Here is a 57671-nt window from a genome sequence, read left to right on the forward strand (position 1 = left end):
GTCGCGTCGCTCAACGCGCGCTGCTTGTCGGCAATCTCGCCGTCGAGCGCATGAGCTCGCTCGTACTGCTTGCGCGATGCCGCGTAGTCCTGCTCGCGATGCATTTGCGCCAGTTCGGCTTCGAGTTCGAGGATCGCCGCCGGGCGCGACGTCGCCGACAGGTGCACGCGCGCGGCCGCCTGGTCGATCAGATCGATCGCCTTGTCCGGCAAAAAACGCCCGGTGATATAGCGATCCGACAGTTCGGCCGCGCCGACGATCGCATCGTCCTGAATGGTCACGCGGTGATGCGCTTCGAGCCTGTCGCGCAGCCCTCGCAAGATATTGATAGTCTGGACCACACTCGGCTCGGGCACGAGCACCGGCTGGAAGCGCCGTTCGAGCGCCGCGTCCTTTTCGATGTACTTCTGATATTCGGACAGGGTCGTCGCGCCGATCAGGTTCAGTTCGCCGCGCGACATCGCGGGCTTGAACACATTCGCGATATCGAGGCCGCCCTCACCGCCGCCTTGCCCCGCGCCGACGATCGTATGCACTTCGTCGACGAACAGCACGAGCGAACCGAGGTTCGCGGTGATCTCCTCAAGCAGTTGCTTCACGCGCTCTTCGAACTCGCCGCGAAACTTCGCGCCAGCCACCAGCGAGTTCACGTTGAGTTCGACGAGACGCTTGTCGCGCAGCGATTCGGGCACGTCGCCGTTCACCATCCGCTGCGCCAGCCCTTCGACGACCGCGGTCTTGCCGACACCCGGCTCGCCGATCAGCACCGGATTGTTCTTGCGGCGCCGCGCGAGCACCTCAACGAGCGTTTCGATTTCACTCGAGCGGCCGATCACCGGGTCGAGCCGGCCGTCGCGCGCAAGCGCGGTCAGATCGCGGCTGTATTTATCGAGCTGCGGCGTATTCGACGGCGCGGCGATCGTCTCGCGCTTCATGCTCGGACCGATCGCGGCGAGCGTTTGCTGGCGCAGCGCCTGCGTGTCGAGGCCGTATTTCACGAACAGGTTGCTCGCGAAACTGTTGTTCACTTCCGCCAGGCCGATTAACAGATGCTCGGCGCTGACGTAGCTGTGGCCGAGTTCGCGAGACGCGAGAAACGCGCGCTCGAGCGCGCTCTTCAGGCAGGGCGTGACGCCGATCTCGCTGTCCGGCGGCGGCTCGACATCGGTACGCTTCGGCGCGTTCGTGTCGATATACGCGCGCACGTCGGTTGCCGAGATGCCCAGGTTTTTCAGAATTGAAATGATGACCGCGTTGTCGGCAAGCTCGTAGAGCAGATGCTCGGTGTCGACTTCACGGCGGCCGAACTGCACTGCGCGCTCCGCCGCACGCTGAAGCATTTCTTTTGCCAGATCGCTAAAGTGCCGCTCGATATTGATCACCGCTTCAGCGCCCTCGACGCGTTGCGGTACGGGCCGCCGGAAGGTCGCTGCGTCGTCCAGTTCGTCGATCTGCTCGGGGATGTCGCTGCGGAACAGCGCTTCGAGCGGCGACAGCGTGCGCTGGTGCCGCGTAAGCTGCTCGTAGTGGTAATCGCATACATCGAGAATCCGCCTGCGCCCGCTCTGGAGCACCGCGAGCCGCACGCTCGCAGGCCTGACGCCGCAGATGTCACAGACTTGCCGTGCCATATGAACTCCGTGTGGAAGGATTCGCGTAAGAAAACGCCGGCTTGCTGTCGACACGCACCGCCTGGTACGCACTGGCCGGCACGCACGGGTTGCCCCTTACAGGCGCGCGGCGGGCGGGGCGGCTCGTACCCGACACCTGCCGCGCGGTGGTCCCCGGAGCCCGCGTCCGGCCTTGCCGGCGCAGATTCGATGCTACATGATCGGTGCTCGAAGCGCAGTGAGGCTTCGTGCAGGCGCAGCAATCGCAACCTGGCGGCGATTCGGAAACCGGAAGGAACTTATGTTCGTCGTGTACTGGCTGGAGAGGCGCGAGGCGCTCAGTGACAATGCATCGCACGGTGGCACCGCGCGCTTCGAGCTGTTCGACAGCAGCGAATTGACGCGGGCGCTTGCGTTTGCTGAGGAGTTACGAAAGAAACAGGCGGCGGGAGGCGACGTCGGCTTCGTGTCGCTATGCAGCGAGAATCCGCATTCGGTCGGGCAGCCAGGGGTGGCGGACCCGCCCGCCGATTATGCGTGGAAGAAGCGTCGCAGGTAAAACGCGTTGCGTCGACAATGCGTGGTCGTGCGAGCGGACAACCATCGCTCACCGGCCGCGCTGCGACCTTCAGACCCGCGCGGCAAGCAGCGGCTCGAGACCGCCTTGCGACTCCAGCGCACGCAGATCGTCATAACCGCCGACGTGCGTATCGCCCACATAGATTTGCGGCACGGTCCGGCGTCCACTGCGTTCCATCATTTCGAGCGCTTTCGCGCGATCGCCTTCGATGTCGATCTCGCTGAACGCCGCGCCCTTTTTGCGCAGCAGCGCTTTCGCAGCAAGACAATACGGGCAGGTCGGTTTCGTGTAGACGGTGATTGCAGGCATGGTCATCTCCTTGAATTCCGGTTTCATATCAAGCATGCGGTGCGCGCGGACACGCACCGCCTCTCGGTTTGCAAAGGGTTGGGACTGACGCAACTGAACCCGCATTCAAGCTTCAACCGCCGGAAAGTCCACGTCCGGTCGCGCAACGTTGTTCAGGAAGTTCGTGAAGGTCAGTTGCGCCGCAACAGCGATGATCTCGACAATCCTGCTGTCCGTGATCCCTGCGTCGCGTGCTGCCGCGATGTCGCCATCGCTCAGCCGACCGCGCTGGCTCGCAACCTTGCTCGCGAATACCGCGATCGCATTGCCTTCGCCATCACGCGCGGCGCGAATCGCGTCGTCCGACAAGCCCGCCTTGCTGGCAAACAGCGAATGCGCGGCAAGACAGTACTCACAGTTGCTCACTTGCGATACCGCGAGCGCGACCGTCTCGCGTTCGGCGGCGCTCAGTTCGCCCTTCGACAGCTGTTGTTGCGCTTGCAGATACGCGCCCAGCGCCGCAGGCGAATTCGCGAGGATCCTGAACGAGTTCGGCAGAAAGCCCATTGCTTTTTCGACCGCGTGCAACGACGCTTGCGCAGAAGCGGGGGCTTGGCCGATCGACAGGGATTGAACGCGCGCCATGGTGTTTCTCCTTAAGACTGTGAATTGTTGAAAATGCAACCAAATCGGTTTCTTGAACTTTGCTTCCGTCAGCTGACGGGGTGATGGAACTTTAAGTGTTGACTCGCCGTCCGTTAATGGCAGCGCGGATCAACAAACTGCTCGATCGGCTCAAGCGAGTTGACTGCGCTTCGACACAGCGCGCGCGGGCAAGCAGCGGCGGCCGAACGAACGGCGCCGTGCGCGCAAGGCATGGGGTGTTGCCGCCGCGGAGGGAGAAGAAGCGGATGAAAGAGGATGAAAACAGGCAACGCGCGAAGTGCAGGACACCTGCACGGCCGCACGAGGTGTGTCGCGTCGTTTACCTCGCTAGCGTATCGCCGCCCGTTGCGCGCCAGCGCGCGGGCGTGACGCCGAGATGCCGCTTGAACACCCGCTGAAACGCCGCCTCGGACTGATAGCCGATCGTCGCACCGATCTCGGCGACCGACTCCGACGTCTGCAGCAACGCGCGGCCGGCGATCGTCAAACGCACTTCGGTCAGCATGTCGGTCGCGGAACGGCCGATCGCCTCCTGGAACTGCCGCACGAAGGTCGCGCGGGACATATGGCATAACGCAGCGAACTGATCAAGCGTCCACGGTTTGCCTGGCGCTTCGAACATCGCGGATAACGCAGGCTGCAAGCGCGGCTGCCCGGCGAGCGCTAGCAGGCCACGCGGTGCGTCTGCGGCTTCGCTCGCAAAGCGCAGTGTCAACGCGAACAGCGCGGCGGACAGATAGTTGATCAGGCATTCGCTGCCGGGGCTTTCATCGACTGCCTCCTCGCGCATTAGCGCGACGATGCGCGCGAGCCGCGAGCCGGCCACGGTCGGCTGCGCCGCGCTGGTGTCCGCGCTGGTGCCCGCCTTGGTGTCCGCGCTCGTGCCCACGCTGGCTTGCGCATCGCCGTCCGTGGCGTCGATCTGGCTGGCTTCGCCCGCGATATCCGCGATGCGCGTTGCGCCAGCGGCTTCGTCGCGCGCCGCATCGAGCGCCACGCTATCGGGCTCGCGTTGCGGCGCGTGCTTCGCAATCGACCCGGTACTCACCACCAGCCGCGCCGGCAGATGTTCGCGCAGCAGCCGGTCCGGCATCGCGCCGACCAGAAAGCGTCCGCATAACAGATCCGCGGCCGGCCCCGAGCCGCCGTTTTCGACCACCGTCAGCGTGATATTCCGGCGCCTGACCGCTGGGCCGGGCTGCACACCGCTGCCGTCGTGAATCCGGTGCGCGGCGCCGGTCGGGAACAGGATCACGTCGCCCGCCGTCAGCGTGCGCGGGGGGCCATTGCCGTCCTCGAGCACCGCCTCGCCCGCCAGCAGCACGTGATACGGAATCTCCTGAACACCCGCGGAGCCGACCTCGACCACCCATGGCGAGCCGAAACGGCAGCGTTCATCGATGCGTCCGTTGACCGGTGTCAGCGAGAGAAAACGGCTGAGCAGATCCATATGAGTCGTTTGAGCAATTTGTTGATCCGTTAGCGAATTCGCATGCCGTGATGCTCGACGTACATTGGTGGCATCCAATGCAGCCCGATTTTACTGGACGACGGCGCGGCGCAGGGTCAACGGCTTTCCGGCCAGGCGCGATGCATTCAACGAATTGGAGCAATAGATGAAGACGATCAAGATCGATGTCGCAGTGATCGGCGCGGGCAGCGCCGGTTTGCCGGCATACCGCGCCGCGAAGGCGGCGGGCGCATCGGCGCTGCTGATCGAAGGCGGCCCTTACGGCACTACCTGTGCGCGGGTCGGCTGTATGCCGTCCAAGCTGTTGATCGCAGCCGCCGAGGCCGCGCATGCGGCCTCCAGCACGGCGCCGTTCGGCGTGCACGTCGACGGCGCGATTCGGATCGACGGGCGCGAAGTGATGCGCCGCGTGAAAAGTGAGCGCGATCGCTTTGTCGGCTTCGTGGTCGACAGCGTCGAAGGGATACCTGCGGAAGACCGCGTGATCGGTTATGCGAAGTTTATCGACGATAACTGGCTGCAAGTCGGCGACCACACCCGCGTGCAGGCGCGCAGCGTGGTGATCGCGACCGGTTCGTCGCCGTACGTGCCAGCGATGTATCGCGCACTCGGCGATCGCGCGATCGTCAATGACGATGTGTTCAGCTGGGACGATCTGCCGCGCAAGATTGCGGTAATCGGCGCCGGCGTGATCGGTCTCGAGCTCAGCCAGGCGCTAGCGCGTCTCGGTGTCGACGTGACGGTGCTCGGTGCGCGCGGCCGCGTCGGTCCGTTGACGGACCCGGCGATTCGCGACTACGCGCAGAAGGTGTTCAGCGATGCGTTGCATTTCGAGCCGCGCGCGGAAGTCGAAGCGGCGACGCGCGACGGTGACACCGTCCATCTGCGTTATCGCGCGAGCGACGGCACACTGGTCGACGATTCGTACGACTACGTGCTCGTCACCGCCGGCCGCCGGCCGAATATGGGCCGACTCGCGCTCGGCAACACCACGCTCGAACTCGACAGCCACGGGATGCCGGTCTACGACCCGGTGACGCTGCAGGCAGGCGCGCATCCGGTGTTTATCGCCGGCGACGCGAACGGTGTGCTGCCGCTCTTGCACGAAGCCGCGGATGAAGGCCGCGCGGCCGGCAGCAACGCAGCGCGTTACCCGAACGTCGCGCCGCTCGTGCGCCGCGCGCCGATCTCGGTGCTGTTCTCAGACCCTGGCATCGCGATGGTCGGCGCCCGGCACGCGGACCTTGCGGCGGGCAGTTTCGTCGCCGGCGAGGTGAGCTTCGAAGACCAGGGCCGTAGCCGCGTGATGTTGCGCAATCGCGGACTGATGCACGTGTACGTCGACAAGGCGACGCGCCGCTTCGTCGGCGCCGAGTGGATCGGTCCGGACGCCGAGCACATTGCGCATCTGCTTGCGTGGGCGCTGCAGATGAACCTCACCGTCGATGCGATGCTCGACATGCCGTTCTACCACCCGGTCGTCGAAGAAGGGCTGCGCACCGCGCTGAGGAATGCGGCGGCGCTGCTGAAGGCGGAACACTGAGCGGCATGTGTGCGGGCAGGCGCTAAAGCATTGCGTTCACATTCGGTCTGAACACATCGCGCTGCGTGGCGAAGTTCACGCAGCGCGATGTGCAATCCACGTCATTTCGATAATTATTGAAATATCGAAATGAATGATGTATCCTGCTCGCATGGATACGAACCTCGTCGTACGCGCATTGGGCGCACTCGCCCATGAGTCGCGGCTCGCCATTTTTCGCGCGCTAGTCGTGGCCGGTCCGGACGGTATGCCGGCCGGCGAAATTGCGCAGCAACTGGGGCTCGCCCCGTCAAGCCTGTCGTTTCATCTGAAGGACCTGTCCCACGCGGAACTGGTCAAGCCACGACAGGAAGGACGCTTTGTCATCTACACGGCCAATTTCGACGCGATGACAGGCCTCATAGCCTATCTGACCGAAAACTGCTGTGCCGGCACGAACTGCGCGGCAAGCGACCTCTCTTCCTGTTGCGGAGACAAGCCATGAAGCGCATGCACCTTCACGTGTCGGTCGAGAATCTCGCGGATAGCATCCGGTTCTATCGCGCGATGTTCGGCGATGTCGAGCCCACTGTGATCAAGAGCGATTACTGCAAGTGGGAATTGACCGATCCGGCCATGAACTTCGCCATCTCGCAGCGCGGCGCGAAGCCGGGCATCGATCATGTCGGCATTCAGGTCGAGACGGATGCGGAGCTCGCGGAAATGAACGCCCGCTTTGCGGCCGCACAGTTGCCCGTGCAAACGCAGACCGGCACGACATGCTGCTACGCGAAGTCCGACAAGGCATGGACCGTCGACCCGCAAGGTGTCGCATGGGAAACGTTCCGCACGCTTGAAAGCGCGCCGGTGTATGGGCAGTCGCACGAGCCACGGCAAGCGTCGGCGGCGTGCTGCACGCCGGTCGAGTCGGTTGTGAGTTTCCGGGGCCGCGCGTGAACGACAAGGTTTGGTCAATCCTCATCCTTTGCACCGGCAACAGCTCACGCAGCATCATGGCTGAGGCCCTGTTCAATGCGCTGGGCAAAGGCCACTTTCGCGCATACAGCGCGGGCAGCCACCCTACCGGCACGGTCAATCCGTTTGCTGTCGAGCGCTGCGCGGCGCTCGGCTATGACACGTCGCGTTTGCGCAGCAAGAGCTGGGACGAATTCGCGACGCCCGACGCACCAGCGATGGATTTCGTGATTACCGTCTGCGATCAGGCCGCAGGCGAAGTCTGCCCGATCTGGCCGGGCAAGCCGATCACCGCACATTGGGGCTTCGAAGATCCGGCCGCATTCCAGGGCAGCGACGAAGACAAGCGCAAGGTGTTCGACAAAGTCTTCAGGCAAATCATGAACCGCGTCAGCCAGTTCGTGAATCTGCCGCTGCACGTGCTCGACCACAATACGATCCAGCATGAAATGCAGGTGATCGGAGCGAGCCCGGTAGAGGCACCGAATGAGCAACACTGATGCCGCCGCGGCGCATGTCGCGCGGCCGGCTATCGGCCTTTTCGAGCGCTACCTGACGGCCTGGGTCGCGCTTTGCATCGTGATCGGCATCGCGCTCGGACAGGTTCTTCCGCAATTTTTTCAGACCATCGGCCGTATGGAGTTCGCACACGTCAACCTGCCGGTTGGCGTGCTGATCTGGGTCATGATCGTCCCGATGCTGGTCAAGATCGACTTTTCAGCGATGGCGCAGGTCCGAAACCAATGGCGCGGCATCGGCGTCACGCTGTTCGTCAACTGGCTGGTCAAACCGTTTTCGATGGCGCTGCTCGGGTGGGTCTTCGTCCGGCATATATTCGCACCGTGGCTTCCCGCTGATCAGCTCGACAGCTATATCGCCGGCCTGATTCTGCTTGCCGCGGCGCCTTGCACGGCGATGGTGTTCGTGTGGTCGCAACTGTGCAGGGGCGACCCTTACTTCACGCTGTCACAGGTTGCGCTGAACGACTCGATCATGGTCGTCGCGTTTGCGCCGCTGGTCGCGCTGCTGCTCGGCCTGTCGGCGATTACGGTGCCGTGGGACACGCTGATCATGTCGGTCGTGCTCTACATCGTCGTCCCGGTCATCATCGCGCAAGTGGCGCGGCGGCGGCTGCTTGCGCACGGCGATGCGCATTTCCGGCGAGTCGTCGCACGCGTTGCGCCATATTCGATATGCGCACTGCTCGCGACACTCGTGCTGCTCTTTGCGTTTCAGGGGCAGGCGATTGTCAGGGGGCCGCTCGTGATCGCCATGCTTGCGGTGCCGATTCTGGTTCAGGTGTTCGTCAATTCGGGGCTGGCGTATGTGCTTAACCGACGGCTCGGGGTCGCGCACTGCGTCGCCGGCCCCTCGAGCCTGATTGGCGCAAGCAACTTCTTCGAACTGGCCGTCGCAACCGCAATCAGCCTGTTCGGTTTTCATTCGGGTGCCGCCCTCGCCACTGTCGTCGGGGTGTTGATCGAAGTGCCGGTGATGTTACTGGTCGTCGGCATCGTGAACCGTTCGCAACATTGGTACGAAACGCGCCGAACGCAACGCGTATGAGTCTTGCCGCTCATTTTCGACACTTCAATCCATGACGGCAAAATCAGCGGGTGACCACGCCGCGATATGGGCGCTCGCGGCCGCACAGCTGGTCGCGTGGGGTGCGATCTACTACGCTTTCTCGCTGTTCGTCGTGCCGATGGAAAGCGCGATGGGATGGAGCCGCATGGCCACGAACGCGGCCCTTTCCGTTGGCCTGCTCGTATCGGGGCTCGCCGCGTGGCCGGTCGGCGTCTGGATCGATCATGGCCACGGCCGGCAGGTGATGATCTGGGGTTCCGTGCTCGCAACGGCGATGCTCGCGCTTTGGTCGCAGGCGCACAGCCTCGTCACGCTATTCATCGTCTGGATCGGTCTCGGCATCGCGATGGCGGCGACGCTCTACGATCCGGTGTTCGCCATCATCACGCGCAACTTCCCCGACAGCTTTCGCACGAAGATCACGCTGATCACGCTGGTCGGCGGCTTCGCCAGCACGGTCTTTATCCCGCTCACCCAGAGCCTCGTGAACGCAGTGGGCTGGCGCGACGCGCTGCTCGCGCTCGCCGCGATCAATCTGGCAATCTGCTTGCCGTTCAACGCGCTCGCGATCGGACCTGACAACGCGCGCGCCGGCCATGCCGATCACAAGGCATCCCACCGGCGGACGCCCGCAGCCTCCACGCAGCGGGCGCTACGCACGCCGACCTTCTGGGCACTGGCCGTTTGCTTTACCGCTTACTATTCCACGTTCGCGGCCCTGACGTTTCATCTCGTTCCGCTGATGACCGAACGCAAGGTCTCACCGGCGGTGATGCTTGCAACGATGGCGGTCATCGGTCCGGCACAGGTGCTTGCCCGCATTCTCTGGTTCACGATCGGCCGCAACGTTCGGCCATCGACCATGGGCGTAATCATCACGACTGCGTTCCCCGCTTCGGTCGTCATCCTGATGGTCGCCGGCCAATCGTCCGCCTGGCTGATTCTGTTCGCGACCGTGTATGGCGGCGCGAACGGAATGATGACCATTCTGCGCGGGACCATCGTGCAGGACGTCATGTGGACGGAAGGCTACGGTGCGATCAGCGGGCTGCTGTCGATGCCGTCGAATGTCGCAAAGGGCGTCGCGCCGATTTCCGCAGCGTTGATCTGGGCAATCGGACACAACTATGTCCCGGTCGAGTGGACCGTGTTGCTTGTGTCGCTCGTGTCCGCCGCTGCGTTCGCGGTGGCGGTCCGGTTCGCTGGCGTACAAAAGCATCGAACCGGCCAGTCCGTTACGACCCGCTGACCTGCGTGGTCCAGACGCGAATGTCGTGCGCAAACAAAAGCGGCCCAAAGGCCGCATCGAGCAGGGTCGCAATAGAAAACCGCAAGAGAGGCGCCTACGCCTGGTCGTTGACCAGCGATCCGGACGTTTTCCCCTGCGCGGCCAGCAATTGCGCGAGTTGCCCGGTCGCGGCCCCGATCGCTCCTTGTATCGTTGACGCCTCACCCTGCAATGAGTTGACGGCCGGGTTAGGTGTGCCATCGGGCCCGGTTTGGCGCGATAGCGCCGCGATTTGCGCCTCCACCGCGGCCAGTTCCTGCTGCAAACTCTTGATGAGCTGCTGAAGCGCGCCGATCGCCGGGCTCGACGAGCTTGAACCGCCGCCCGCCGCACCTGCGCCGCCGCCCGCCTTCGCCTTGCCCGAGCCGGACGTCGGCGCAGTCGACGACGTGCCCGACGTTGCCGGCTGCGAACCGGACGTATCGGTCGCGGACGTGCTGCTCTTGCCGCTGCCCGCATCCTGATTGGCGGACGTGCCCTGCGCCGCGTTCGAGCTCGTGTTGGCAGGACCGCTCGCGGTTACACCAGGAACACCTTGCACGATCATGGTCGGTCACTTGTCATGAAAGAAGATGCCAGCATATCGGCAGGTTGCAACGCTTTCTTTAGCAACGGCTTAACGGCGCGACAAAGCATGCTGTCGCTACAGCACGCTCGCCGAACGGCGCGAAACGCGTCGAACGCCATCCAGCGCGATCAATCCGACAAAAACGTCGCACCGCGTAAGCCAAACGTCGCGAGTAAATTTGCGGCGGCCGTTTCGCTTTTATGCATCGCACATCGGCGCGCGTTGCGTGTCTCACAGCCGGCGTAGACTGAACGCAGGCGCTTGAATGGCCTGCACACGCACAGTGCGCGATACGTGCCAGGCGCATGTCTTGCTTGATGCATGAGGCCGTCCGCGAAAACGAAGCGCATTCTCGAACGATACCGAGCGAAGCCGCCCGCGCCGCACCTGGATCATCATGAAACTGCCGCTACCGCCGCAACGACCGTCGAATCGCGTCTACCCGCCAGGCGTGCCCGGCATGCTCGGGCTGACGTCGACGATTACCGCCGTCGTGGTGGTTTGCGGCCTGTATTTCGGCCGCGAAGTGCTGATGCCGATCACGCTGGCCGTGCTGTTGAGCTTTCTGCTCGCCCCGCTCGTCGGCCTGCTCAGACGCCTGCGCTTCGGACAATTGCCATCGATCTTCGTCGCGGTGCTGGTCGCGCTGGTTACGCTGCTCGGCATCGGCACGCTGATCGCCGCGCAGGTCGCGCAGCTCGCCGGCTCGCTGCCGCAATATCAGGCGGCGATCGAATTGAAGATCGAGACCGTGCAGGAAAAGACCGTCGGCCGCGCCGACGCACTACTGGCACGCGCGGCCAGCGCGCTCGCGCGCGTGACGCCCGATCGTCCGCCGAATCCGCCGCACGAAGCCGGCCGCACGTCGAAGCCGTCGGCTGCCGCACCGATGCCGGTCGAAGTGCACGAACCGATGCCTTCGCCGCTGCAACTCGCACAAAGGGTGTTCTCGCCGGTGGTCGGCCCGCTCGAGACCATGTTCATCGTGCTGGTCGTGACGATCTTCATCCTGTTGCAGCGCGAAGATCTGCGCGACCGGCTGATCCGCCTGTTCGGCGCGCGCGACCTGCACCGCACGACCACGGCCATCAACGATGCGGCGACGCGGCTCTCGCGCTACTTTGTCGCGCAATTGGGAGTCAATGTCGGCGCGGGCTCGCTGATCGCGGTCGGACTCGCGATTATCGGCGTGCCGGGCGCGCTGCTGTTTGGCGTGTTGACCGCGTTACTGCGCTTCGTGCCTTACATCGGTACATGGATCGCCGCGCTGCTCGCCGTGATTCTCGCCGCCGCGATCCAGCCGCAATGGTCGATGGCGGTCGCGACGATCGCGCTGTTCGTGGTCGTCGACGTGGTCGCGGGGCAAGTGGTCGAGCCGCTGCTCTACGGGCATAGCTCGGGGCTGTCACCGCTCGCAGTGGTGGTCGCCGCGATCTTCTGGAGCTGGCTGTGGGGACCGGTGGGCCTCGTGCTGTCGACGCCGCTGACGCTGTGTCTCGTCACACTCGGCCGCTATGCGGAGCGCCTCAAATTCCTCACCGTGCTGCTCGGCGACCAACCCGCGCTCACGCCGGCGCAGAATTTCTACCAGCGTCTGCTCGCCGACGATCCGCTCGAAGCGGTCGCACAGGCTGACCGGCTGCTCAAGGAGATGCCGCTCGTGCAGTACTACGACGACGTGGCGCGCGAAGGTCTGCGACTCGCGCGCAACGACGCGCTGCGCGGCGTGTTCACGCCCGATCAGCTCACCCGGATGAACGAGACGCTGCTCGATATCGTCGAGAACCTCGAACAGGCGCCCGAGTCGCCGCCCGCAGCAGCGCCGTTGCAGCCGCAGGCCGAAGGCGACGCGCCAGCGGCGCACACAGGTGGGGCGAACCCGCAAGCGCAGTGGCAGCCGGGCATGCGCGTCGTATGTATCGCGGGACGCGGTGCGTTCGACGATGTGGCCAACGCCATCGCCGTGCAATTGCTGGGCTACCGCGGCCTGCCTGTCTCCGCCGCGCAGTACGCGCAGCTCAGGAAAGGCAGCATCGATTCGGCCGGCATCGAAAACACGCCGATCTTGTGCGTGGTCGCGCTCGACGCATCCGAGGCGTCGCCTTATCTGCGTAATCTGGTGCGGCGCATCCGCGAGCGCGCACCTTCCGCGTCGCTCGTGGTCGGCATCGGCGGGCTGTCGGAGCGCGACGGTGAAACCACGCTCACCGGCACCGTGAGCGCGAACAGCTTCGCGGAACTCGTCGAGCTTTGCGTGCATGCGGCGACGACCGCGGCGCCTTTACCGCCCCGGCTCGTCGAACGGACAGGCTGACGTAGGCGTTCGGCGCACGGCTCATTTTTTGGAAAGCCATTTGAAATATTGATCCGTTGGCTGACGCGGCGATTTATTAATAATTCATTGGAAGAAGCTGACGTTATTAAAACAATGTAATTCCGCCTTTTAAAAGGCGAGAGTCCGTGAATGACGTATTGTCAGCAAATTATCATTCTCTTTTTATAGAACCGTTCTACTTCATTTCCATTTCCGGCTGACGCATCCGGATGCGTCAGCCAGCAAGCATTCGCCCCGAAGCGATGCAAGACCGCTGCGGGGCGACATCCGCTCGTTGCAGTGCGGCTTTTACGAAGCCGTCATCACCGGCGCGACCGCAGCCGGGTCCGTGATGCTCGGCTTGCCGGTCTCGACGTGGCCCGCGAGGCGGCGCTGAAACGCCGGGTCGTCGTTATCGGTGACCGTCAGGTCGTACCAGTGGTGGCTCGACGCAAGCACGAACTTCTCTTCGACCGTCTCGTTCTGCGGCACGATCACCGGACGCGCGAGCGCGCCGTACGCATTGTCGGACACCGACAGACGCGCATTCGCGTTGCCCTTGTTGGTGAAGCGCAGCACCAGGTTGCCGTTCGCGACGTCGTAATGCGTCTTGACTTCGGGTATGGCCATCTTCTTCTTGCCCTTGCCCGCCGCGGCCGCCACCATGTCCGCGTTCAGATCGCCATTGAAGCGGCGCACAAAGCCATTGGGACCGTACACCGTGAACGCGTATGCGCCGTTGTTGATCGACAGGTCGAACGTTTCGGTGATCGATTTGTTCGCTTCGACCGTATAGCGCCACGGACCATCCGTGCGCAGCGACGAGTACACATAGAAGTGCGCGCCGACCGTGCCCGTGTTGCCCATCACCAGTTCCAGCACATTGCGCTTCTCGTTGACCTTGCCGTTCACATGCAGTTCGTACGGCAACGCGCGCGCGAAGCGGATGCCCGGCTCCTGCGGCACGATCGGGCCCGGCACCGCGGGCACGACGGGCTTCGGCTGCGTCGCGCACTGGTTGTCCGCGATCGACTTGTAGTTGCTGGTGTCGGGCAGCGCCGGCATCGTCGCATCGGGCGTACGGAAGTCGAAGGCCGAGGTCAGGTCGCCGCACACCGCACGGCGCCATTTGGTGATGTTCGGCTCTTTCACGCCAAAACGCGCTTCGATAAAGCGGATCACCGACGTGTGGTCGAATACCTCCGAGCACGCGAAGCCGCCCTTCGTCCACGGCGACACGATCGTCATCGGCACGCGCGTGCCGAGACCATACGGCAGGTTGTCGACCGTGTAGTTGCCGCCACGGCCGGCCGGGTTGATCACATTGTGGATCTCGCCTTCGGTCGTGACCGTCGACAGACCCTGCGCGCGCGTGGTCGGCACTTGCGGCGGCGGCACGTGATCGAAGAAACCGTCGTTCTCGTCGTACATGATGAAGAGCACCGTCTTGCTCCACACCTCCGGGTTCGACGTCAGCGCGTCGAGAATCATCGACGTGTACTCCGCGCCGTACGCGGGCGTGTACGACGGATGTTCCGAGTACGCGGCCGGCGGGCACAGCCACGACACCTGCGGCAGCTTGTTCGCGAGCACATCGGACTTCAGGTCGTCGATCGTGCGCACGGTCTGCGCGCGCTGGTACAGCGACGAGCCCGGCTGCGCATTGATGAAGTTCGCGAAGTTCTGCAGGATGTTCGTGCCGTAGTTGCCATTCAGCGGATCGCTGCCATTCAGCCCTTGCTGGTAGACCTGCCACGAGATGCCCGCTTTATCGAGGCGCTCCGGATACGTGGTCCACGACAGCAGTTGATACTTCGGCGGCCCGTCGCCATCGACAAAGTCATTGTTGTCGAGCAGCGGGCCGCCTTGCGTGCCGGTCGGGTCGACCATACCGGTCATCAGGTACGCGCGGTTCGGGTGCGTCGGCCCGGGCATCGAGCAGTAGTACGCATCGCAGACAGTGAACGCATCGGCCAGCGCGTAGTGAAACGGAATGTCGGTACGCAGGTGGTAGCCCATCGTCATGTCCGTCTTGTTCGCGGGCCACTGGTTGTAGACGCCGTTGTTGATCGCGGCGTGCGTCGGATACCAGTTGTGGTCGAGGTCGCCGAGACACTGCGCGCTGGTCGTCAGTGTGTCGAGGTGAAACGGCAATACCGGCTTGGTCGGGTCCTCCTTCGACGGCTGGAACCACACCGGGTTGCCACCCGGCAGCGGGATCGGGAAGCGGTCGTTATAACCGCGCACGCCACGCATATGGCCGAAGTAGTGGTCAAAAGAACGGTTCTCCTGCATGAACACGACGATATGCTCGATATCGTTGATCGTGCCCGTGCGCGATGCGGCCGGAACGGCGAGCGCCCTGCGGATCGAGTCCGGCAGCGCGGTCATCGCAACGGCCGCGCCGGCGGATGAAGCAACGGTTTGTAGAAAACGGCGGCGGCTATTTGCAGTCATGGTTTTGTCACCTACTGGCGGGGGGGAATGGCGGCTGCACCTGATGCGCAAGCGTCAGGCGTGAATCAGTTGTTGCTGCTGTCGTCGGGTGCGTAGCGCATCACCGGCGCGACCTGTTGCGCATCGGCTGCGATACTCGCCTGTGCGCTGGCGACCGCGCTGCCCGGCGCGGCATTGGTCAGTGGCGGCGCCTGCAATTGCGCAAGCGGTACGGATGCGCCCGCCGATAGTTGCAGCGCGGCGCTTTGGTAACGGGACGGACTTTGTCCGAAATCGGCCGATTCACCGGTTACGGACGCTTTGTTGGCCGCGTCCGTGTTGCCCGAGTCCGCACCGCATGCCGCGAGCATCAAGCTCGTGAGCAGAGCGACACATGCCGCTCCCCGCTTCGCGCGATTGTCTCCGTCCATGTTCGATATCCCACTCTTTAGTCAAACCGATCATTCGCAGCGCTTGAATAAATCGCCGCGTCGTTTTCGGAATGGAGTCTCCTTATAAATTAAGAAGAATTTGTGAAATCGTTTCACGTATGCACAACCATATTTTCTAAAACCTTAAAGCGCATATTTGCCGGATCAGCGTGAATAAATCGAAAAGAAATAAAACTTTAATAATGTAATGAGCGAGCGCGCTGGGTCCGAGGCTTGCTTGACCGTGCATTTCCGCTAGCAAGCTATAAGACCAGGGAGACACGGATGAGCGCACGCACTAACCTGCAGGAAGATCAGGACGAGTTGCAATGGCGGCCGATTGGTGAGGCGCTTGCCGACCACCGCCGCGTGCTCGTCGTCGACGACTACCCGGATGCGGCCGACGCGCTGCAATGGCTGCTCAGCGCGAACGGCTTCGAGTGCCGCGCGATGCACGAAGCATTGAGCGTCTGCGTGATCGCCGCGCAATGGCAGCCGTTCGCGGTCGTGCTCGATATCGCGATGCCGGGCGTCGACGGTCTCGAGCTTGCGCGCCGCCTGCGTGCGACACCGTCGACGTCGCACATGCTGCTCATCGCGTGTACCGGTTACGCATCGCATAGCGATCGTGAACGTGCCCGTGAAGCCGGATTCGATGCGCACTGCGCGAAGCCGCTGACACCGCAGCGGTTGCTCGCGTTACTGAAGCAAGCGGTGTCGATGTCTACGGACGGGAGGACAGATGCGAAGGACGGTAAGCGTTGAACGGGACGCGAGCGCAAGCAATCGGGCACACAGCGTGCTAGGGATATCGGTGCATTCAATGCGCATCCACGCGCCTCACGCTTACAGGAGAATCATGATGCAAAGAAGAAAGTTCATTCTGACGGGCGGCGCCGCTCTCGCCGCAGGCGGCTTTGCGATGGCCGGCTGCACGACGACCTCGCCGAGTGCGGCCTCGAGCACCGCCGGCAACGTCGACAAGCGCCGCTCGATCGATCACGACGTCGATGCGACGCTGTCGCGTCTCTATTCGACGGTCAACGGTTCACACGAACTGGTCGCGAAAGCGCGCGGCGTGCTGGTGTTCCCGTCGGTCGTGCAGGCGGGCTTCGTGGTCGGCGGCGAGTACGGCACCGGCTCGCTGCGCGTCGGTGGCCATACCGTCGGCTACTACAGCACCGCGGCAGGCTCGTTCGGGCTGCAAGCCGGCGCCCAGTCGAAAGCGATCATTTTCTGCTTCATGACCCAGCAGGCGCTCGACGACTTCCGCAGTCGCGACGGCTGGGCAGTCGGCGGAGACGCGACCGTCGCGGTCGTGAAGGTCGGCGCAAACGGCAATATCGATTCGTCGACCGCGACCGCGCCGGTCCAGGCGTTCGTGCTGACCAACGCGGGCCTGATGGCCGGCGTATCGCTCGAAGGCACCAAGGTGTCGCGACTCGACATCTGATAGAGGACGCCCACACCCATGCTGACGCCGCGGCGCAATCGTCTATGTAAAAGCCGCCGCGGCGCCAAGCGGAAATTACATCCGGCACGGCAACACGCGCCGCGAAACGCATGCGCCGTTACGGCTCCCCGCAACGGCGCAAACACACGCCCATGCGCGATCGGCGTGCGCGCGGCGCGCGGCGCAACTGCGCGCCCGCCGCGGTGCGACGCGTGCCAGCCCGAAGCTCCATGGCATGTCCTTTGCGTTGCACCGCAGCGCGCGCCGCACGGCCAGCGGAACGAACCGCCGTAAGCCATCCGACGCCTTGCATCACCGGTTTGCGGATGCCTTCATCCACAGCTTCATCTCACGAATCACCCCAGCCCCTACTCTTTCCTTTCGCGCGGAGTCCATCTTGACGTTGAACGTTCTTCTCGTCGCCTCGGAGGCCATGCCACTCGCCAAAACCGGCGGCCTCGGCGATATGGTGAGCGGCTATGCGGCCGCCTTGCGCGAGGCGGGCGTCGATGTATCGATCCTGCTGCCCGCCTATCCGTCGGCGCTCGAACGTGCGGCAGGCGTGACACCCGTGTGCCGGATCAGCGGCCTGCCGGGCGGCGATGCGCGCCTGTTGCGCGCGCACATGCCCGACTCCGGCGTGCCGGTGCTGCTGCTGCAGATGGAACATCTGTTCCGGCGCGAGCACCTGTATATGGACACGCACGGCCGCGACTATCTCGACAACACGGTGCGCTTCGCATCGCTCGCCGCGGCGGCCGCTCGCATTGCGCGCGGCGTGCGCGGCGTCAAACGGCCTGATATCGTGCACGCGCACGACTGGCATGCGGCACTCACGCCGCTGATGATGAAACTCGCTGGCGTGGCCGCGAAAAGCGTATTCACGATTCACAATCTCGCGTTCCAGGGCAATTGCCCGCTCGCACTCGGCAGCTGGCTTGGCGTGCCCGACGAACTGCTCGCACCGGCGCTCAGCGACGAGCGCAGCATCGAGTTCTACCACGCGTTGAGCCCGATGAAGGCCGGCATCGTGCACGCCGATCGCGTCACCACGGTCAGCGAAACCTATGCGCGCGAAATTCTCACGTCGCGCTTCGGGCACCGGATGGAAGGCGTGTTGCAAGCGTGCTCGCACAAGCTGTCCGGCATCACGAATGGCATTGACGGCAACGCGTGGGACCCTGACACCGACCCGCACCTCGCGCGCAACTATTCGGCCACCGATGTGCGCGGCAAGCAGGCCTGCAAGCGCGATCTGCAGCAGCGTTTCGGCCTCGCGGTCGATCCGTTTGCGCCGCTCGTTGCGATCGGCAGCCGGCTCGCCGCGCAGAAACTCGCGGACGTGGTCGCCGCGGCGCTGCCGATGGCGCTTGCGCGGCATCCGCGGCTGCAGGTGACGATACTCGGCAAAGGCGACCTGCATCTCGAGCAGGCGGCACGCGCGCTGGCCGCAGTGTGGCCGCAGCGGGTCGGCGTACAGATCGGTTACGACGAAACGACTGCGCACAAGCTGCATGCCGGCGCGGACATGCTGCTGCATGGCAGCCGCTTCGAGCCGTGCGGACTCACGCAAATGTATGCGATGCGCTATGGCACGATTCCGATCGCGTCGCGGGTCGGGGGCCTTGTCGATACGATCGTCGACTACGAACCGGCACGTTCGCCCGAGCTCGGCTTGCCCGAGGACGGCGCAACCGGCTTCCTGTTCGACGGCGAAACCACGAGCGACATCACCGCGGCATTGGACCGCGCACTCGAGGCGTTCGTGCGGCCGTCTTCGTGGCATGCGCTGCAACGCAATGCGATGCAGGCGGAGTTCGGGTGGGCGCGGCCGGCCGCTCGCTACCTTCAGCTTTATGCGGAACTCACCGATGCGCGGCCGGCACAGCGCGCTCTGGACCAAACGATCGAAGCGGCAAAAGCCACGCAGGCGGCGAATGCGGGGCACGGCGTCGAGACGGTGGGACGGCGGGGCTCCACACGGCGTGCGTCGACGGCCACGCAAGGCACCGCATGGAACGGCAATGCGTCCGCGCAAGCGGTGCTCGAGGACACCGCGCGCCGCGCATGACGCCTATCCGGTGAGCCGCTCTTCGAGCCGGTCGAACACATGCTGCGTCTCGCCTTGCGCGTGCAGCGCGAACAGCAGCAGCGAGCGGCCCGTCACCTGATACACATCGCCTGAGCCGAACTCGGACAATTCGTCGCGCTCCGGCGCGTTCGTGTCGATCAGGCAGCTCCATGTGTCGCTGCCCGGCACCTCGGGCAGCGTGAAATCGACAACGTCGTGATACGCGTTGATCACCACGAGCAGCGTCGCGTCCGATGCCGGCCGGCGAATACCGCTCGCCTGCGCGCGGCCGTCGATCACCAGCCCGAAGCAGCGCATCGCCGGATCGCTCCACTGCTCGTTGGCCAGTTCCACGCCCGCGGGGCTCAGCCATTTCACGTCCTTCACTTCCAGGTCCCGGTTGGCTTCACCATCGGGTTCGGCATGGGCGTCCTTGTCGGCCACCCCATTAGCATTAGCCACCTCATCGACCTCCGGCAGCAGCGTCAGCACGCGCGTCTCGCCGGTCAGGAAGCGCCCGCGCCGCAGCACCGGCAACGCGTGACGCAGCGCCGTCAACTTGCGCACGAACGCGATCAGCGCACGGCCGCGTTCGTCGATGCCTTCCCAGTCGACCCAACTGATCTCGTCGTCCTGGCAGTACGCGTTGTTGTTGCCGTGCTGCGTGCGGCCGAACTCGTCGCCGGCGAGCATCATCGGCGTGCCTTGTGAGAACAGCAGCGTCGCGAGCATATTGCGCTTCTGCCGTTCGCGCAGCACGTTCACTTCGGGGTCGTCGGTCGGCCCTTCAACACCGCAGTTCCACGAACGGTTATGGCCGTGGCCATCGTTGTTGTTCTCGCCGTTCGCTTCGTTATGGCGATCGTTGTACGACACGAGGTCCTGCAGCGTAAAGCCGTCGTGCGCGGTGACGAAATTCACGCTCGCCCATGGCCGCCTGCCGCGCCGGTTGAAGAAATCGCCCGATGCGGTCAGCCGCGTCGCGAGATCCGCCGCGTAGCCTTCGTCGCCTTTCCAGAACGAGCGCACCGTATCGCGGAAGCGGTCGTTCCACTCGGCCCAGCCTGGCGGGAAGCCGCCGACCTGATAGCCGCCCGGCCCGCAATCCCATGGCTCGGCAATCAGCTTTGCGCTCGCCAGCACCGGGTCCTGCCGGCAACTGTCGAGAAAGCCGCCGCCTTCGTCGAAACCGTACGGCTCGCGGCCCAGAATGGTCGCGAGATCGAACCGGAAGCCGTCGACGTTCATCTCGGTCATCCAGTAGCGCAAGCTGTCGGTCACCATTTGCAGCACGCGCGGATGCGACAGGTTCAATGTGTTGCCGGTGCCGGTGTCGTTGATGTAATAGCGGTTCTGCTCCGGCATCAAACGGTAGTACGAAGCGTTATCGATGCCGCGAAACGACAGCGTGGGCCCGCGCTCGTTGCCTTCGGCGGTGTGGTTATAGACCACGTCGAGAATCACTTCGAGCCCGACGTCGTGCAGCCGGTCCACCATTTCCTTGAACTCGGCGACCACGCCCGGGCCGCGCGCGAAATAACGCGGATCGGCGGCAAAAAAGCCGATCGTGCTGTAGCCCCAGTAGTTCGTCAGGCCTTTGTCGAGCAGATAGCTGTCGTTGACGAACGCGTGGATCGGCATCAGTTCGAGCGACGTCACACCCAGGCGCCGGATGTGATCGATGACCGCTTTCTGCGCCAGACCGTCGAACGTGCCGCGCATTTTCACGGGTACGCCCGGGTGCCGCTTCGTATAACCGCGCACATGCGTCTCATAGACGATCGTGCGCTCCCACGGCACGCGAATGCGCGTCGGGTGAGTCCAGTTGAAAGTCTGATCGACCACCTCGCACTTCGGCATGTACGCGGCGCTGTCACGCTTGTCAAACGTGAGATCCGGATTGTCGCCTTTCGCGTTGAGCGTGTAACCGAACAGCGCCGGGTGCCAGCGCAGCGCGCCGACGTGCGCCTTCGCATACGGATCGAGCAGCAGCTTGTGCGGGTTGAAGCGGTGCCCCGCTTCGGGCTCGTAAGGTCCATGCACGCGATAGCCGTAGACGGTGCCCGCGGGCAGACCCGCGACATGCACGTGCCACACTTCATCGGTGTATTCCGGCAGTTCGATGCGCTCCACTTCGCGCTTGCCTCTCGTGTCGAACAGACACAGTTCCACTTTGGTCGCATGGGCGGAAAAGAGCGCGAAGTTCACGCCCTTGCCGTCCCATGTGGCGCCAAGCGGAAACGGCAAGCCTTCGGAAATGCGTCGGTCGTATGGCATGGACAGCCTTCGTTGACAAAATGCGTTGAGGTACGCGCGATATCACGCGCGGAACAAACGAGTGAGGGATGCGGGCGATCGATGTGCCGAACCGATATGCCGAACCGCGGTGGGCGCAGCAAACCGCGTGCCCGGCGCTACGCGCGCAACGCCGCATGCGGCATTGCGCAAACAGCCAAATCAGCGGATGAAATCGCACCGCGCGGCGCGTTTCGCGTCCCCTCTGACGGTGAATCCGTCAACAACCGTTGTTGCCCGGACTTACAAACAAAGATAGATTTTGCGCGCTTGCCGTACGCATTTCAGTGCGCGCACGCATGGACGGGATCGCGCAGACAGCGTGTTCAACGCAGACGCGCGTGTCGCGCGACGTTCACGTGATGGTCACGCAGGCCCTTGCAGCAGGCGTGAGCCGCCGCGGGCGCCGTTGCACGGCCTGTCGTGCAGGAAGCGGGGCAGGAGCCGGTCGGAGACCGATGGCACGCGTCATGCGTGCGGCCACTATGTTTAGGTTGCCTCAATCGCCGCATCACTCCATGCACATAATCGTAGACCGATGATGGCCACAGCACTTTCGGACACCCGCCTACCAACTATTCTCCTCATCGACGACGAACAGGATTTGCTTTCTGCGTGGGCTCTTCTGCTGGAACTGGAAGGATTTCACGTCGTCACCGCGATCGAGGCGCGCGCAGGCGTCGAACTCGCGCATCGCCTGCACCCGGCGCTGGTGATCACCGATCTGATGATGCCGGAGATGGATGGTATCGAAGTATGTCTCGCGATCAAGGCCGATCCGTCGCTCGACGATGTGCCGGTTATCTTGTGGAGCGCGTCGCCGGACATCCCGGCCAATATCCGGTGCGAATGCACGCTGCACAAGCCGGTCGCGCGCGAGACGCTGCTCGCGAGCGTGGAGACACTGTTGCATACGGCTTTCGATGCGCGGCAGCGCGGCGTGCCAATGCACCGATAGCGTCGCTCGCCTAATGCGGCTGCGCGGGCATCGGCAGCACGAAAACGGGCGGCGGATCGCGAACGCGGTTCGAATATTCGTCGCTGCGCATGTAAGCCTCGATGGCCGCTTCCGGGCTGCGCGTGACAATCGATAGATTATCGGCCGACATCGTGCCGCCCCATTGCTGAATGAACAATCTTTCGCGATTCGACAGCGAAGCCAGAAGTTCCGGCCGAATGTCCGTGATATCGGCGCGTCGGACCGCGTTCCAGTCTCGTTGGATACGCTCGAACAGGGCGCGAAGTTCGATCACCTCTGTGCGTGGCACATCATGCTCCCGGGCCAGTTCAGACGGCGTCGACTCCGGAAAAAGAAGAAAATCGTCGATCAGTGCGCTGCGCGCATCTCCAAACCGCGTTTCCCTATCCCGCTGCAGTTGATGCTCGCGAGCCAATGCGGCCACGGTATTCAGGCCGGCTGCGCATGAATCGGCGATCGCGTGATACGACATCGTCGGATTGGCCCGCAGCCTTCGAATGATTCGCTCCCGCCTGTCGGGTTCGAGGATCCGGCCACGCCGGTTGCCCGTCAGGCGCTCGCCTTCTCGTCCGGTGCGCGGCGGCGCTGAACCCGATCCTTCGTGCGACGTCGACGCTTGCGCCTCGTCGCGGTGTCTGTCGCTTTGCAGATACGCGCGGATCTTCGATAACGGCCATTGCATCATCCCGGCAAAGTTCGCGGCCGACATCTTGTGGGCCCATCGGCCGACGAATGCCTGTTCCCTTGGGGTGAGCGGACTGCTCGTCGCGGCTGCCGCCGGTGCTTCGCGGGAGACGGCATGCGACCATGCGTGCCGCACCGCGTCAACGTCCGCGGCGACTTTTTCGACGATCTCCCAAGGTACATGCATGTTGGCAACGAGTTCGTCAGTGGTCGCGCGCGCGTGCGTCAGGATGTAGCGCGCAGTGCGCCGCTCGATTGAATGCGGGTCATCTCTTTGTATCAATCGGCCGGGCAGTGCACCACTTCGGTCCGTTGCGCGGACACTGGACGCGCGCCCGGTGTCCGGCGCGCGAGCGTCGTCATCGGCTTTCCATTCGCCACTTGCATCGCGCGTCACCGCGCTCCCCATCCGCGACCGATCGTCCGGCACGGCGAGCCGCACGGTCTCGCGCGCCTGGTTTCGCGCGACGGCATACGCGCGGCCCCCGTGCAAAATGAATGTCTGCCCGCTGTCCAGGTCCCTGAGCACGCCGGTGGTGTCGGTCGACGCGTATTCGCGCGGGACCCGCGTCAGTGCGTAGTCATCCCGCCAGGCCGACGCACGCGAAATGGCGGGGCGGGTGGCCGACGCAAGCGTCGATGGAGCGGGCGCGCGGACGGGAGGAAGGTTCGCTGCGGCCGGCGTTCGCGATTCAGCCTGCTGGTGCGTGGTGTCTCGTGCCGTTCCCGTCTGCGTTGCCGGCGGCTCGGCATGAGCTGGCGAAACACCAGGTTCCTGCGGCGGGACCGGTGATGTGAGATGCGTCGTGCGGAAAGGCACTCATGTTCTCCTTGGGTCGTACACGCAAGTGCGTGAATGATGTCGCGTAGCGCGTCTGCGTCTACCTGATGCGCACGCGCGCCGCGTGACTCAGTGCGGCGCGCCGCCCGCGCGCGGCGGCGGTGCTGCAGGTGCGCTACCCGATGCTGGCGAGGACGACCGCACATGCGCATCGATCACCGATTCGGGCAAGGTAACGAGGATCGAGAGAACGTGTAAAGACAGCCGGCCTGCCCATCGCGCGACGAAGCGCCTCGTCACATGGCCGTACTCGACTCGCGGCAGAGCCCGGCCACCAGCGATGTCGGCATTGCGCGCGTGGAGCCACTCGCCGAGCGCAACGCGAACGCGCGACGAATCCGGTGCGAGCGAATCCGCGGGCGGCTGAGGCGCGGAAGGTTGACTTCCGTGGACGAACGCGTCAATCACGTCCTTGGGCACTTGCATCATCGTGGCAAGACTTGCTGTCGAGAATTCGCTGTGCCACTTCGAAATGTATTGCTTTTCGCGCTCGGTAAGCGGCGTCACGATCACGGACGGCCTGATCTGCAAGCCACATCGAACTTCACGCCACGCCCGCAGCGCCGACTGCACATTCGAAGTCGTCCGGTTGACTTGATCGGGCGTGACATCCAACGCGCGTGCAACATCGGCCACGTTTCGCCTCGGAAATCGCAGCAGAAATTCCGCGACGCGATCGATAGCCGGGATTACCTGCCCGTCAGTGCCAGCCGGCCGTGCCGACGACCCGCGTCGCGCGGCGAAACCGGACGCGAACCACCGGTAGTCGTCCGAATGTCGATATGCGTCGATCGATGCTTCGGACCGGTTCATCGCGGCGGACAGGTTACCGACCGACATCCTTTCTCCGCATTGCCGAATGAACCGCTTCGCGGCATCCGTCAGTGTCGCCTGAAGCTCCGGTCGACTCTCCGCGATATCGGCGCGCCGGCTTTGGTCCCAGTCCCGACGAATGATGGCGAGTTCCTGTTGAAGCGAACCCACCAGGCTGGATGGCTCTTTGTATTTAGCGGCGAGCCCGCCTCGCTCTGCATCCGGAGATCGAATGAATTCGCCGATAAGGGCCGTTCTGGCGGCAGAACTCAATCCGTCGGGTCGCTCGAGATCGTTGGCCCGGGCGAGCTCGGCCACGCGCGCCCTGGCGATCCTGTTACGCTTCGCGATCTCCCTGTAGGTCATCTCACGATCGGCACGCAGCAGTCCGAAAACCCGCTTCTGCACGGCCGTAGTAAGACCCTTGATCGACCGCATGGCTGCCGCGGATGAGGTGCTGACACTCGACGTTCCTGTCGAAGTCCCCGCCCCCGCCGTGCCGATCGTTGCGGCTGCGGGCGCCACTTCGACGCCGCGCAGGCAGGCGTCGATTCTCGAACGGGGCAGTCCTGTCAGCTCCGCAAACTGACTGGCCGAAAGCGCACGGCCCCATCTGCCCATGAAGGCCTGTTCCCTGGGCGTGAGCGGCACTTCCGACGCGGTGGCTGCTGGAACATCGGTGACAGCGATAGCGGACCACGCGCGCCGCGCGGCATCGACGTCGGATGTCATGCTTTCAACGTCTTGCACCTGCGCGTCGCTGCGCGCCGATGGACCGGCGCGCTGGCTGGCTTGTGCGATCGAGGTGCGCGCGGGCGCAGATGGACTTCCGGGCAGGCGTACGTCGTCGTGTATCACCCATTCACAGTTCACGTTACGCCGTATCGCCTGACCGAGCTGCGAGGGATCGCCGGGAAACGCTAACCGCCATGTGCCCCGCGGATCACGTGCGACCGCGTACGCGCGGGCATCATGGAAAATCAACACTTGCCCGCTATCGACGTCCCGAAATAGGCCCGGCGTACCCGTCGAGACATACTCCCGCGGGAGCTGCGCCAGCGCATACCGATCCGGCCAGCCGGCGGCGCGGCCCGCGCTTGCCGGACGCGCACGCGTCTCCCGTTGCGCCGGCGCGGATACTCGCGCCGCGAGCCCGGTCTGCCCTGGCGACAGCGGTTCGCCGGGCCGCAGCGCTTGAGCAGTTCGTCGGCCATTGTCTTGCGATGGCGGCTCGCCGTGAACTTCCGTCGGACGGGTGGGCGGCGGAGTTGTATGCGTGGTGGTGACAGGTATTCGCGGCAAGACCCTCTCCCGGTTTTCGCCAGCCTGACAAGCTGCGTATCGATCACCGTCATGCTACGAAAACCGCCGCGCGATACGGCAATATCCGCCCACCTACGTCACCGTCACGGTGTCGTCACACCGCCGCCGGATCGGAACGATGCACCGCGATCCCTTCCATCGGGTCGAGTTCGGCGCGCCACGGCGCACGCGCGATCATCCTGCGCGTATCGTCGTAACCGGCCGTCCAGCGCCGCTCGATGCCGATCGCCGAAAAATCGATGTCCTTGTGCAGATCGTGGCCGCACGAGCGCGGCGCATCCAGTTCGATCACCTGCATCGTCGTGCCACAGCCCCAGTCGAGCAGTTGCTTCACCGCGTCGCTGTCGCGCTGTTCCCTGGTCATATGCTTGCCCAGTTCGCGAATCACGTGACGCAGGTTGTGAATCTGCTTCTGGCGTTCGAGGTGGCTCTCCGCGCGGCTCGAATACTGGATGTCGCGCTGTCTCGTCATCGCCTCGCGAATCGACTCCGGTTCGGGTCCATGCACGGGCCACAACTGCACGGTGAAAATCACCGAATCGCGGCGCGGCCGATCGTCGAGCACCGCTTCGAGCGGCGTGTTCGAATAGATGCCGCCATCCCAGAACGCTTCACCGCCGATGCGCACCGACGGAAAGCCCGGCGGAAACGCGGCCGATGCCATCACGTGATCCACCGCGAGCGGCATGTCGCGGTTCGTGAAGTAATGCATATGCCCGCTGCTCACGCCGACGGTGCCGACCGTCAGACGCATCTGCCGCGCGTTCAGGCAATCGAAATCGACCAGCGACGCAAGGGTGTCGCGCAGCGGCTCGGTGTGATAGAACGCGGCCCGCTCCGGGCCGACTGCGCCATACAGGCCGAACCACGCATCGGCGCGCGGCGTGAAGAATGACGGAATGCCGTGCGTGATGACCGACATGTCGCGCAGCCACTCGATCACGCTCGCCGGCAAGCCGCAAAAACCGGACGGCAAGCCGTTCATCGCCGTCATGCAGCTGTCATTCCACGTGACCCGGTTCCAGAACTCCCGCAGCCGCGCAAGCCGCTTGCCTGCCGGATTGCCGGCGATGATCGCGCCGTTGATCGCGCCGATCGACGTGCCGATCACCCAGTCGGGCTCGATGCCCGCGTCGTGCAACGCATGAAAGACGCCCGCCTGATAGGCGCCGAGCGCCCCGCCGCCTTGCAGCACCAGCACGACCTGACCGCGAATATCGCCGCGCAGCCCGCTGCCGGACGACGGTGGTTGCTCGTGCGCGCGCGGCGTGCCTGCGCCGCCCCCCTCTCCATGTTCTGCCATCGTGCTTCTCCGTTGACGAAACGACGCCCGCCGGGGTTGCGGCCGGACGCGGCACGACAGAACCGGCGGGCAGTCACACGATAGCGTACCTTCGTGTCGCGCGCAGCAGCGCGACGCACGGCGCGGCCCGTCACCGCGTGGCGTCAGTGCGAGAAAAGACGATAGGTGAAAAACAGCAGCGCGACGGCGGCGGCCGTGTAGGCGCATCCTTTCAGCAGCGCCATCCAGCGTACCCCGCTGTGGTGGCGTGCGAGCCGGGGCCGCGCCGGATTCAGCGAGTCTTCCGCAAGCGACGTGGTGAAGCGCACTGTTTCATCGATCATGTGCATCGTTCGTTCCTCCTTCGAGCGGTTGCTGTCTTCGTCGGGCACGGCGGCCACCGTCTACTTCGAGATACGCAGGATCTGCGACGCGAGTTGCGAATAGCACGGCTGCAGGTCCGCCGGCGTCGCCGCGTAGCAATAGACACCGACCGGCTGCTTAGGGTTGTAGCAGCGCGAGGGTCCGTTGGCGACGTTCGCGATGCATTTGAGGATATCCGAGCCAAGCTCGCCGTCCGGACCTTTGCCGACGGTCAGGTACGGCCCGTAGCCGAGCGCGAATACGTAGATGCCTTCGGAGCGCGCCTGCGCGGCCATCGCCTCGAGCAGATTGCGCGACGCGCGATTGATGTTCTGATAGCGCACCGTGTAGCTCGCACCGTTCATATTTTGCGTGACGACACGCGGCGTGTTCGTGACAATCGGGAACGTCACGGTCGGCTCGGATGCCGCGTGCGCGTTGTAGTTCGCCGGCAAATGGTCGACCGTCGCCGCGGTCTTGCTGTAGCAGTTGCCCGACATCGCCTGGCTCGTCTGCACCCCCATCTGGTACAGGCCGCCCGGGTTGTCGGTCTGGTTCGAACCGGTCGGCGGATCGTCCGACGACACGATCGTGCCGGTGTTGGTCGTACAGGTTTTCGTCATCGGGAACGCCGACGAGAAGCTGTTCGGCGCACCGTCCGAGAAGAACACGATCACGCGCAGGCTCGACGGCTGGGTGATCACATGATTGAGCTGCCAGCGCGCATTCCACACCGCCTCTTCCGAATTCGTGTTGCCGTTGAACGAGTAACCGTTGATCAGGTTGGTCATCGTCGTGCGGTCGAAGCCGCGCGCGTTGGCTGCCTTGAATGGCACGTCGACCACCGTGCCGGTCGCGAAATGCATTAGCGCGACGCGGTCGTTGGTCACGTCGAAGTTGTTCAGAAAGTTGACCGAACTCGTGCGCACCGCTTTTTGCGTGGTCGAATCGCTCATCGAGCTGGTCGTGTCGATCACGAACGCCATGTCGAGGTCGCGCCGGATCGATTCCGATGACGTCGCCACCGAAAGCGACCTGTAGCCGATCAACTGGGTAAACGTCGTCGGCACCTTCGCCTGCGCGGCGATGTCGATGGTCACCGTGCCGTTGTTGAAGGTGACCGAAGGCGTTTGCAGCGTCGCTGTCGAATTGAGGAAACCGCTCGGATAGTTCGCTGCGAAAAACGCGGTCGCGGCCTGCTGAGCGTTCGTCATCTGCTGGGCTGGCGTGTTGCCGCGGGTGACCGCCTGGCCCGCGGCAATCGCGGCGCCGTCGGCCGCGGCGTCGAGCTTGGCCTTCACCATGTAACCCAGCCCCGCGTCGAGCGCGAGGCCAAGGCCCGCCAGCAGCATCGCAAGCGACGCCACGACGACTATGCTGACCGCGCCTTGCTGGCGCTTTTTCGATGTTGTTTTCACGGCATCCCCCCGCATCGCTCATTATCCTGAGCGTGTTCCGCATTCAGAAAACGGTCATGGCATACAGATTCGGCGACAGCGCCGGCGTCTTCAGTATCGAACCGAGATTCAGTCCGCCAATCAGCGGCTGCTGCACGTAAAAGGCCTCGACCGCGTACGCGATCTGTCCGTTCGATAGTTGCCCCTGCAACAGGCTGACTTGCGGCGAAGTCTTGCCTGGGCTCGGCAGGCCGGCGCAACTGCCGGTGCCGTCGGTCGCCCATGACGTGCCGCTGCTGCCGCAGTTCCACAGCTTGCTTGACGCGGATGTGTCATTGCCGCTGGTCCAGCGGTATTGCGCGACGACGACACCGGTGCAGTTGTTGTTATTCACATCGCAATTGTTGTTGCCGATGATCTGCGTGATGTAGATCATCCCGTGCGCGGTCATATTGAGCGGCGGCGTGGTCATCGTCAGCGACGACATGATCGTTTGCATCGGGAACGTCAGCGAGGCGCGCGACGCGAGGTTCGCGCCTTCGCGGCTCACGTTGATCAGGATCATCTGCGCCTGCATGTTGCGCGCGAAGTCGACCACCGGCAGTGCGACCGCCACCAGAATAGGCAGCAACAGCGCCATCTCGATCGCCGCGGCGCCGCGCGCGCGGCATCTCGCGATGCGAGCCGTCCTGCGCTTGCGTGCGACGGCCGTCCGTGGGTTCGTCGGGTGGTTCATTGCGTCAACCTCCTGAGAAACCTTCGTTGCGCATCGTCGCGGCGACGCTGAACGTATACAACCCGTTCGGGAAGAACGGCCGCGCAAGCGGCGTCAACAGCGGCCACGAGCAGTTCAGCTGCAACACGATGATGTCGCCCGGATTGCCGAACATCGAACTCGAATAGCTGCCTTGCGTCGCGTAGTTGCTGCTCTGACCGTTGATCGTGATCGTGTAGCTCGGCGACACCATGTTGTATAGGCCCATCGAGCTGTTCTTGATCTCCTGGATCACCGCCAGATAGCGTTGCTGGTCCGACGCATCCGGGTCGAGGTTGCTCTGTCCGGTCACCGCATAGCGCGCGCCTTCGCGCACCGCATATTGCATCGTCAGATTCACCCACAGCGACACGCACAGGTCCATTCCGACAAACACCAGCAATAAAAGCAATGGCGCGATCAGCGCGAATTCGACGGCGGCCGCGCCGCGCTGCCGGCGGCGTGCCACCGCGGTTCGCTGCGTTCCCGGCTTGCGGTGCATTGCCCGTGTGCTTCGCATCGGCGAGCGCATGTTCATGTTCACTCCTTGTCGCTTCGCATTCGCGCGTTCCGTTAGCCGCCGATACGCTGGACGGCCGGCGCCAGCATCCGCATCGTCTGGATCGCGGCCGGCCCGATCAGCACGATCAACAGCGTCGGGAAGATAAAGAAGATCAGCGGAAACAGCAGCTTCAAGGCGATCTTCGCGGCCGTTTCTTCCGCACGCAGGCGGCGCTTCGTGCGCAGGTTGTCGGTGTACACGCGCAATGAATCGCCGATGCTCGTGCCGAAGCGGTCCGCCTGGATCAGCATCGTCGTCAGCGTGTCGATGTCCTCGACGCCGGTGCGTAGCGCAAGGTTGCGCAACGCCTTGTCGCGGCCCGAGCCGGCGCGCAGCTCAAGCAGCACCAGTTCGAATTCATCGCGCAGCGCCTTGCTGCGCGTGCCGATCTCTTCGGTCACGCGCGCGAGCGCCGCATCGAAGCCGAGACCCGCTTCGACGCAGACGGTCATCAGATCGACCGCGTCGGGCAGATCCTCGAACAGCATCAGCTTGCGGCGCTCGATCAGCCGCGCGAGCACGCCGTTGGGCAGATAGAAACCGAATGCCGATGCCCCCAGCACGGTCGCCAGCGCGAACGCGGGCGGCGCGTTATGCAGCTTCGCTGACAGCGACAGCAGCGCAAGCGCGGGCAACGCGAGCGCCAGCACCGTCTTCGCGCCGAAGTAGATCGCCGGCGCCGATTCGCTACGCAGCCCCGCATTCAGAAAGCGCACACGCAGCAGCGAGTCGTTCCAGTTCTCCTTCGGTAACGAGAACTTCGCGACACGCGACGACACCTGCGCGATCCTCTCGACCCACTTGCCGTCGTCCTGTTGCATCGCCGCTTGCGGATCGGTTTCACCGGCGGGTACGCCGATCTGTCCAATGCGCCGCCTCAGCGGATCGGGTCGCATCAGGCTCATCCCTTTGAGCACCGCGCTAAATACGATCACGAACAACAACACAAGCACCGCGATCTGGTCGATTCTCATACACTTCGGGTTGCCCCGCCCCCGTTCAATCGTTGTAGTCGTCGTAGTCGGTTCATGCGTCGCATCCGTGTTGAATGACGGATCTCATACGTGGATTCGCACGATCTTGCGCGACCAGAAGATGCCCAGCACCATGAACACCAACGCCGTGGACGCGAGCTTCATGCCGGCCGTGTCCGTCCAGAAAATGCGCATCAGCCCCGGGTTGATCAACATGATCACGCCGCCGAGCGCGAACGGCAGCAGGCACAAAATCCACGCCGACAGCCGCCCTTCGGCTGACAGCACGCGTACCTTGCCAAGCAGCTTCAGGCGCTCGCGAATGATCGTGCTGATGTTGTGGAGAATCTCCGCGAGATTGCCGCCCGCCTCGCGTTGGATCAGCACCGCGATCACGAAGTAGCGCAGGTCGTCGAGCGGGACGCGCGTCACCATGTTTTGCAGCGCGTCGCTCATCGATGAGCCGAAGTTGATCTCGTCGAACGCGAGCTTGAACTCGCCGCCCAGCGGCTCGGGCATTTCGTCGCCGACCATGCCGAGCGCGCTCGGAAACGAATGGCCGGCCAGCATCGCGCGCGCGACGAGGTCGGCGGCTTCCGGCAACTGCTGTTCGAGCTGCTTCATGCGCTTCGCGCGCTTGTGACGTACGACCCACCATGGCAACGGCGCACATAACGCAGCCAGCACAAGCGCGATAAAAAGCGGTTGGTGCATCACCAGTGCAACCGCCAGCGCACCGACCGCGCACGCTCCGACGTAGGTGAAGAAGCGCTTGATGGTCCAGTCGAGCCCCGCTTGCAGCAGCAAGCGCTGCAATGCCTGAGAGCGCGGCAGGCTCATCAGCAGGCGCGCGATCAACGACGCGTCGTCGCGGCCGCCGTTCTTCAGGATCGAGGCCGGACCGGCGTCGGCGTCCGACGGTGTCGCGAGCGCGTGCACACGCGCTTTCACGCGTTTGACCGCCGCGCCGTGCTTGCTGTGCCACCACAGGTACGCGCCTTCGATCGCCAGCACCGTCGCGATGAACAGCAGCACGACGAAGCCGATAAACGACGTATTCATGTCCTGCTCCTTTGGGTCGCTGTCTTCACGTCTGCCCGGCGCCGTTACACTTCAAAGCGCCGCGCCGGATCGAACACGCTGTCCGGCAGCGACAACCCGAATGCGGCAAGTCGCTCGCAAAACTTCGGCCGCACGCCGGTCGCGCAGAAATAGCCGCGCACGGTGCCGTCCTGGTCGACACCGGTGCGCTTGAACGTGAAGATCTCCTGCGTGTTGATCACCTCGCCTTCCATGCCGGTGATCTCCTGAATGCTCATCAGCTTGCGGCGTCCGTCCGTCAGGCGCGACGCCTGCACGACCACCGACACCGCGGACGCGATCTGCTGGCGCATCGCCTTCACCGGCATCGAGATGCCGCCCATCGACACCATGTTTTCCAGGCGCGTCAGCGCATCGCGCGGCGTATTCGCGTGCAGCGTCGCCATCGATCCTTCGTGGCCGGTGTTCATCGCGTGCAGCATGTCGAGCGCTTCGCCGCCGCGCACTTCGCCGAGCACGATGCGGTCGGGCCGCATCCGCAGCGCGTTGCGCACCAGCGCACGCTGCGAGATTTCGCCCTTGCCTTCGATGTTCGGCGGACGCGTTTCGAGGCGCAGCACGTGTTCCTGCCGCAGTTGCAGTTCGGCGGCGTCCTCGATCGTCACGATGCGCTCGTCGCCGGGAATAAAGCCCGACAGCAGGTTCAGCAAGGTCGTCTTGCCGCTGCCGGTGCCGCCTGAAATCAGCACGTTGAGCTTCGACTTGATCAGCGCTTCGAGCATCTGCGCCATCGCCGACGTGAAGCTGCGGTTGTTCAGCATGTCGTCGACCGTCAGCGGATTCACCGCGAAACGGCGGATCGATACGAGCGGCCCGTCGATCGCCGACGGCGGAATGATCGCGTTGACCCGCGAACCGTCCGGCAGCCGCGCATCGACCATCGGCGTCGATTCATCGATACGACGGCCCACGCGCGACACGATCCGCTCGATCACTTTCATCAGATGCGCGTCGTCGTAGAACGTGATGTCGGTCAGTTCGAGCTTGCCGCGCCGTTCGACGTACACATGCTGCGACGTGTTCACCAGAATGTCCGACACCGTCGGATCGTTGAGCAGCGGTTCGAGCGGGCCAAGGCCGAGCATTTCGTCCTGGACGTCCTGTACCAGGCGCTTGCGCTCGAACTCGTTCATCGGCACTTTGTCTTCGTCGACGATCCGCTCGACCAGTTGGGCGAGCTCGCGCTTCACCTGTTCGGTCGACAGCCGCTGCAGCTTGTCCAGTTCGACGCGTTCGATAATCGTCTGGTGGATGCTCATCTTCAGCTGCTGGTACGCCTGGCGCGCCGCCTTCGTATCCTGCGATGCGCAAGAGGCCGCGCCCGCGGCCGGCGTGTCGGCGACAAGGTCGCTTTGCATCAGGAGTTGCTCGCGCAATGACATGCTGGTCTCCGGCTGGATGGTGCGCTTCGTGTATTAGTGGCCAGGCTTCAGTTGCTGCCGCGTGCCCGGTTTCGCCGTGAAAAGCCGCGCGAACATCCGTTTGCGCGGCGCGGTTTCGAGCGGACACAGCAGCGTCGCGAGTGCATCGATGCTTTTCGTCAGCGCGCCGTTCTTCGCCACCGTATAGAGCGGCACGCCCTGGTTCACCGCATGGCGTGCGCTTTTTGCGTCGTGCGGCAGCAGGTGCGCGGGCTTCATGCCAAGCGTGCGCTCGATTGCGTCGAGCCCGACCTGCTCGCGCTTGTCGTAGTGGTTGACGATCAGCCGTGTCTTGCTCGATGCGTAGCCCAACTGGCCGAACAGGTCGAGCAGGCGCCGCGTCGCGTGCAGATGCGGCACGGTCTGCTGCAGCACCACGCCGACCGCATCGCTCTGGTCGAGCACGTGAATCGACAGCGGATTGATGCTCTGGCCGACGTCGCACAGCACAATGTCGTACTGGTCGCGCACCAGCGCGAGCACGCGCTGCAGATGCGATGCGCGCAGTTCGGCCGCCTTGACCGGGTCGCCCGCGCCCGCGAGCACATCGAGATTCGGATGCACGCGTGCGACGCAGGCTTCGAAGAAGGCTGCGTCGAGCCGGTCGATCTGCGTGCCGAGGTCGTACAGCGTCGCGGGCGGCGTCTTGTCCGACAGCAGCAGATTCGCATCGGCGAATTGCTGATTCAGGTCGATCAGCAGCACGCGCTTGTCGCGCGCAGCCGCGAGTGCGTAGCCCACGTTGGCCGTGAGCAGCGTCGTGCCGCAACCGCCCTTGCCGGCGGCGAACGCCAGCACGCGTCCCGCGCGGCGCGTGTGCGCGTTCTTCTTGCCGGCGACGTGCGCGAGCTCGCGCGCGAACGCGGTCGCGTCGAGCGGCCATGACAGCACATGGCGCACGCCCGCGCGCATCGCGGCCTTCAGCATGTCGGTCGACACCTCGGCGGTGACCAGCATGCAGCTGAGATTCGGCGCGTGCCCGCTGGCCTCCTCGATCGCTGCAAGGTCGGCGGCCGCAAGCGTGCTGTCTTCGATGATCAGCAGATCGGCCTTTCTGATCAGCGACGCGTGTTTCACCAGCGCTCGCGCAGCGCCCGATTCGGTCCGCAGCGTGTGCGCGATGCCGCTATCGCGCAGCATCGCGCCGATTTGCGTGGCGCATGTGTCGTTCGCCGAAACCAGAAGAATATCGATCATGTTGACTCTCCCTCACCACCTGTGCCGGGCCGGTCTACTCGGGCCGGCACGCGGATTAGTTGCTCGTCCCGCTGCCGACGCCAATCGCGAAGACGTTGGTCGGCGGCGTCGGCGCGGTGAATGACTTGAAGTACGCGGTCTGCGCGGCATCGGCCGCGCGTCCGTCGACGCCCGCGACCGGATTGGTGTTATTCGATGCGTCCGGGTTGAGCGTCTGCATCTCGCGGATTTGCGTGACGGCAGAGCCGAAGTTGTGGTCCCAGGCCGGCGTCGACGTCAGGCATCCGCCGAGCGCCGCGCATGCGCCGAGACTGATTGCAATGCGCAGCAGGATCTGGAATGTGTTCATGCTGGTCTCCATCGATAGGGTTCAGCGAGTCAGTGCAGCGTCGCGGGCGGCGGCACGTTGGGTTGCGCGGCCAGCGGCTCGCTCTCCACGCGCGCGGTTGAGACCGGCTGCACCTGCGGCTCGTCGGGCGCAGCGGCTCTCGCCATCTGCGTCGCGACCGCGGTTGCCGCTGCGGCCCCGGGTGGCTGCGCTGGGCTCAAGACCGGCGGTCCGTGCGGCGCGTCGGATGCAGCCGTCCTCGCCATCTGCGTCGCGATCGCGGCGGCAGCGGCGGATGGCTGCGGCGGACTCGAGACCGGCGGCGCGGCGGCATTGGTGGACGGGCCGGGGTGCGGCACGGGCGCACCGGGCGCTCCAGGCGTGACAGGCGATAGCGGGGTAACCGGCGCAACCGGTGTATTCAGGTTCGAGGCCCCCGCTGGCGCGCCGCCTGCCACTGGCTCCTGGCCGACCGCACCGGCTGCTCCGGGGACCGGCTGCGGCGCCGTCTGCGCTGGCGTAGCATGGCCGGCCGGCACGCTGCCCGACGGTTCGGGCACGATGGCCGGCGCACCTGGCACAGCCGGTACACCCGAAGCCGGCGCGACCGGCGCCGCGGGCTTGCTGCCTTCCATATTGCCGGTCGCGTAGACGACGCCTTCATTGACGTTCGCGAAGCTATCCGTCGGCATCGGATACGCCCTCGGCAGCGGTTTCGCGAGACGCGGCGTCACGACGAACACGAGTTCCGTCTTGTCTTCCTGGAAGTTCGTGCTGCGAAACAGCGCGCCGAGCACCGGCACTTCGCCGACGCCGGGCAATGCCTTGATCGTGCCTGTCACATTGCTCTTCAACAGGCCGCCGATCGCAAAGCTCTGGCCGTCGTACACCTGTAACGTCGTGGTGGCGCGCCGCGTGGTGATAAGCGGCAGGATCGCCGTCGAGTTCACGCCGGCCGCCGTGACCGCGACGCCGGTCGGCGACAGCTCGGACACTTCCGGCGCGACTTTCAGGTTGATGCGACCGTTCTCCAGCACCGTGGGCGTGAACGTGAGGCCGACGCCGAACGGCTCTTCCTGCAGGGTGATGGTCGTGCCGCCCGTGCCGTTGCTTTGCGGCACCGGAATGAATACCTTGCCTCCCGCGAGGAAGCTTGCTTCCTGGCCGCTGATCGCCATCAGGTTCGGCTCCGCGAGAATCTTCACCAGCTGGTCGGTCTTCTGTGCATCGATCGCGAGACTAAGCGGCAAGTTGTTCGCTTTCGATGCGGCCGCGAGGCCGAGGCCACCCGACAGGAATTGCGCGAGCAGACCGAAGCTCCAGCTGCCGATGCTGCCTTGCAGGTTGGCCTGTGCGCCGAGCTGGTCGATCAGCGTCTTCGACACTTCAGCCACCTTCACTTCGAGCATCACCTGTTGCGGCGCGGCGACTTGCATCATGTTGATCACGCGCTGCGATTTGTCCGCGCCACCATTCAGTCCCGGGGCCGCGCCGCCGCCGAACCCGACCGGCATGATGGCGGCAATCGGCAGCGGGCCCGCGCCTGCAGGCGCCGCCGCTGCGTGTCCGGACGGCTGCGGCAGCGCCGAATTCGGGCGTGACGTGAACGCGTGCGCGAGATCGATGATCCGCGTCGCCACCGTCGCGTCGCTCACGGTGCCGGTCAGTACCAGCGCGTCGCCCGCCGCCATCACCTGCACACCGCGCTCGTTCGGCATCAGCCGCAGAATGGTCTGCTGCAGCCCGGCCGGATCGGCGCCGACCACCACGTCGATTACGCTGCACGAACCGCTTCTGCCCTGCACGATCATATTGGTCGTGCCGATGTCGGAGCCCAGCAGATACAGGGTTTGCGGCGACACCAGCATGGTCTGCACGATCGCCGGATTGCCGACCGTGCGCTGGCGGACCGGCTCGCCCAGATTGACGAGCGTCGATTTGCCAAGCGGCACCGTGACCGTGCTCTGCTCGCTCACCTGCCCCGTGCAGTTCGGTCCCTTGCCGCCGCTCACCATCGCCAGGCCGCCGGCGGCACCGGCGGCGCCCAGCGCGGCGTGGACCGGCGCGTTCGCGGCGACCGTGACCGGCATTTGCGGCAGCGGCACGTCGGCGGCCGGCAGCACCACTGCCTGCATCGCGGCAGCCGGCATCGTCCTTGCGATCATGCCAGCCGACGCGGTCCGATCGCCGATGCTCTCCGCCTGCGCGGTCGGCAGCACCCACAGGAACGCGCCGATCGTTCCCAACATAACGGTCAGCGCCATACTGGCCACCGCCGGTCGTTGCTTCCTCGCTTCACGCCTTTGCGACCAATGCGCCAGACGAGCCGATTTCGCGTCCATGTCCTTCCCCCGTTCACGTACTGCCTTTACCGCTTATATGAGTAGCTGCGTGCTGCGTACTGCCTGTTGTTCGTTGCCGCCTGCTCTGTTGCTTTGCTGCCGCCGCGGTGCGTCCGGTCGCCGAACCGCTTAAGGCGATTCGCTCAGAAACATTCCTTCGTCGTCTCGCCGCCGACGATCACCCGCACGCAATTCGTGGGCTCGCGTGCGACAACCTTGCGGATCACGCGGGGCGCCGGTGCGGGCGCGGAAGCCGGCGCGGGCACAGCGACGTCAAGCAGTGTCGTGCGCGTCGCGCCGGCGGTCGTCGCCGCCTGTGGGTCGACCTGATTGCGCAGCACCAGCGACAACGTGCCGATGCTGCGTGCCAGGTCGATCTTCTCTGCCTGGTCGGGCGTGACTTCGAGCGTCACCGCGTCGACCACTTTCGGCTTGGTCTCGTCGCGCGCGACTTCCTGCGCGATCGCGAGCACCAGAATCTTTTCCAGCACGATCTTCGAGATGTGCTGATCACGCGAACCCGTCGCCATGCCCGGATCTTTCTCGGTGTTGACGATGATGTCGACGTAGTTGCCCGGCAGCGCGAAGCCCGCGACGCCGATCACGTCGTTCACGCGCACCGTGATCGCCCGCTTGCCTTCATTGATCACCGCCGACAGGCCGCCGACCGTGCCGACCGGCGACAGCTTCGCTTCAAGCACCGGTTCGCCGTGCAGCGTGCTTTCCTTCAGCACGCGGCCGTCGAGCTTCTGCGGGTCGCTGAACGTGCCTGGCGGCACGCTGGTCGACGGCCAGTCGACCACTTTCAGCACGTCGGGCGTGAGGCGCTGGCCGAGGCTGATATCGGCGGTCGCGACGACGACTTTCGCGCTCGACGATGTTGTCTGCGAGATCATCCAGCGTGAGCCGAAGACCACCGCCGCCAGGCCTGCCGCCGTCGCGAGCAGCAGCATGAATATCGCGCGTGAGTTGTTCATATCCGGTCTCCTACCGATTCCGTTACTCGATTCTTGATGGCGCTCGTTGCATGGGCGGACTACGCGGTCGCGAAGCGCCGGATCACGTCGCCCGCGTGATTCGGCCGCACCGGCAACATGTCCGGCGCACCCGTGTTGGCGAAATAGCTGTTCCACGCGCGCTGCAGCGTGTCGGGCGTCGCGACCGGCGGCTCTTCACGGTAGGCCGCATGCGCCACCATGAGGCTCAGCAGATCGCGCGGATAACACGCAAGCAGCGGACGGCGGGCCGGCTGATGTAACCGGTAAACCAGAAAATCGAATGCATCGTCGTCGCAGCGCACGCCCAATTCCCCGCATAGATTCGTGAACAGCAAGCGGTACTCGTGCTGCGGCAGCGGCCCGACGTACAGCTTGCAGCCGAGGCGCCGCAGAAATGCGTCGTCGCCGAGCTGGTCGGGCGTGAGGTTGCTCGAGAACGCGAGGCGCACGTCGAACGGCAGCTGGAAGCGCGCGCCGTTTTGCAGCGACAGCGTTTCGATGCCGCGCCCGAGCGGGGCGATCCAGCGGTTCAGCAGATCTTGCGGCGCGACGCGCTGACGGCCCAGGTCGTCGACGATATACAGGCCGTTGTTCGCCTTCACGTGGCCGGGCGCCTGATAGAAACCGGCGCCGACGTCATAGCAGAGCTCGAGCATGTCGAGCGTCAGCTCGCCGCCGGCCATCACGACCGGCCGTTCACAGCGCTGCCAGCGGCGGTCCGCGGGCATCGTCAGCGAGGTGACCCGCGCGGGCGGGCAGGCATCCGCGGTGCTTTCGCCATGCGCCGCGGCGGCGCACGGCACATGTACGAGCGGGTCGAAGATCTGCACGATCGAGCGGTCGATCAGCAGCGCGTACGGCACGTCGATCGTACCCGGCATCAGCCGCGCCAGCGCTTCGGCCAGATGCGTCTTGCCGCCGCCGGCCGGACCGTACAGCAGGATCGGCCGGCCCGAGTTCATCGCGCCGCCCACTTCGTCGACCATCGTCTCGGTCAGCGTGAGCCCGGCCAGCGCGGCGCGTGCGAACGGCCGCGAGATGCGCATCAGGTTCACCGACTGGCGCGCGACCGCTTGCACATACGCGTCGAGCGTGACCGGCGCAGGGCCGACATACGCGCACCGCGCGAGATAGCCGATCGCGCGTACGCGGCCCTCTTCGGTCAACTGGTACTGCACGTCGAAGTCGGCCGCTCCCCGGTGCGTGACTTCGAGTTGGCGCTCGCGAATCATGAAACCTGTGACTTCGTCGAGTACCGGTATCGCCAGCTTCAGGCGCTCCACCAGATGCGCCAGGCTGATCTTGCCTTCGACCGCGGCGGCCTTCGCGGTCAGCTCGGCGAGAAACGGCAGGTCGAGGCCGGTCTGGCCCACAGTCTGCGGGGCACGGCCCACACCCGCCGCCTGTGATGCATTGCCGCGCGACCCGATATCGTGCGTATCGATATCGCGCAGCCCAGCCTCGCCCGGTCCATGAGCGTTGTTCATCTGACTTCCCCCGTATCTGGTCAGCTTTTTGTTGCGCTTCTTGTTTCGCTTTTTGGTTCGCTTCCTGCCCCGTTATCCGGCCCGATCTGTGTCCGGCCTTCTCGCCTGCTTGCTTCACTGCTTGTGATAGTTGTTGTGCTTGTCCCGCCCGTTATCCGCACGCCCCCACATGCGGGTCCTGCCTCGCGGAGCCTCTGCCTGTCTGCGCAGGTCTGACTCTCGTTGCTCTGTGGTGCTTCGTGTTACTGCACGCTCAACACCATCGTGCTCAACGCGCCGATCGCGATCGCGACGCCGAACGGCATCCGGCCGACCGACAATGCACGCATCACCTCTCCGTGCTGCACGACCTGCCGCCACCCGCCCGTCACTGAAAGCAGCATCGAGTACGTGTTCGACAAGCCGTCCTTCATGCGCCTTTTCAGCAGCATCACGGTCAGCGCCCAGACCCCGCCGATCGCGCAGGCGATCATCGCGGTCTCAATCGCGCCGCTTATGCCGAACCACGCACCGACCGCGGCCATCAACTTGACATCGCCGGCACCGACCGCGCGCACCATGTATCCCGGCAGGAAGATCAGGCCGCCGACCAGCGATCCGGCGAACCAGACGGCCAGGCCATCGACTGCGCCGTACAGCATCCATTGCGCGGGCAGCGCGGCGACCAGCGCCGTCGCGACCAGCCAGTTCGGAATGCGGCGCGTGCGCAGGTCGAGCGCGGCGGCGGTGATCACCAGCAACAGGACACAGGGTCCGAGCGGAAAAGGAACGGCGTTCATCGACGTCTCCGGTGTATGCGGTGCGCTGTGAAACTCGCGACGCTGCTGGCCTGGCGCGCAGACCATTGCGGCGCGTGCGGACCCGGCCGGCCCGGCTCTGCCCCGCCGCGTTGCTTGCGCGGCAGAGCGGGCTTCGCGGGAGCCGCGTCGCTCAGGTGCCGGTGTTCTTCGAAGCCGTCTGCAGCGCGGTGGAGATGGTGTTGAAAATGGTCTGGATGCTCGCGCCGGCAAGCGTCGCGCCGCCGATGATCATCACCGAAATCAGACCCACCAGCAGTCCGTACTCGATTGCTGCCGCACCTTCTTCGTCACGCAGAAATTGTTGAATCGCCTTCTTCATGCTAACCCCCGTAGAGTGAAGTTGAACTACCGTAAAAAGCCGCTGCGCCTGGATACGCATCGGCAACTGCCCGCCCAAGGCGGACGGACAAATCGGCATCGCCTCCCGGTTGCTTCGTCCCGGTGGTCGCGAATGATCCGTACGATGTACGAATCATTCGCTCCACTCTTCTTCCGACGTCGCCCCCCATTTGGCCCCGCCGCCTCCACGTCTCGCGGTAGTCCCCGACCGCGAAACGCAAAGTCCCCAAATTGCTGCCCAGTCCCGGTTCACTGTTTCGACCGATGTTTCCGGACAGCAACGAATCCGTTGTGGCCGAGCTATCGCAATGGGTGTGCCATGAGGGCGCAAACCCTTGTGGCACCGTGCTTGGTGCGCTGGCGAACATGGGCGGATCTGTCTTTCAGGTTGCCGACGTTTCGGGACCGAAACATTTTTTGAATAGGGTTCGGTATGCGAATCGCGTGCGAAAGAGCCAGGCGGCGCCGGTAAGAAAGACCGTGACGTGTCCGCAAACCCGCGACGGCTATGACTTTGCGGTCAAATCTGCCGGCCGCCGAGCGGGCCGGATTCACGTCAGACATGGCGTGGCAAATATGTCGCAACATTGAGACAACGCGCGATGCACGCGTTTGAAACGTTCACTGGGTTGATTCCCGGTTGATACGGGTCGGCGCGCAAGCCTTTCCTGGCGAGGCTTCGTGTTGTTCGCCGATGAATCACCGGCGGGCCGCACGACCGCGCGGCCGGTTTCTGCATCCTGATTTGTGCTTATACAAACGCGTTGACCTTTCCATTATTTTTACTTCACGTGCCGTATTCATGCGACGATAGGAACGTCGCCCACGGCGACGGAAATGTGCAGGAGCGCAAAGGAATGTCCCGTCGGGCGGACCACTGCGGCACGGCGCAATGCGGCGCGACACGTAGGCAAACGCGGAACGCAAACGCAGCACGTGCAACGCACGATCAGGTTCGCGAAGACGGACCGGGCCATAACGACCGCTGTCGAAATCGAAGGATCACTGGCCGCGTGCCGCCGCGCCCGGCCAATATCCAACCGGGGGGTACCATGCATTCCACCTCAACGACGGGCGCCGCCGAGCGCACCGTGCTTTGCATCTCATCCGCACTGGACGAGCCTCTCGCGCAATTCCTGACGGCGGCCGGCTGGCATGTCGTCCATGCGAAAACGCCTGCCCTCGCCGAGCGTCTGCTCGACCGCGGCGACATCAAGGTCGGCCTCGTCGACCTGCCTGAAGACTGTGCCGCGCAGCACCTGTCCGCGCTCGAATCCTTCATGCAGCGTGGCGAGACGAACTGGGTCGCGCAGATTGCGCCGGGCCGCTCGGACGACGAACCGACCAGTCGCTTTATCCTCGACTACTGCTTCGACTTCGTCACGAAGCCCTGCCTGAACGACCGGCTGGTCTTCGCGCTCGGCCACGCGCATGGGCTTTCGAGCTTGCGCCGCACGAGCGTGAAGCCGAAGCCGTCGCTTGGCCGGCACGGGATGGTCGGCCACAGCGAGCCGATGCAGCGGCTCTACCGGCGCCTCGACAAGTGCGCTCAGACCGACGCGCCGGTGTTTATCGCCGGCGAATCGGGCACCGGCAAGGAGCTGACTGCGCGGGCCGTGCACGACTGTTCGGCGCGCGCGAAGCGGTCGTTTGTCGCGATCAATTGCGCGGCGATTCCGCCGACGTTGTTGCAAGCGGAGTTGTTCGGCCACGAACGCGGCGCGTTCACCGGCGCGCTGCAGAAGAAGATCGGCCGCATCGAGCACGCGGACGGCGGCACGCTCTTTCTCGACGAGATTGGCGACATGCCGCACGAATGCCAGGCGGTGCTGCTGCGCTTTCTGCAGGAAGGGACGATCGAGCGTCTCGGCGGCAATGCGCTGATCAAGGTCGACGTACGCGTGATCTCCGCGACCCACGTCGACCTCGAAGCGGCGGTCAGCGACGGGCGCTTTCGCGCCGACCTCTATCACCGGCTGTGCGTGCTGCGTCTGGACGAACCGCCGCTGCGCGAGCGCGGTAGCGATATTCGCCTGCTCGCCGACTACGCGCTCAGCATGTACCGGCAGGACGGCACTCACAAGATTCGCGGCTTTTCGAGCGGCGCGGTGGTCGCGATGTCGAACTTTGCATGGCCGGGCAATGTGCGCGAACTGATCAACTGCGTGCGGCGCGCAGTCGTGATGGCTGAAGGACGGTTCATTACCGAAGCGGACCTCGGCTTGCCTGTTGCGAACAACGCACGTCCGAAGACGCTTGCCGAGATCCGTACGCAGGCGGAAATCGAGGCGATCGAGGAAGCGCTGCGCCGACATGGTCACAACCTGTCGTCCGCGGCGGCCGAACTCGGCGTATCGCGCGCGACGCTGTACCGGCTGATGAACGCGAACCGGATACAAAGCGATATCACGTCGATGCGGCAGGGACGCCGGCACGGGTCTGCAAGCGACGATCAGGACCCCGACGAGCCTGCTGCGGACGACCACGATCGGCACATACGGCCGCTGCCTGCCGCCGCACTCTAGTCAGGCAGGCTGTTAAACGAGGCCTCGCGCAGCATGCGGCATTTATCTCGTTTCGCCACGGCATCTCGCGAACCGAAGCAAGGCCGTCGCGCTGCGCGACTGTCTGATCGATACGATCGCTAATCCATCAACCGCGCGTCGCGCCCTCGAACGACAACGGCGCGGCGCGTTCCGGCACTCCTCGCGTGCGCGCACGTTAGCTGATTTTTCGCGAGAAAAATGAAAAATATCCTCCGGAAATGATTCAACGATTTCGTTTCCATCTGTGGTTATTTAACCAGAAACTCTCATGATTTTATCCGACGTTCTAATGCGGCACAAAAAATAATTTGCATGAATTCCTGTCCGCCGCTAATCTGTTTAATATAAAAATTAGCAGGCTGGAATCCTCCCGCGAGAAAGGAGCTCTCCGCAGCGCACAGCAAATCCTCATGACAGAAGTAAATTTTCATGCTTCATATCGAGTCTCACCATGCAATCTGATTTATCGAAACACGCGAGTACCAATACCGCATCATCGACCCGGATAAACGATCAGATAGATTTCCCGGAATGCGCCCGGGAGTTAATTCATTCCGGATGGAGTATTAACAAACTACCGATCGCATTGCAGGCGCATTTCTGGGATGCACTCGACTTGTATGCTAATGTCGGTTCGGATGTGAAGTCCGAATTTTCCTTTCCCGACCATACCGATGGTTTTCTGCCGTTCGGCATGGAATACGCCAAAGCAACGCATCAGCCTGACTTGTGTGAACGCTATTGCTACTGGCACAAGGACAGGCGCCGTCACGAAGCCCACGCGTTTTCAGGATCCGAGTTTTATCGTGCAATATGCGGCTATGAGTCCGGGATCTCGGAAGTCGCGCAAGGTGTATTGGATTCGATCTGCGGTTTTTTCAATGTTTCGGATCCAGTCGACATCCGAAATAGTTCCTACATACAGCTTTGCGCATACCACAAGCCGCCGAGAAGACCGGACCGTGAGTATTTGCAAAACCGTCACGAGGACGGACATTTACTGTCAATCATAAAGGGGAATCGGGACGGGCTGGTGATTTTCCCGCGTGGCGAGCGGCTTGTAGTTCGATTAGCGGACGATGAAATGATCGTGATCACGGGGTCATTACTCACTCTGCTCTCCGACAATCGGATTCCATACATGGATCATGCTGTGACTAACCCATGTGTACCGGTTGCGCGTTTATCCATCGTCTACTTTGTCATACCTGATTTGACGAGAAAGTATACGAGCTTCATGAATTGCAAACAACTCGATCTCGTAGCTGTCGCTAACGAAAGCCATCAAGCCTTCGGAAATAACCCGTTCAGCGCGGCAGCTTGAAACACTCTCCACTGCGTGGTGCTGTTATTTGCGATTCATGCAATCCGATCTGGGTCGATGCGAAACCTCGTCTCGCGTCTCTTTGGATGTCGTTATTGCCGTCATCATGTTCGTAATGGCAGTTGCCACCGTCCAATCAGCGCGCTCAATAGCGACATAGGCGACCGTGCCCGTTACCCGCCAGGATTCGGCGACCATCATCCAGCGCCGGCCAGCCGCCGGATGCGGCGACGGCTTGGGCGCGTGCGGACTGCACGCGGCGCTGCATACCATCCGCCGCCGTTGTTATGCTTGACCGTATCACCGGCACGGAAGCGAACTTGGCCCCTCCCGATCCCGATCGTTCCGATCCCCCCACGCGCGGCGCGCCATCGTACCGCCCGGCCGTCGCGGTGAGCGCAAGCCCGTGCGACGAACTCGCTATCGTCGGCGCGCGCGGCTCCCCGCGCGACCGCCCGTGCCGCTATAAGCGGCTTGCCCTCGTGGCCACGATCCTCGGTTCGAGCATGGCGTTTATCGACGGCTCGGTCGTCAATGTCGCGCTGGCCGCACTGCAGGCGGAACTGCACGCGAGCGTGGCGGCGATTCAATGGGTCGTCGACGCCTATCTGCTGATGCTCGCGTCGCTGGTGCTGGTCGGCGGCGCGCTCGGTGATCGCTACGGCCGGCGCAGGATATTTGTCTGCGGAATCGTGATTTTCATGCTCGCGTCGGCGGCGTGCGGGCTTGCGCCCGATTCCGCGACCCTGATCGGCGCGCGCGCGGTGCAAGGAGTCGGCGCCGCGCTGCTCGTGCCGAGCAGCCTGTCGATCATCGGCGCGGTGTTCGACGACGCCGAGCGTGGCCGTGCGATCGGCATCTGGGCCGGGTGTGCCGCGATCACGTCGGCGTTTGGGCCGGTCGCGGGCGGCTGGCTGGTCGATGCGTGGTCGTGGCGCGCGATCTTCTTCCTGAATCTGCCGATCGCCGCGGCGACCGTCGTGCTGGCGTTGCTCGCGGTGCCCGACAGCCACCAGCCGAACGCGCCGCGGCGCATGGACTGGGGCGGCGCGGCGGCTGCCGCGGTGGGCCTCGGCGCCGTGGCGTACGGGCTCACGCTCGCGACGACCCACGGCTTCGTGTCGCCCGCCGTGCTTGCGTCAGTGGCGGGCGGCGGTATCGTGCTGATCGGCTTCGTGATGATCGAAGCGACCAGCAGGCAACCGATGATGCCGCTCGACGTATTTCAATCTCGCGACTTCAGCGGCGCAAATCTGGTGACGCTGCTGCTCTATTTCGGTCTCGGCGGCACGCTGTTCTTTCTGCCGTTCACGCTGATTCGCGCGCACGGTTTCACCGCGACGCAAGGAGGCGCCGCACTGCTGCCGATTCCGTTGATCATCGGCGGACTGTCGCGCTTCGCGGGCGGCGGGCTCACGGACCGTTTCGGGCCGCGCGCGCTGCTGACCGCGGGGTCGATCGTCACCGCCGCGGGCTTTGCGCTATTCGCGCTCGTGCCGCTTTTTGGCGGCGATGCGTCGTACTGGAGCGCATTCCTCCCGGCGCTCGTGGTAGTCGGTCTCGGGATGACGCTGAGCGTGACGCCGCTGACGACGACTGTCATCGCGTCGGTGGACAGCGAACGCACTGGTCTCGCATCGGGTATCAATAATGCGGCCGCGCGTGTCGCAAGCCTGATCGCGATTGCGGCGCTGGGGATCGTGTTCACATGGACACATGAGGCAGCGCTGTCGGCACGGCTCGATGCGTTGCATATTCCGCACGAGGCAAGCGCGGTGCTACGCTCGGTTGCGCCCAGTGCGAAGCAATTCGACCGGCTCGCACCACAGCGCGACGGGCGGGTTGCGCTCGCGGAGCGTGCGGCGCTTGATACGGCGTTTCGCGCGGTGGCGCTGGTTTGCGCGGCCGGTGCCCTGGGCGGTGCGCTGTGTGCGGCGCTGATGATTGGGCGGCGCAGGTAACGACGCGCGACATGCCGATGCCGGCGCGCGGAGGGCACAATCGCGGCCATCTGACCTGTCCCGCGGGAACGTCAGAAAGCTTTGGGCACACAAGTTGCGGCCGCGACCACCACCGATTCCGCCCCATTCAAGGAACTTGCAGTCCCTCAAGCAGTCGTTTTTACTTTTATTAGATTTGATCCGACCCGGCGCTGCGACGCCGCCTCAACGTTCTATGCGCAAACTATTCATTGCCTGGTTTTTTGTCGTACTAACGCTGCCGGCCCTTGCCGCCGCCGCGACCGATTCGTCGACGCCGCCGGCGGCCGCCAGCGACGCGGTGCCCTCTCCCGCACCTGCTGTCAAACTCACCCCCGACCAGGCCCGCCAGGCGCTCGACGTCCTGAACGATCCGCAACGTCGCGCGCAAGTGACCGACACACTGCACGCCATCGCCGCCGCGGGCGCGCTCGCGACGCCGGCCGTCCCGGCCAGCCCGGCTGCAGCCACTGCGGCGCCTGCTTCGGCCGCGAGCACCCCGCGCGCGCTCAAATCGAACGGCCTTGCGGCGCAACTGGCGCGTCAGGGCGCCAGTTGGCTCGAAGTAGCCGGCGCATCGATCAAGCGCTCGACCATCGTGCTGCTCGACACGAATTCCATGCGCGCCTGGTGGCACGGTGAAGTGCAAAACCCGCAGGAGCGCGCAAAGCTGGCAGGCATTCTGTTCGCAATCGTCGCCACGCTGCTGCCGGCGATCGCGATCGAATGGATCGCGCGCCGGCTGCTGCGGCGCGCGCGCGTCGCGATCGCCGCGCGCCGCAAGTATCGCGAGGCCGTGCTCGGCATCGCGCCGGACGATGACGCGGACACCGAAGCCGCGCGAGCGGCGGGCGCGCCCGTGTCCGCTGCGCCCGCGCCGCCGGAGATACCCGCTTCCGCTACCAGCACCGAGCAGTATCAGAAGGAAGTGCGCAGCCAGCGCCAGGCGGCGACGCACTGGACCCTGCTGCAACGGCTGCCGCTCGCCGCGCTGCAATTGCTGCTGCGCCTGCTACCGCTTGCCGTGTTCGTCGCGGTGGCGAGCGTGCTGATGTCGATCCTCTCCGAGGACGACTCGCCGCAAGATCACGCGCTCAATACGCTGATCGACCTGTATGTGATCTGCCGTGCGATCGTGATCGTTTGCGGCTTCTTCCTGCAGCCCGACGCACCGGCGCTGCGACTGTTCCGGATGCCGGACCGCTGGGCGATTTTCGTGCAGCGCTGGGTGATCTGGATTGTCAGCTCGATCGGTGGCGGCATCGCGCTGGTCGAAATCGCGCTTGCGCTTGGCCTCTCCGAATCCGCGCATCTGGCGCTCGTCAAACTCGTCGCACTGGCGGGTCATGTGCTGCTGTCGGTGATGATCCTGCAATGCCGCAAGCCGGTCGCCCAAGCCATCCTGGCGCGCGCGCAGGACAGCAGCAGTCCGGTCAAGCTGGTCGGCGAAGGGTTCATCGACCTGTGGACCGGCATCGCGATCTTCATCGTGATGGCGCTGTGGTTCGTCTGGGCGCTCGACGTGCAGAACGGCTACCGGACGTTGTTGCATCTCGGCGGTATTTCTGTCGCGGTGCTGATTGGCGCACGCGTCGCGTCGATCATCGTATTCGGCGCACTTGGACGTCTCTTTCGCGCGGAAGACGAGGATTCGCACACGCTCGTCCATCAGCATGCGTACCGTTACTATCCGCTCGCGCGCCGCATCGTGTATGTGGCCATCGCGGTCGTGACCGTGCTGATCCTGTTGCAGGTCTGGCATATCAACGTATGGCAGTTTTTCGCGGAAGGCACGGTCGGCCACCGGCTCGCGTCCGCGCTCGTGACCATCTTCGTCGCCGCGTTTATCGCGCTTTTCGTGTGGGAGGCCGTAAACGTTTCGGTTGAACGGCGCCTGGCGCGCTGGACGGCAAGCGGCGATCTGCTACGCGCGGCGCGGCTGCGCACGCTGCTGCCGATGCTGCGCAGCGCGCTGCTCGTCGTGATCGCGCTGGTCGTGGTCCTGACGGGCCTGAGCGAGCTCGGCGTGAACACCGCGCCGCTGCTCGCGAGCGCGAGCATCTTCGGCGTCGCGCTCGGCTTCGGCTCGCAAAAGCTCGTGCAGGATTTCATCACCGGCATTTTTCTGCTGATGGAAAACGCGATGCAGGTCGGCGACTGGGTCACGCTCGCGGGCGTGTCCGGCACCGTCGAATATCTGTCGATTCGCACCGTCCGGCTGCGCGGCGGCGACGGCTCGCTCTACACGGTGCCGTTCAGTTCGGTATCGACGGTGAACAACACGAATCGCGGCCTCGGCAACGCCGCGGTCAGGGTGAGCATCATGTTCGGCGCGGACCTCGATCTCGCGATCGAAACGCTGAAGGAAATCGGCGCGTCGCTGCGCGAAGACGATCGCTTCAAGGACGGCATTCTGTCGGACTTCGCTTTCTGGGGCGTCGATGCGGTCGACGGCGCGTCAGTTACGCTGGCGGGCCAGGTGCAGTGCCGCGACTCGGCGCGCTGGGGTGTACAGCGCGAATTCAACCGGCGCATTTTCGAGCGCTTCCGTGAGAAGGGCATTGCGATGACCAATCCGCAGCGCTCGGTGCTTGCGCCGGAAGATGGCCGGCTGTCGGTGGCGCAACTGAACGGGCGCGGCGAGCCGCAGGACGATCTCGCCGCCGACGGTCGTGCTGCTGCCGGATCGCGCAATGGTGCGCGTGACGAGCGTGACACGGATGAAGACCCGGATGCGGGTCGAGAGCGGGATGTGAAACCGGGCCCGAGACCGGACCGCCCGACGAAGCGGGACACGAACTGAAACGCGCGCAGCTGGTTCGCGCTCAGCCTGCGTGCGGCAGCGTCAGCACCGCGTCAAGCCCTCGCGGCGCGCGATTCTCCAGCGTCAACGTGCCGCCGTGCGCGGCCGCGACGCTGCGCGCGATAGTCAGGCCGAGCCCGGTGCCTTCTGCGCTGCGTCGCGACGCAATCCTGAAATACGGCTCGAATACCCGCTCGCGCAATGTCGCATCAGCGATACCCGGCCCGCGATCGCTAATCACAATCCGCACGCTGCGCCCGCTGGCCGTCACCTGCACCGCGGCGCTCTCGCCGTAGCGGATCGCATTGTCCAGCAAGTTCTGCAGGCAGCGCTTCAGGTTGCGCGGATAGCCGGGCACCGGCTGCCCCGCGCTGCCCGTGACGCTCACCACATGGCCCGCTTCGCGCAGGTCTTGTGCAAGACCTTCGAGCATCGAGTCAAGATCAATCTCGTGACGCGTCTCCGTGATCTCGACGCCTTGCACCGCGTCGAGCGTCGCATTCACCATCGCTTCCATTTCGTCGAGGTCGCCGCGCAGCCGCTCGCGCCACGCCGGGTCCGGCAGCATCTCCGCACGCAGCCGCAAACGCGTAAGCGGCGAGCGCAGGTCATGCGACACCGCGGTCAGAAAGCGCGTACGTTGCGCGATGCTGTCGACGAGTTGCCGCTGCATCGTGTTGAACGACTGCGCGGCGCGTCGCACTTCGAACGGGCCGGTCACCGGCAGCGGCGGACGATGGATATTGCGGCCGAGCGCGTCAGCCGCTTTCGCGAGATGCCGCAGCGGCTGCACAGCGAATCGCACCGCGATCAGCGCGAGCACGCATACCGCGGTGAAGCGGATCAGATAGATCCGTACCAGGTAGCCGAACACCAGCGAACCCGGCTCAATCTGCCCATCGGCCTGACCTTCGTTCGCGTGCGCGTCGAGCCAGCCTTGCCAATCATCGCCATGCAATTTCAGCTGCACGTGGAAGTCGCCGGTCGGCATCCGCGAATCGAACAGGCTCAGGATGCCGCCATGCCCGCCGTCGTCGCGCACCTGAGCGTCGAACACGCGCATCTCGACTGGCGCACCGATGCGCCGCTGCAGCACGCCGCGAATCAGATCGCCCGTGACCTGCCCGGCGATCGGCGTGTGCGGCACAACGGCGGCCGTGCCTCGCGCATGATGCGTGGCCGCAGCCGTCGCCGATCGCGCCGTGGAACTCGCATCTGAGTGCGTCGAGGGCGCGGCCATCCACTGCAGCCGATAGTTCGCATCGCCAAGCTGTTGCGCAAGTGCATGGCGCGCCGCGTCGTCCGGCGCCAGTGCGATCAGGCGCGCAGAGTCGGCAAGACGGCTGGCGAAGAGCCTGGCCGGCATCTCGAGCGCGCGGGTCTTATGCGTGTCGAACCAGATGGTGCTGGTGAGCAATTGTCCCGCGAACATGCCGATCGCGAGAACCATCACGAGCCGCCCGAACAGCGTGTCGGGCCAGATGCGCAGCCGCAGGCGCAGCCCGATGCGGCGCCGCGAACACAGTTTGATCGGCATGCGGCTCACGCCTCGAAGACGACGTCCGCCATCAGCATGTAGCCCTCGTTGCGCACCGTACGGATCAATGCGGCGCGCCGCGCCTCGTCCTTCAGATGATGTCGCAAGCGGCTGATGCAGACGTCGATGGAACGGTCGAGCGGCGTGTGCTCCTTGCCAAACACATGATCGAGCAGAAACTCACGCGACAGCGGCCGTTTCGGATGATCGAGCAGTGTGCGCAGCGTGCGATAGTCGGAGCCGCCCAACGATACGACCACACCGTCCGGCGACAGCATCTGCTTCATTCGCGTATCGAGCCGCCAGCCGGCAAAGCCGACATACGAGCTCGCGTCAGCGGCGCGGCGCGCGGGCGCCGCGCCACGCGCGCGACGCAGCACCACCTTGATCTTCGCGACCAGTTCACGTGGGTCGAACGGTTTCGGCAGATAGTCGTCGGCGCCCATTTCAAGGCCGAGAATGCGGTCGAGCAATGCGCCGCGCGCACTCAGGATGATGATCGGCACGTCATGATCGCGCCGCAGTTCGCGCGTGAGGTCGAGGCCGTCCTCGCCTTCCAGCATCAGGTCGAGCACCACCAGATCGACGCGTGCGCTGTGCATCACCTGCTTCATCTGCATGCCGCCCGTCGCGGCGCTCGCCTGGTAGCCCATGCTGTGCAGGTAGTCGCGCAGCAGTTGGCGGATGTTCGGATCGTCATCGACGACGAGAATATGGTCCATCTGAAACTCAGGTTTTTTACTGCCGGATTGCTCGTTCGCAGCCGCCGAACGCGGGGTTTCGCGCGTCGACACATTCCATTACAAAAATGCGCCGCCTCAACACATTGCCATTACATCCAGTCGCTAAAGTTGGCGCCTCAAATAGCAATCGTTCTCATTAATCACTATAGCATGTCGATTTTCCGGGCTTCACTTTCCGCGCACGCCAATCGCTTCAAAGCGCAATTGCTTGCAATGCGCTTACGGTTTTTGTCGATGACGTGCGGATGATCGGGCGTCTGACCGGCCGCCGCACTCCATGCATGACGCCGGTTCCAGACGACATGCTCGACAGCTTCCACCGGGGATAGCCAGCCGGCCGCGACGCGGCCCAGCCAGCCCGGCTTTCACGCCTGCCAGATGCAACGCCGCGCGCGCCGGTCCATGCCGGCCGCGTGCGAATGCATGCGGCCCGGGCGCTATCAACGGGGAATGGATGAAACGCACTCTTATCGCCGCGGTGTGCGCGGCGGGTTACGCGTGCCACGCGGACGCGCAGTCGGCGGTGACGCTGTACGGACTCATCGACGCGGGCATTTTCTACGTCAACAACGTCCAGGGCCACAGCGCGTGGCAAGAGGCAAGCGGCGACGTAACAGGCAGCCACTGGGGCCTCGTCGGATGCGAAGACCTCGGCGGCAGCACGAAAGCGATATTCGAAATCGAAAACGGTTTTAGCGTGACGAACGGTACGCTACGCCAGGGCGGGCGACTGTTCGGCTACCAGGCGTATGCCGGCCTGTCGAACGCGCGCGCCGGCACGGTGACGCTCGGCCGCCAGTACGACTCGGTGGTCGACTATCTCGCACCGTTGAGCTTCACCGGCATGCATCCGGGTGGCAACAATCTGTCCGCGCATCCGTACGACAACGACAACCTGAACAACTCGTTTCGCGTGAACAACTCGATCAAATACGCGAGCGTGAACTATGCGGGCCTGAAATTCGGCGCGCTGTATGGCTTCTCGAACGACACCGGCTTCGACAACAACCGGCTCTATAGCTTCGGTGCATCATACGACGCAGGGCCGTTGACAGTCGGCGCCGGCTACTTCCAGGCGAACAACGGCGGCGGCAGCAATGTCAACGGCGCATTGACGCTGACCGATCGCACCTTTATCGCAGCACTGCAACGCACGTATGGTGCGGGCGCCGCGTACGCGTTCGGTCCGGCGCGGGTGGGCGTGGTATGGACACGCACGCAACTGGGTGGGCTCGATACGATCAACGGCCCGAACAGCCTCGGGCTCGTGCAGAACGGCCAGGGCGCGAGCTTCAGCAACTACGAGGTCAACGCGAGCTACCTCGTCACGCAGGCCCTAAGCGTGAGCGGTGAGTACACGTTCACGGATGGCGCATTATCGACTGCAAGCGGTTCGCATCGCCCGAAGTGGCACGAAGTCTCGGTGCAGGCCGACTATCTGTTTTCGAAGCGCACCGATGTCTATCTGCAGACCAGTTATCAGCATATCGATAGTGACGGCTCCGGTCTCACGGCGGATATCGCCGGCCAGAGCCCTTCGTCGAACGATCAGCAACTGGTGGTCGCCGTCGGCCTGCGGCACCGGTTTTGAGCGGCGCGGCATGATGTGAGCCGCAGGCGGCCGTGTGCTACCGCAGTCTCATTTTCTGCTCATTCTCGGCCGATACGATACGTCTCCATAGAAGCACTTCACACCCCACTCCCTGGAGACGATCATGTTTGCATATCTCATCGAAAAGATTGGCTGCTGGTTTGACCGCCATGACCAGCGCCAGCGGGACCGCTATCTGGAAGGATCGGCCGATCTCGCGGAAGTCGAGCGCCGCATGCGCCGCTACGACGCGCGCGACTTCGCGAGCAATCTTTAAGCGTTGTGCGTTAAGCGTTGCGCTTAATCGTTGTGGCTTAAGCGGCGCGCGTCGGAAGCGCGCGCCGCCGGCGTTCAGTTCTTCAGATCATCCGGCACCTTGCCGCCGTTTTCCGCCAGCTTCGTCATCACCTGCTTGTGCAGCCAGACATTCATCTGCGCGGAGTCGTTCATGTCGCCGGAGAAATTCAGTTCTTCGGCCAGTTGCTTGCGCGCGGCAAGGCTGCTGTCGAGATCCAGCAGCTTCATCAGATCGACGATCGACGAGCGCCAGTTCAGCGTTTCCGAGCGTTGCTGCGCGAGGCCGGTCAGTACCGCTTCGACATCGACAGGCTCGGCGGCTGCGGCTGCGACAGCCGGTGCTGGCGCGTCGCTTGCTGGCGCCGCAGCGGCCGTAGCAGCCGCAGCTGCGGCCGGGTCCTGGGTGTTTTGCGTGGCGGGGTGACCGACCGGAAATATCTTGCTGAGAATCGTGCTGAAAATGCCCATGACTTTCTCCGCGAAGTAAAGGTGGCTATCTGCAGAAGCACCGTTGATGCCGAAGCGCTGCGGGCGCGCGAATCGAATGCAAGATCAGGCTGAGCACATGAGCGCGCGACATGGCCGGGCCGACTCCAAGCATAGGCGATGATCCCGCCGCCCCGATGACGAAATCGTGTCGCAAACGACTGACGAATCCGGCCACTGCGCCACCCCGCGCCGTTTTGCCGTATACAATGCGGCAGTTTTTAATCCGACCCGCATCCATTCGATTCCGTTTATGCCCAACACGACCCGGGCCTTCCTGCTCGGCCCGCTTCTGAAAGGTGTTTCGCGTTCGTTCTATCTGACTCTGCGTGTGCTGCCGCCCGGCATGCGCGACCCGATCGGTCTTGCCTATCTGCTTGCACGCGCTGCCGATACGATTGCGGATACATCGATCGTGCCACCCGCCGAACGGCTTGCGTTGCTGCTGTCGTTGCGCGCCGCCGTGAACGGCGCGTCGGACCCCAGCGCGCCATTGCAGCACATCGCCGCGCGGCTCGGCGCGCAGCAGACGCAATCGGACGAGAAGGTATTGCTCGAATCGCTCGATCCGGCGCTCGCGATTCTGCAACAACTGAGCGACGACGATCGCCATGCGGTCCGCGAGATCGTCACGACGCTCACCGAAGGCATGGAGTTCGACCTGCGCACGTTTCCCGACGAGCAATCGGGCCGCATCGTCGCGCTGCGCGTATGGGACGAACTGGATCGGTACACGTACCAGGTTGCCGGCTGCGTCGGCGAATTCTGGACGAAAATGACCTATGCGCACTTGCCGGGCACGCTCGCCGAAGCCGAGAACGTGATGGTGGCGCGCGGCATATGCTTCGGCAAAGCGCTGCAGATGACCAACGTGCTACGCGATTGCAGCAAAGATCTGCGCATCGGCCGCTGCTATCTGCCCGCGGCGCTGCTCGATCGTTTCAGTCTCACGCCGCGCGATCTGCTCGAACCGGGCGCTTCGTTGCGCGCACAACCGTTGATGCGTGAGCTGGTCGGCAAGGCGCTTGACCATTACCGCGCGGCAGTCGACTACACACTCGCCATTCCCGTACGCGCGGTTCGCCTGCGGCTTGCCTGCGTATGGCCGATCGTCATTGGCCTCGAAACGCTGGAACTGCTAGTCGCGAACCCGGCATGGCTCGAACCCGGCCGGGCGTCGAAGATCGCGCGCGGCGACGTCTACCGCATCCTCGCGCTATCGATACCGGCGGTGATGTCAAATGCGTTGCTACGCGGATGGATGCAACGGCTTATCGCGCGTGTCGACACGCAACGGCGCGATTGAAATGAAACCCGATGCCGGCCAGCGCGGCCGGCATCGGCACGCCGCTCACGCGGCCTCTTCTTCCTTCGAGTCGCCGCGCAGTTCAAGCGGGGTCTTGTCCGACGCCGGCAACTTGCCTTCCGGTCGATGCACGTCGTGCGTGACGAAGCCGATGTCGCGGCCCGGCACATCGAACCAGTCGCGATGGGAAAACGAATCGCGAATATCTTCCAGACCGCTTTCCCAGTGCTCTTTCATCGTGTCGACGCTGAACTCGTAGTCCTTGTAGTGCCCTTCATACGACTTGTTCTTGTAGATCAGGTGCACCACATTGATCGCGCTGCCATCAGCCAGCTTTTGCGCATGGCGAAATAGCGGATCGGCCTTGATCACCGACGTCGGCACGTGCTTGAGCAGTTCCTTGATAAAGCACGCGTTGCGCTGGCGCTCAGCGAGCATATTCGTAATCGCGCGCGTACGGCTCGAATACTGGATGTCTTTCGCGCGTTCCGACACGTCAAGAAAATCGCCAGGCAAATTGCCTTGCGCACTCCACAGGTCGACCTGAAAGACCAGCGTGTCCTTCTGATCCGACTCGCGCAGCACCTCGGTCAGCGGCGTGTTCGACACGAGGCCGCCATCCCAGTAGAACTCGCCGTCGATCTCGACCGCCGGAAAGCCCGGCGGCAACGCGCCCGACGCCATGAAATGCTCAGGCGTCAGACGCATCTTGCGATTGACGAAGCTCGTCAGGTTGCCGGTGCGCACGTTGACCGCACCGACCGACACGCATATATCGCCATCGTTGATCCGGTCGAAATCGGCAAACGCGAGCAGCGTCTCTTTCAACGCGGCCGTGTTGTAGTAGCTGACCTCGCTCGGACTCACCTTCGAGAACCCCGCGAGCGGTAACGGAAAGCGCGGCGAAAAAAAGCCCGGCTGTCCTTCGGTCAGCGCACGGGCCGCTGCGGCCATGCTCGCCCAACGGCGCGTGAGGTCGTGTTGCTCAAACCCGGGCAACGCCCACATACTCAGGTTGCCGATCCAGCCGCGCGGATGGCATATCGCATCCCAGAACCCGCGCAATGCATCGACGCGTTTCTCGGGCGGATTGCCCGCGATAATCGCGGTATTCAGCGCGCCGATCGACACGCCGGCAATCCGGTGCGGCTGAACCCCCGCCTCGGCCAGGCCCTGATAAACGCCCGCCTGATACGAACCGAGCGCGCCGCCGCCTTGCAGCACCAGCGCAATCTCGTCATAGCGCGGCAACACGAACGTGTCCGGCTGCCCCGCCGGCCTGTTGGTCTCGCGGCTCATGCGCGCCTCCATCACTGCATATACCAGCCGTGGCTGACGACGATCGACTGTCCCGTCAGTGCGGCCGATTCGAAACCCGCGAGGAACGCGACGGTATTCGCCACGTCGTCGACGGTCGTGAACTCGCCATCGACCGTATCGCCCAACATGACGTGCTTGATGACTTCCTCTTCCGAGATGCCCAGTTCCTTCGCCTGCTCCGGAATCTGCTTGTCGACGA

General features: G+C 64.2%; 49 protein-coding genes (2 of these 49 only partly in view). 19 read left to right on the top strand and 30 right to left on the bottom strand.

Annotated elements, in window-relative coordinates; all coding sequences use genetic code 11:
* Nucleotides 1-1631, bottom strand: partial view of an ATP-dependent Clp protease ATP-binding subunit gene (locus tag HV796_RS05600; protein WP_175225462.1) — the 5' portion only. It extends 1180 nt beyond the left edge of the window; only the first 1631 of its 2811 coding nucleotides appear in the window; it begins with the start codon at nt 1629-1631; its stop codon lies off the left edge, out of view.
* 280 nt (nt 1632-1911) lie between these two features.
* Between HV796_RS05600 and HV796_RS05605 the strand changes: the two genes are divergently transcribed.
* Complete coding sequence (locus tag HV796_RS05605) at nt 1912-2169, top strand: hypothetical protein (protein ID WP_175225463.1); 258 nt, start codon at nt 1912-1914, stop codon at nt 2167-2169.
* 69 nt (nt 2170-2238) lie between these two features.
* On the opposite strand, the gene grxC is transcribed toward HV796_RS05605, so the two are convergent.
* The 3 genes from grxC to HV796_RS05620 form a co-directional block, all read right to left on the bottom strand.
* Nucleotides 2239-2499: a glutaredoxin 3 gene (grxC, locus tag HV796_RS05610; RefSeq protein ID WP_175225464.1), complete on the bottom strand. Its 261-nt coding sequence runs from the start codon at nt 2497-2499 to the stop codon at nt 2239-2241.
* 105 nt (nt 2500-2604) lie between these two features.
* A complete protein-coding gene (locus tag HV796_RS05615) occupies nt 2605-3123 on the bottom strand; it encodes a carboxymuconolactone decarboxylase family protein (protein WP_175225465.1) in 519 nt (172 codons plus the stop codon).
* Nucleotides 3124-3463: 340 nt separating this feature from the next.
* On the bottom strand, nt 3464-4594 hold the full coding sequence (locus tag HV796_RS05620) for an AraC family transcriptional regulator (protein ID WP_175225466.1): 1131 nt from the start codon (nt 4592-4594) through the stop codon (nt 3464-3466).
* Nucleotides 4595-4760: 166 nt separating this feature from the next.
* Here HV796_RS05620 and HV796_RS05625 point away from each other — a divergent pair, with 166 nt between their 5' ends.
* The 6 genes from HV796_RS05625 to HV796_RS05650 all read left to right on the top strand — a co-directional run bounded on the left by HV796_RS05625 (nt 4761) and on the right by HV796_RS05650 (nt 9948).
* Nucleotides 4761-6158, top strand: a complete 1398-nt coding sequence (locus HV796_RS05625; protein WP_175225467.1) for a dihydrolipoyl dehydrogenase — start codon at nt 4761-4763, stop codon at nt 6156-6158.
* Nucleotides 6159-6309: 151 nt separating this feature from the next.
* Nucleotides 6310-6642: an ArsR/SmtB family transcription factor gene (locus HV796_RS05630; protein WP_175225557.1), complete on the top strand. Its 333-nt coding sequence runs from the start codon at nt 6310-6312 to the stop codon at nt 6640-6642.
* On the top strand, nt 6639-7094 hold the full coding sequence (locus HV796_RS05635) for an ArsI/CadI family heavy metal resistance metalloenzyme (protein ID WP_175225468.1): 456 nt from the start codon (nt 6639-6641) through the stop codon (nt 7092-7094). The genes HV796_RS05630 and HV796_RS05635 overlap by 4 nt, the downstream gene beginning before the upstream one ends.
* Nucleotides 7091-7612 carry an arsenate reductase ArsC gene (locus HV796_RS05640; RefSeq protein WP_175225469.1) on the top strand — a complete coding sequence of 174 codons (522 nt, stop codon included), beginning with the start codon at nt 7091-7093 and terminating at the stop codon, nt 7610-7612. The genes HV796_RS05635 and HV796_RS05640 overlap by 4 nt, the downstream gene beginning before the upstream one ends.
* A complete protein-coding gene (arsB, locus tag HV796_RS05645; protein WP_175225470.1) occupies nt 7599-8678 on the top strand; it encodes an ACR3 family arsenite efflux transporter in 1080 nt (359 codons plus the stop codon). The genes HV796_RS05640 and arsB overlap by 14 nt, the downstream gene beginning before the upstream one ends.
* 31 nt (nt 8679-8709) lie before the next feature.
* Complete coding sequence (locus tag HV796_RS05650; RefSeq protein WP_175225471.1) at nt 8710-9948, top strand: MFS transporter; 1239 nt, start codon at nt 8710-8712, stop codon at nt 9946-9948.
* A gap of 94 nt (nt 9949-10042) precedes the next feature.
* Here HV796_RS05650 and HV796_RS05655 read toward each other — a convergent pair whose 3' ends face one another.
* Nucleotides 10043-10528 carry a hypothetical protein gene (locus HV796_RS05655; RefSeq protein WP_175225472.1) on the bottom strand — a complete coding sequence of 162 codons (486 nt, stop codon included), beginning with the start codon at nt 10526-10528 and terminating at the stop codon, nt 10043-10045.
* A gap of 424 nt (nt 10529-10952) precedes the next feature.
* Here HV796_RS05655 and HV796_RS05660 point away from each other — a divergent pair, with 424 nt between their 5' ends.
* A complete protein-coding gene (locus HV796_RS05660) occupies nt 10953-12869 on the top strand; it encodes an AI-2E family transporter (protein ID WP_175225473.1) in 1917 nt (638 codons plus the stop codon).
* 309 nt (nt 12870-13178) lie between these two features.
* Here the strand turns inward: HV796_RS05660 and HV796_RS05665 are convergent, their stop codons facing one another.
* On the bottom strand, nt 13179-15326 hold the full coding sequence (locus HV796_RS05665; RefSeq protein ID WP_175225474.1) for a phosphocholine-specific phospholipase C: 2148 nt from the start codon (nt 15324-15326) through the stop codon (nt 13179-13181).
* A 65-nt stretch (nt 15327-15391) separates the two neighbouring features.
* The gene (locus HV796_RS05670; protein WP_175225475.1) at nt 15392-15736 is read right to left on the bottom strand and encodes a hypothetical protein; all 345 of its coding nucleotides are present in this window, start codon (nt 15734-15736) and stop codon (nt 15392-15394) included.
* A 285-nt stretch (nt 15737-16021) separates the two neighbouring features.
* Between HV796_RS05670 and HV796_RS05675 the strand changes: the two genes are divergently transcribed.
* The 3 genes from HV796_RS05675 to glgA all read left to right on the top strand — a co-directional run bounded on the left by HV796_RS05675 (nt 16022) and on the right by glgA (nt 19260).
* Nucleotides 16022-16501, top strand: a complete 480-nt coding sequence (locus HV796_RS05675; protein ID WP_175225476.1) for a response regulator — start codon at nt 16022-16024, stop codon at nt 16499-16501.
* A gap of 97 nt (nt 16502-16598) precedes the next feature.
* Nucleotides 16599-17189 (top strand): BPSL1445 family SYLF domain-containing lipoprotein, encoded by a 591-nt coding sequence (locus HV796_RS05680; protein WP_175225558.1) that lies wholly within the window; start codon nt 16599-16601, stop codon nt 17187-17189.
* Nucleotides 17190-17586: 397 nt separating this feature from the next.
* Nucleotides 17587-19260, top strand: coding sequence for a glycogen synthase GlgA (gene glgA / locus HV796_RS05685; protein ID WP_175225477.1), 1674 nt, complete (start codon nt 17587-17589; stop codon nt 19258-19260).
* Between the two features lie 3 nt (nt 19261-19263).
* On the opposite strand, the gene glgX is transcribed toward glgA, so the two are convergent.
* Nucleotides 19264-21537 carry a glycogen debranching protein GlgX gene (gene glgX / locus HV796_RS05690; protein ID WP_175225478.1) on the bottom strand — a complete coding sequence of 758 codons (2274 nt, stop codon included), beginning with the start codon at nt 21535-21537 and terminating at the stop codon, nt 19264-19266.
* Nucleotides 21538-22096: 559 nt separating this feature from the next.
* On the opposite strand from glgX, the gene HV796_RS05695 reads away from it, so the two are divergent.
* Complete coding sequence (locus HV796_RS05695) at nt 22097-22513, top strand: response regulator (protein WP_281369761.1); 417 nt, start codon at nt 22097-22099, stop codon at nt 22511-22513.
* A gap of 10 nt (nt 22514-22523) precedes the next feature.
* On the opposite strand, the gene HV796_RS05700 is transcribed toward HV796_RS05695, so the two are convergent.
* The 17 genes from HV796_RS05700 to HV796_RS05780 all read right to left on the bottom strand — a co-directional run bounded on the left by HV796_RS05700 (nt 22524) and on the right by HV796_RS05780 (nt 41520).
* On the bottom strand, nt 22524-24038 hold the full coding sequence (locus tag HV796_RS05700) for a hypothetical protein (RefSeq protein ID WP_175225480.1): 1515 nt from the start codon (nt 24036-24038) through the stop codon (nt 22524-22526).
* Nucleotides 24039-24128: 90 nt separating this feature from the next.
* The gene (locus HV796_RS05705; RefSeq protein ID WP_175225481.1) at nt 24129-26174 is read right to left on the bottom strand and encodes a hypothetical protein; all 2046 of its coding nucleotides are present in this window, start codon (nt 26172-26174) and stop codon (nt 24129-24131) included.
* Between the two features lie 115 nt (nt 26175-26289).
* Nucleotides 26290-27498, bottom strand: a complete 1209-nt coding sequence (locus HV796_RS05710; RefSeq protein WP_175225482.1) for a patatin-like phospholipase family protein — start codon at nt 27496-27498, stop codon at nt 26290-26292.
* A 143-nt stretch (nt 27499-27641) separates the two neighbouring features.
* A complete protein-coding gene (locus HV796_RS05715) occupies nt 27642-27869 on the bottom strand; it encodes a hypothetical protein (protein WP_175225483.1) in 228 nt (75 codons plus the stop codon).
* 12 nt (nt 27870-27881) lie between these two features.
* Nucleotides 27882-29258: a VWA domain-containing protein gene (locus HV796_RS05720; protein WP_246355712.1), complete on the bottom strand. Its 1377-nt coding sequence runs from the start codon at nt 29256-29258 to the stop codon at nt 27882-27884.
* A gap of 43 nt (nt 29259-29301) precedes the next feature.
* Complete coding sequence (locus HV796_RS05725; RefSeq protein WP_175225485.1) at nt 29302-29973, bottom strand: TadE family protein; 672 nt, start codon at nt 29971-29973, stop codon at nt 29302-29304.
* A gap of 4 nt (nt 29974-29977) precedes the next feature.
* The gene (locus HV796_RS05730; protein WP_343052857.1) at nt 29978-30529 is read right to left on the bottom strand and encodes a TadE/TadG family type IV pilus assembly protein; all 552 of its coding nucleotides are present in this window, start codon (nt 30527-30529) and stop codon (nt 29978-29980) included.
* Between the two features lie 35 nt (nt 30530-30564).
* The gene (locus HV796_RS05735; RefSeq protein ID WP_175225486.1) at nt 30565-31527 is read right to left on the bottom strand and encodes a type II secretion system F family protein; all 963 of its coding nucleotides are present in this window, start codon (nt 31525-31527) and stop codon (nt 30565-30567) included.
* Between the two features lie 84 nt (nt 31528-31611).
* Entirely contained in the window at nt 31612-32589 is a 978-nt protein-coding gene (locus HV796_RS05740; protein ID WP_175225487.1) for a type II secretion system F family protein, read from the bottom strand.
* 44 nt (nt 32590-32633) lie between these two features.
* Nucleotides 32634-34010, bottom strand: coding sequence for a TadA family conjugal transfer-associated ATPase (locus HV796_RS05745; protein ID WP_175225488.1), 1377 nt, complete (start codon nt 34008-34010; stop codon nt 32634-32636).
* A 33-nt stretch (nt 34011-34043) separates the two neighbouring features.
* Nucleotides 34044-35246, bottom strand: coding sequence for a CpaE/TadZ family protein (locus tag HV796_RS05750; RefSeq protein ID WP_175225489.1), 1203 nt, complete (start codon nt 35244-35246; stop codon nt 34044-34046).
* Between the two features lie 55 nt (nt 35247-35301).
* Nucleotides 35302-35595: a hypothetical protein gene (locus tag HV796_RS05755; RefSeq protein WP_175225490.1), complete on the bottom strand. Its 294-nt coding sequence runs from the start codon at nt 35593-35595 to the stop codon at nt 35302-35304.
* Between the two features lie 29 nt (nt 35596-35624).
* Entirely contained in the window at nt 35625-37838 is a 2214-nt protein-coding gene (locus HV796_RS05760) for a type II and III secretion system protein family protein (protein ID WP_377695385.1), read from the bottom strand.
* 221 nt (nt 37839-38059) lie between these two features.
* Nucleotides 38060-38893: a Flp pilus assembly protein CpaB gene (gene cpaB, locus HV796_RS05765; protein WP_175225491.1), complete on the bottom strand. Its 834-nt coding sequence runs from the start codon at nt 38891-38893 to the stop codon at nt 38060-38062.
* A gap of 59 nt (nt 38894-38952) precedes the next feature.
* Nucleotides 38953-40401, bottom strand: coding sequence for an ATP-binding protein (locus HV796_RS05770; RefSeq protein WP_175225492.1), 1449 nt, complete (start codon nt 40399-40401; stop codon nt 38953-38955).
* Between the two features lie 242 nt (nt 40402-40643).
* Nucleotides 40644-41180, bottom strand: coding sequence for an A24 family peptidase (locus HV796_RS05775; protein WP_175225493.1), 537 nt, complete (start codon nt 41178-41180; stop codon nt 40644-40646).
* Nucleotides 41181-41331: 151 nt separating this feature from the next.
* Nucleotides 41332-41520, bottom strand: a complete 189-nt coding sequence (locus tag HV796_RS05780) for a Flp family type IVb pilin (protein WP_175225494.1) — start codon at nt 41518-41520, stop codon at nt 41332-41334.
* 1072 nt (nt 41521-42592) lie between these two features.
* On the opposite strand from HV796_RS05780, the gene HV796_RS05785 reads away from it, so the two are divergent.
* From HV796_RS05785 to HV796_RS05800, 4 genes are all read left to right on the top strand, one after another.
* Nucleotides 42593-44065: a sigma-54-dependent transcriptional regulator gene (locus tag HV796_RS05785; protein ID WP_175225495.1), complete on the top strand. Its 1473-nt coding sequence runs from the start codon at nt 42593-42595 to the stop codon at nt 44063-44065.
* Between the two features lie 472 nt (nt 44066-44537).
* Nucleotides 44538-45410: a 2OG-Fe(II) oxygenase family protein gene (locus HV796_RS05790; protein WP_175225496.1), complete on the top strand. Its 873-nt coding sequence runs from the start codon at nt 44538-44540 to the stop codon at nt 45408-45410.
* A gap of 320 nt (nt 45411-45730) precedes the next feature.
* On the top strand, nt 45731-47371 hold the full coding sequence (locus HV796_RS05795) for an MFS transporter (RefSeq protein WP_377695382.1): 1641 nt from the start codon (nt 45731-45733) through the stop codon (nt 47369-47371).
* 214 nt (nt 47372-47585) lie between these two features.
* On the top strand, nt 47586-50192 hold the full coding sequence (locus HV796_RS05800) for a mechanosensitive ion channel family protein (protein ID WP_175225498.1): 2607 nt from the start codon (nt 47586-47588) through the stop codon (nt 50190-50192).
* Nucleotides 50193-50214: 22 nt separating this feature from the next.
* Here the strand turns inward: HV796_RS05800 and HV796_RS05805 are convergent, their stop codons facing one another.
* Both HV796_RS05805 and HV796_RS05810 read right to left on the bottom strand, forming a co-directional pair.
* Complete coding sequence (locus HV796_RS05805; RefSeq protein WP_246355713.1) at nt 50215-51729, bottom strand: ATP-binding protein; 1515 nt, start codon at nt 51727-51729, stop codon at nt 50215-50217.
* 5 nt (nt 51730-51734) lie between these two features.
* On the bottom strand, nt 51735-52451 hold the full coding sequence (locus tag HV796_RS05810; RefSeq protein ID WP_175225499.1) for a response regulator: 717 nt from the start codon (nt 52449-52451) through the stop codon (nt 51735-51737).
* 475 nt (nt 52452-52926) lie between these two features.
* On the opposite strand from HV796_RS05810, the gene HV796_RS05815 reads away from it, so the two are divergent.
* Together HV796_RS05815 and HV796_RS05820 are read left to right on the top strand one after the other, a co-directional pair.
* Nucleotides 52927-54063, top strand: a complete 1137-nt coding sequence (locus HV796_RS05815) for a porin (RefSeq protein ID WP_175225500.1) — start codon at nt 52927-52929, stop codon at nt 54061-54063.
* Nucleotides 54064-54187: 124 nt separating this feature from the next.
* Nucleotides 54188-54340, top strand: coding sequence for a DUF3563 family protein (locus HV796_RS05820; RefSeq protein WP_175225501.1), 153 nt, complete (start codon nt 54188-54190; stop codon nt 54338-54340).
* Nucleotides 54341-54414: 74 nt separating this feature from the next.
* Here the strand turns inward: HV796_RS05820 and HV796_RS05825 are convergent, their stop codons facing one another.
* The gene (locus HV796_RS05825) at nt 54415-54828 is read right to left on the bottom strand and encodes a DUF3597 domain-containing protein (RefSeq protein ID WP_175225502.1); all 414 of its coding nucleotides are present in this window, start codon (nt 54826-54828) and stop codon (nt 54415-54417) included.
* A gap of 271 nt (nt 54829-55099) precedes the next feature.
* Here HV796_RS05825 and HV796_RS05830 point away from each other — a divergent pair, with 271 nt between their 5' ends.
* Nucleotides 55100-56152, top strand: coding sequence for a phytoene/squalene synthase family protein (locus HV796_RS05830; protein ID WP_175225503.1), 1053 nt, complete (start codon nt 55100-55102; stop codon nt 56150-56152).
* A 45-nt stretch (nt 56153-56197) separates the two neighbouring features.
* Here HV796_RS05830 and HV796_RS05835 read toward each other — a convergent pair whose 3' ends face one another.
* Together HV796_RS05835 and HV796_RS05840 are read right to left on the bottom strand one after the other, a co-directional pair.
* Nucleotides 56198-57451, bottom strand: coding sequence for a DUF3734 domain-containing protein (locus HV796_RS05835; protein WP_175225504.1), 1254 nt, complete (start codon nt 57449-57451; stop codon nt 56198-56200).
* Between the two features lie 11 nt (nt 57452-57462).
* Nucleotides 57463-57671, bottom strand: partial view of a 3-hydroxybutyrate dehydrogenase gene (locus tag HV796_RS05840; protein WP_175225505.1) — the 3' portion only. Its footprint extends 574 nt past the window's final position; only the last 209 of its 783 coding nucleotides appear in the window; its start codon lies beyond the right edge, outside the window — the gene reads right to left on this strand; the stop codon is at nt 57463-57465.

This window comes from Paraburkholderia humisilvae, from assembly GCF_902859855.1.
GTDB classification, from domain to species: Bacteria; Pseudomonadota; Gammaproteobacteria; order Burkholderiales; family Burkholderiaceae; genus Paraburkholderia; species Paraburkholderia humisilvae.

What these genes read in the sequence shown, in the direction of transcription:
- HV796_RS05825 (WP_175225502.1), bottom strand. Translation starts at nt 54,828, where the DNA reads ATGGGCATTTTCAGCACGATTCTCAGCAAGATATTTCCGGTCGGTCAC.
- cpaB (WP_175225491.1), bottom strand. Translation starts at nt 38,893, where the DNA reads ATGAACAACTCACGCGCGATATTCATGCTGCTGCTCGCGACGGCGGCA.
- HV796_RS05760 (WP_377695385.1), bottom strand. Translation starts at nt 37,838, where the DNA reads ATGGCGCTGACCGTTATGTTGGGAACGATCGGCGCGTTCCTGTGGGTG.
- HV796_RS05775 (WP_175225493.1), bottom strand. Translation starts at nt 41,180, where the DNA reads ATGAACGCCGTTCCTTTTCCGCTCGGACCCTGTGTCCTGTTGCTGGTG.
- HV796_RS05730 (WP_343052857.1), bottom strand. Translation starts at nt 30,529, where the DNA reads ATGAACATGCGCTCGCCGATGCGAAGCACACGGGCAATGCACCGCAAG.
- HV796_RS05755 (WP_175225490.1), bottom strand. Translation starts at nt 35,595, where the DNA reads ATGAACACATTCCAGATCCTGCTGCGCATTGCAATCAGTCTCGGCGCA.
- HV796_RS05725 (WP_175225485.1), bottom strand. Translation starts at nt 29,973, where the DNA reads ATGAACCACCCGACGAACCCACGGACGGCCGTCGCACGCAAGCGCAGG.
- HV796_RS05745 (WP_175225488.1), bottom strand. Translation starts at nt 34,010, where the DNA reads ATGTCATTGCGCGAGCAACTCCTGATGCAAAGCGACCTTGTCGCCGAC.
- HV796_RS05735 (WP_175225486.1), bottom strand. Translation starts at nt 31,527, where the DNA reads ATGAGAATCGACCAGATCGCGGTGCTTGTGTTGTTGTTCGTGATCGTA.
- glgX (WP_175225478.1), bottom strand. Translation starts at nt 21,537, where the DNA reads ATGCCATACGACCGACGCATTTCCGAAGGCTTGCCGTTTCCGCTTGGC.
- HV796_RS05695 (WP_281369761.1), top strand. Translation starts at nt 22,097, where the DNA reads ATGGCCACAGCACTTTCGGACACCCGCCTACCAACTATTCTCCTCATC.
- HV796_RS05810 (WP_175225499.1), bottom strand. Translation starts at nt 52,451, where the DNA reads ATGGACCATATTCTCGTCGTCGATGACGATCCGAACATCCGCCAACTG.
- grxC (WP_175225464.1), bottom strand. Translation starts at nt 2,499, where the DNA reads ATGCCTGCAATCACCGTCTACACGAAACCGACCTGCCCGTATTGTCTT.
- HV796_RS05650 (WP_175225471.1), top strand. Translation starts at nt 8,710, where the DNA reads ATGACGGCAAAATCAGCGGGTGACCACGCCGCGATATGGGCGCTCGCG.
- HV796_RS05675 (WP_175225476.1), top strand. Translation starts at nt 16,022, where the DNA reads ATGAGCGCACGCACTAACCTGCAGGAAGATCAGGACGAGTTGCAATGG.
- HV796_RS05780 (WP_175225494.1), bottom strand. Translation starts at nt 41,520, where the DNA reads ATGAAGAAGGCGATTCAACAATTTCTGCGTGACGAAGAAGGTGCGGCA.
- HV796_RS05625 (WP_175225467.1), top strand. Translation starts at nt 4,761, where the DNA reads ATGAAGACGATCAAGATCGATGTCGCAGTGATCGGCGCGGGCAGCGCC.
- HV796_RS05670 (WP_175225475.1), bottom strand. Translation starts at nt 15,736, where the DNA reads ATGGACGGAGACAATCGCGCGAAGCGGGGAGCGGCATGTGTCGCTCTG.
- HV796_RS05605 (WP_175225463.1), top strand. Translation starts at nt 1,912, where the DNA reads ATGTTCGTCGTGTACTGGCTGGAGAGGCGCGAGGCGCTCAGTGACAAT.
- HV796_RS05830 (WP_175225503.1), top strand. Translation starts at nt 55,100, where the DNA reads ATGCCCAACACGACCCGGGCCTTCCTGCTCGGCCCGCTTCTGAAAGGT.
- HV796_RS05740 (WP_175225487.1), bottom strand. Translation starts at nt 32,589, where the DNA reads ATGAATACGTCGTTTATCGGCTTCGTCGTGCTGCTGTTCATCGCGACG.
- HV796_RS05770 (WP_175225492.1), bottom strand. Translation starts at nt 40,401, where the DNA reads ATGAACAACGCTCATGGACCGGGCGAGGCTGGGCTGCGCGATATCGAT.
- HV796_RS05635 (WP_175225468.1), top strand. Translation starts at nt 6,639, where the DNA reads ATGAAGCGCATGCACCTTCACGTGTCGGTCGAGAATCTCGCGGATAGC.
- HV796_RS05790 (WP_175225496.1), top strand. Translation starts at nt 44,538, where the DNA reads ATGCAATCTGATTTATCGAAACACGCGAGTACCAATACCGCATCATCG.
- HV796_RS05620 (WP_175225466.1), bottom strand. Translation starts at nt 4,594, where the DNA reads ATGGATCTGCTCAGCCGTTTTCTCTCGCTGACACCGGTCAACGGACGC.
- HV796_RS05680 (WP_175225558.1), top strand. Translation starts at nt 16,599, where the DNA reads ATGCAAAGAAGAAAGTTCATTCTGACGGGCGGCGCCGCTCTCGCCGCA.
- HV796_RS05800 (WP_175225498.1), top strand. Translation starts at nt 47,586, where the DNA reads ATGCGCAAACTATTCATTGCCTGGTTTTTTGTCGTACTAACGCTGCCG.
- HV796_RS05750 (WP_175225489.1), bottom strand. Translation starts at nt 35,246, where the DNA reads ATGATCGATATTCTTCTGGTTTCGGCGAACGACACATGCGCCACGCAA.
- arsB (WP_175225470.1), top strand. Translation starts at nt 7,599, where the DNA reads ATGAGCAACACTGATGCCGCCGCGGCGCATGTCGCGCGGCCGGCTATC.
- HV796_RS05665 (WP_175225474.1), bottom strand. Translation starts at nt 15,326, where the DNA reads ATGACTGCAAATAGCCGCCGCCGTTTTCTACAAACCGTTGCTTCATCC.
- HV796_RS05615 (WP_175225465.1), bottom strand. Translation starts at nt 3,123, where the DNA reads ATGGCGCGCGTTCAATCCCTGTCGATCGGCCAAGCCCCCGCTTCTGCG.
- HV796_RS05660 (WP_175225473.1), top strand. Translation starts at nt 10,953, where the DNA reads ATGAAACTGCCGCTACCGCCGCAACGACCGTCGAATCGCGTCTACCCG.
- HV796_RS05805 (WP_246355713.1), bottom strand. Translation starts at nt 51,729, where the DNA reads ATGCCGATCAAACTGTGTTCGCGGCGCCGCATCGGGCTGCGCCTGCGG.
- HV796_RS05820 (WP_175225501.1), top strand. Translation starts at nt 54,188, where the DNA reads ATGTTTGCATATCTCATCGAAAAGATTGGCTGCTGGTTTGACCGCCAT.
- HV796_RS05815 (WP_175225500.1), top strand. Translation starts at nt 52,927, where the DNA reads ATGAAACGCACTCTTATCGCCGCGGTGTGCGCGGCGGGTTACGCGTGC.
- HV796_RS05710 (WP_175225482.1), bottom strand. Translation starts at nt 27,498, where the DNA reads ATGGCAGAACATGGAGAGGGGGGCGGCGCAGGCACGCCGCGCGCGCAC.
- HV796_RS05630 (WP_175225557.1), top strand. Translation starts at nt 6,310, where the DNA reads ATGGATACGAACCTCGTCGTACGCGCATTGGGCGCACTCGCCCATGAG.
- HV796_RS05835 (WP_175225504.1), bottom strand. Translation starts at nt 57,451, where the DNA reads ATGAGCCGCGAGACCAACAGGCCGGCGGGGCAGCCGGACACGTTCGTG.
- HV796_RS05785 (WP_175225495.1), top strand. Translation starts at nt 42,593, where the DNA reads ATGCATTCCACCTCAACGACGGGCGCCGCCGAGCGCACCGTGCTTTGC.